The following is a 56,545-nucleotide window of genomic DNA, read 5'->3' on the forward strand; positions in this document are numbered from 1 at the left end:
TGCGGTGACCACCTCCCCGCTCACCTCTCCCGCGCTCTCCTCTCCCCCGCTCTCCTCCACGGCGTACGGATAACCGGGCCCCTCGTAGAGCACCAGCCCCCGCATCCGCCCCGGCTCCTCGGACTCCGTGCGGCCGCGCAGGAAGAGGTCGTGGTTGTGCTCGCCGGGGCGCAGGGTCCCGTACACGAAGAAGGGCAGCGCGGACCCGCTCAAGAGGCCGCCCCCGCGCGGGCGGGCGCCGGTGCCTTCCCCGCGGCGTCGTTCGTGGTCAGGACGGTGAGCCAGTCGGGCGTGGCCATGATCGGTCTCCCTCTCGCGCTGTCGCGGACGCCACTGCGGGGCCTGCGCGGATGTCCTCGCGGACGTCCTCTCGGGGGCCTTCGCAGAAACGATTCTCGCCCCACACACACCCACACACATCCGCCAGGTCGCGCTATGGACATGACATGTCATGGCCCCTTAAATCTGAGTCAACTTCAGCGCCTCCCCCACGCGCCCCAAGGCGCCTTCCCAAGGAGACAGATGAGTCGGACACGGCACATCCGAGGTTCCCGTCTCGCCACCGCGGGCATAGCCGCGGCGGCCACCGGACTGGTGGCCGCCGCCCTCACCCCGGCCGCCGGCGCGGTCGAGCGGCCGAGCCGCGCCACCGCGATCGGCAACGCGGCGTCCGCCCTGCTGGACGAGGCCGCGCGGCTGGGACTGACCTCCGCGCAGGGCACCAGCGTGCGGGACGTCGTCGTGGACGCCGACGGCGACCAGCATGTGCGCTACGACCGTACGTACCGCCAACTCCCCGTGCTCGGCGGTGACTTCGTGGTCCACCTGGCACCCAACGGCAGCTACCGCGGCGCCGACCGTGCCACGACCCGCAGTGTCTCCGTCGCCGACGTCAAGCCGGCGCTCTCCGCGCCGAAGGCCGCCGATCTGGCCGTCGGCGCGCTGCGGGCCGCGCACGTGGGCGAGACGCTGAAGAAGGTGGCGGCCAAGCCCCAGCTGGTCGTCGACGCCCTGCACGGGGCGTCCCGGCTGGCCTGGCGGACCAACGCCGTGGGCCAGGACTCGCTGGGCAACCCGGTCGCCCGCACGGTGCTGACCGACGCCCGCACCGGCAGACAGATCGACGCGTGGGACAGCATCGAGACGGCAACGGGCGACGGCAAGTCGCTGTACGGCGGCACGGTCCCGCTGGAGACCACGCTCTCCGGATCCACGTACCAGTTGAAGGATCCGACGCGCGGGAACACGTACACCGGGGACGCCGCGAACAAGACGGACCTGTGCATCCTGGGTATCTGCTTCAGCCGGGCGCCCGCGACGCAGTTCACCGACGCCGACAACCACTGGGGCACCGGGACGACGGCGGACCGGTCCACGGCGGCGGTCGACGCCCAGTACGGCACCAACGAGACCTGGGACTACTACAAGAACGTCCACGGCCGCAACGGCATCGCCGGGGACGGCAAGGGCTCGTACAACCGCGTGCACTACGGGAGCAACTACAACAACGCCTTCTGGGACGACAGTTGCTTCTGCATGACGTACGGCGACGGTGACGGGACGACGTTCGGGCCGCTGGTCGCCCTCGACGTGGCCGGGCACGAGATGTCGCACGGCGTGACGTCGAAGACGGCGGCGCTCACCTACTCCGGGGAGTCCGGCGGCCTCAACGAGGCGACCTCCGACATCTTCGGCACCCTGGTGGAGTTCCACGCGGGCAGCGCTTCCGACCCCGGCGACTACCTCATCGGCGAGAAGATCGTCCGCCCCGGGTTCGGTAAGTCGGCGCTGCGCTACATGGACCAGCCCTCCAAGGACGGCAACTCCGCGGACTGCTGGAGCTCTTCGGTCGGCAACCTGGACGTGCACTACTCGTCGGGGGTCGCGAACCACTTCGCGTACCTGCTCGCCGAGGGCAGCGGCGGCAAGGTCATCGGCGGGGTCCAGCACAACGGCACCACGTGCAACGGCGCGTCCCTGACCGGCATCGGCAAGGACAAGCTCGGCGCCATCTGGTACCGCGCCCTCACCGTCTACATGACGTCCTCGACGAACTACGCGGGAGCGCGCACCGCGACGCTGAACGCGGCGAAGGACCTCTACGGAGCGGGCAGTTCGGAGTACAACGCGGTCGCGGCCACCTGGTCGGCGGTGTCCGTGGGCTGAGAGCGGGGTCCGGGGCCGGCCTCGCCTTCGAGGCCGGCCCCGGCGGCCTCATCCCCCGTACGGGCGCCTCTCCTTGGCCTCCCGCAGGGACCTCGCCCACCAGACCAGCTGGTCGAGCATCACCTTCGCCGCCGCGCCCGCCGGTGCGGGATCGCGGAGTCCGCCCTCCTGGTCGAAGGCCGCGCTCGCGTGGTGGAAGGACACCGTGTCGCGGACCGTCACGGCGTGGAGTTCGGCGAAGACCTGGCGCAGGTGCTCACTCGCGCGCAGACCGCCGGCGAGACCGCCGTAGGAGACGAGGGCGACGGGCTTGGCGCGCCATTCGGTGTAGTGCCAGTCGATGAGGTTCTTCAGGGCCGCGGGGAAGGAGTGGTTGTACTCGGGGGTGAGCACGACGAACGCGTCCGCCGCGGCCAGCGCCGGTGTGACCCCGGCGAGCGCGGCGGACGCCTCGGCCGAGGGCGAGTGGGTCAGGGCCGTGGGGAGGCGTACGTCGGCGACGTCCACGACCTCCGGTACGAGATCGGTGCGCTCGCGCACCCTGCCGAGCAGCCACTCGGCGACGACGGGACCGAACCGGCCCTCGCGGTTGCTGCCGATGACGACGGCGACCCGGACCGGCGTCTCCAGGGCCTCGACGGTGGCCGCGGCCGGAGCGGTGGCGGGATCCGTGGCGATCGCAGCCGGGGCCGCCGGAGCGGCCGTGGCGGGGGCGGTGGAATCAACGGTGGCGGTGTTCATGGAGCCAGCCTGATACCTCAAGCTTCGTTGAGGTCAAGCAGGCGCCGCCGACGTCCGGCCGGACCCCGGTCACCCGTTCACACGCGCGCCCCGCGCCCTTCGGGTTCTTTTCCGGGAAGCGTCGGTGCCACGCCGGTGACCTGCTGGAACGTCGCCGGACCGGCCTTCTCGGAACCGCTCCTGACACCCGTTCACTTCATTTCTGACGTGTCATCAGGGAGCGGAGGCGGCCGTGTGCCACTTACCTCGGAAGTGCAGGGGCGCGACCGACGCAGCGGCACATGGGGGTGCCGCGGGCCGTGCCCTCTCGGAGGAGCAACACGATGCGCACAACCCGTCTGCTGACCGGTACCGCGCTCGCCGTGGCCGCCGCGGGCCTCGCCGCCGCGCCCGCGTACGGCGGGGACACCGGCACGCTGGAGGTGCACCCGTCCACCGTCGTCCCCGGCGCGGGCGTCACGGTGAACACGGCGGCGTGCGGCGCGGACGGCTCGGCCGCGGGCGACGCCAGCGCGGTGGGCGCGGGCACCTTCACGCTCGTTCCCAGCACGCACGACAAGGAGGCGGTCGGGAAGTTCCGGGTGCCGCCGAGCGCGCAGCCGGGGACGTACGAGATCGTCGCGAAGTGTTCCGGCGGGCGGCGGGTGACGGGTGACCTGGTGGTCACGCTGACCGCCACCACGGAGCAGACGCAGCCACGAGGAAGTGTGAAGACGGGGGTCGGCGGCGCACTCGGTCCCGACCCCGTACAGACCACGGCGGGAGTGGCGGCCCTGGCCGTCGCCGCCGCGGGCGGTACCTGGCTCCTGCATCGCCGGGCGAGAGGCGACGGGATCTGACGGACACCCTCCGCTGTCCGTCCGCCGGTACCGCAGTCCTCTCCCCCTCCGGGTCCGACGCCCCTCGCGGCCCGGAGGGGGCGGAGGACCCAGTGGGCCCCGCAGGCGAGGGCCCTGCCCCACCACAGGTGAGGCCCCGTGGGCTCGACCGGTGCGAGCCCCGTGGCACCAGAAAGGAGGCTCACGTGCGCAGGCTCAGCAACACCGCGATAGCTTCCGTCACGGTGGTCGCCCTCTGCTCCGGCGCGTGGCTGCTGCGCAGCGGCGCCGAGACGCACGCGCCGCCCCAGCCGTCGGCCGCGCAGGCCGCGTCCCCCGGTGCCGCCGAGCGGGAGTCCGCCGCGCCCGCGCTGCCGCCCTCCCCGCCCGACCGCATCCGCATCCCCGCGATCAGGGTGAACGCCCCCCTGATGGGCCTGAACCTCACCCCGCAGGGCAGCCTGGACGTCCCGCCCGCGGCGAAGAAGAACCTCGCCGGCTGGTACCAGGCCGGCACCACCCCGGGGGAGACGGGCACCGCCGTCGTCGCCGGACACGTCGACAACGCCGAAGGACCCGCCGTCTTCTACGACCTCGGCTCCCTGAAGAAGGGCAGCGCCGTCGAGGTGCAGCGCCGGGACGGCTCGGTCGCCGTCTTCGCCGTGGACGCGGTCGAGGTGTACGACGCCCGGAACTTCCCGGACGAGAAGGTGTACGGCGCGGCCCGGCGCCCCGAACTGCGGGTCATCACCTGCGGCGGCGGCTACTCGAAGGCGACCGGCTACCAGGGGAACGTGGTGGTCTTCGCCCACCTCACGGGCAGCCGGTGACCGCCCGCACACGGCCGCTGCGGGCGTCGTCGGACCGCCGCGCCTACGCGATCCACTGCTGGTACGCGAGGTTGGCGACCAGCGCGAAGACCACCGTCAGCAGCACCACCCGGACGAACCCGCTGCCCTTCTTGAGCGCGGTGCGCGCGCCGACCGTCGCGCCGACGAGGTTGAAGACCGCCATCAGCGCGGCCAGCTGCCAGAAGACCGTGCCCTTCCAGGCGAAGGTCGCGAGCGCGCCCGCGTTGGTGCAGCAGTTGACGATCTTCGCGGTGGCGGAGGCGGTCACCAGGTCGAGGTGCAGGAGCGCGGTGAGGGCGAGCACCAGGAACGTGCCCGTGCCGGGGCCGATCAGCCCGTCGTAGAACCCGATGCCCAGGCCCGCGATGCCGATCGCGGCGAGGACGCGGCGCGGCGACACGGGCGCGGTCGACGGCGCCGTACCGAAGGCCGGCCGCATGATCACGAAGGCTCCGACGCCGAGCAGGACGACCATGACGACGGGCTTCAGCACCTCGGTGCTCATCCCGGCGGCGACGAAGGCGCCCGCCGTGGACCCGGCGAGCGCCGCGAGCCCGATGCGTACGGCCGTGCCGACGTCCACGGGCGCCTTGCGCGCGTAGGTCACCGCGGCGCCGGTCGTGCCGACGATCGCCACCGCCTTGTTGGTGCCGAGGGCGTACGCGGCCGGGGTGCTGCCCGGCAGCCCGAGCAGCATCGCCGGCAGCAACAGCAGTCCGCCGCCGCCCACGACGGCGTCGATCCAGCCCGCCGCGAGGGAGGCGAGGCACAGCGCGGCGACGACGGTCAGCGATATCTCGGGCATGATCAGGACCCTATGGACGGGTAGATGTGCAGTCCATGGATCCTGGGAACCTTGAGGGTCTCCTGAGGTTCGGCCCGCGGCCCCGGGCGATCCGGCGCACATCGTCCCGGCCCCCTCGGACCGGTCCGGGCCCCGGAACCCTCACATCCCGCCCCCGCCCCCGCTGAGGGCAGCGTTCCCCGCGGGAAACGGGAGGGATGCGGCCGGGTAACACCGGCACCGCACGCTGCGGTCATGACCTCGAATACGCGTGTGGTGGTGATCGGCGCCGGACTCGCGGGCGCCCGGCTCGCCCGGCGGCTCGACGAGCTCGGCGGGTCCGTCGTGCTCATCGGCGAGGAGGAGCACCGCCCGTACAACCGCGTCCTGCTCGCCGAGGTCCTGGCCGGGCGGTACGCCCCCGAGGTCATCGCCCTCCCGGCCCCCGCCCGGCTGACCCGCGCCCGGGTCACCGGCATCGACCGCGCCGCACGCACCCTGCACTGCGCGGACGGCACGGTGACCGCGTACGACACGCTGGTCCTCGCCACCGGCTCGAACCCCGTACTGCCGCCCCTGCGCGGTCTGCTCACCCCCGGCGGCCATGAACTCCCCGAAGGCGTGCACGCCTTCCGCACGATGGACGACTGTCTGGGGCTGTCGAAGGCCGTCCGGCCGGGCTCGCGCGCCGTCGTCGTCGGCGGCGGTCTGCTCGGTGTCTCGGCGGCCCGCGCGCTGGCCGTGCGCGGCGCCCAGGTGGTCCTCGCCCAGCAGGGCGAGCGGCTCATGGAGCGCCAGCTCGACCCGTCCGCGTCCCGGCTGGTGCACCGGCATCTCACCGACCTCGGCGTCGAGGTGCACACGGAGAGCCGGGTACGCGGTGTCCGCAGTGCCGGCGGGACGGTCCGGGCGGTCGAGATGGCCGACGGATACGCCCTCGACACCGACCTCGTGGTCCTCGCCTGCGGGGTCCACCCTCGGGTGGGGCTCGCCCAGGACGCGGGGCTCGCCGTCCACCAGGGCATCCTCGTCGACGACGAACTGCGCACGTCCGACCCGCACATCCGCGCCATCGGCGACTGCGCCCAGCACGCCGGCACAGTCTACGGACTGGCCACGCCCGCCCTCGAACAGGCCGAGGTGCTGGCCGAGTTGCTGGCCGGCGACGCGGGGCGGGCCGACGCCCGCTACACCGGCACCCGCTCCCTGACCCGGCTCACCCTGACCGGCCAGGCGGCCCCACTCGACCTGGCCGCGTTCGGGGAGCCCGATCCCCGCCCCGGCGACGACGTCATCCAGCTCGCCGACGCCACCCGCGGCACGTACCGCAAGGTCGTCGTCCGCGACGACCGGCTGGTCGGCGGGGTGCTCGTCGGCGAACTCGGCACCGTCGGCGCACTCGCCCGCGCCTGGGAGCAGGCGGAGCCGCTCCCCATGGACGGCGCACCACCGCTCCATCTGCTCACCAACGACGGAGGCTCCTGATGACCGCCACCCCGGGGTCCACCCCCACGATCGTGCTCGTCGGCCATGGCATGGTCGGCCAGCGCTTCCTCGAAGCGCTCGCCGAGCGCGGCCTGACCGCGACGCACCGCGTGGTCGTGCTGTGCGAGGAGCCCCGCCCGGCGTACGACCGGGTCCGGCTCACCTCGTACTTCTCGGGTCGTACGCCCGACGAACTCTCGCTCACCGACCGGGAGTTCATCGACGGGAACGGGATCGAGCTGCACCTCGGCGACCCGGCCGAGACGGTCGACCGGACGGCCCGGACGGTGACCGCCCGCTCCGGTCTGGTGATCGCGTACGACACCCTCGTCCTCGCCACCGGCTCCTTCCCCTTCGTGCCGCCGGTGCCCGGCAAGGACGCCGAGGGCTGCTTCGTCTACCGCACGATCGAGGACCTGCTGGCCATCGAGGAGTACGCGAAGTCGAGGGCGACGACGGGTGCGGTGGTCGGCGGCGGTCTGCTCGGCCTGGAAGCGGCGGGCGCGCTGAAGGGGCTCGGACTGACCACGCACATCGTGGAGTTCGCGCCGCGGCTGATGCCCGTGCAGGTGGACGAGGGCGGCGGCGCGGCGCTCCTGCGCACCATCGAGGAGATGGGCCTGAGCGTGCACACGGGCACCGGGACGCAGGAGATCGTCACCGGCGACGACGGCGCGGTGTCCGGCATGAAGCTGTCGGACGGGTCCGAACTCGCCACCGATCTGGTGGTGTTCTCCGCCGGCGTACGGCCCCGGGACGGGCTCGCCCGCGACACCGGGCTCTCGGTCGGCGAGCGCGGCGGCATCGCGGTCGACGAGCAGTGCCGCACCTCGGACCCGTACGTCTTCGCCATCGGCGAGTGCGCCCTCGCGTCGGACGGCCGGGTCTACGGCCTGGTCGCGCCCGGCTACGAGATGGCCGAGACGGCCGCCGCCACCATTGCCGCGGACGAGGCGAGCTTCACCGGCGCCGACCTGTCCACCAAGCTCAAGCTCCTCGGGGTCGACGTCGCGTCCTTCGGTGACGCGCACGGCGCCACCGCGGACTGCCTCGACGTCGTCTACGCGGACTCCCGGTCGGGCACGTACAAGAAGCTGGTGATCGGCCGCGACGGCGAGCTGCTCGGCGGGATCCTGGTCGGCGACGCGGACGCGTACGGCACGCTGCGCGCCCTCACGGGATCGGTGCCGCCGGTCGCGCCCGAGCAGCTGGTGCTCCCGGCCGTCGCGGGCGGCCCGGTGATCCTCGGCCCGTCCGCCCTGCCGGACACCGCGGTCATCTGCTCCTGCCACAACGTCACCAAGGGCACGATCCGCGGCGCGGTCACCGAGCACTCCTGCACGACGGTGCCCGAGGTCAAGAAGTGCACCAGGGCCGGTACGGGCTGCGGGAGTTGCGTCAAGGTCCTCGGACAGCTCGTCAACGAGGAACTCGAGGCGAGCGGCGTCGAGGTCGACCACGGCCTGTGCGGCTGCTTCGGGCAGACCCGCGAGGAGCTGTACGAGATCGCGCTCGCCCTGCGCATCCCCTCCCACCGCACCCTGCTGGACCGCTTCGGCCGCGAGGGCGCGCGGGACGGCGACGGCTGCGAGATCTGCAAGCCCGCGGTCGGCTCGATCATCGCCTCGCTGGCACCGACGATCGGCGCCGAGGGCTACGTCCTGGCCGGCGAGCAGGCCGCGCTCCAGGACACCAACGACCACTTCCTCGCCAATCTCCAGAAGAACGGCTCCTACTCGATCGTGCCGCGCATCCCCGGCGGCGAGATCACCCCCGAGAAGCTCATCGTGATCGGGGAGGTGGCCCGGGACTTCGGGCTCTACACGAAGATCACGGGCGGTCAGCGCATCGACATGTTCGGCGCGCGGGTCGAGCAACTCCCACTGATCTGGGCCCGGTTGGTGGACGCCGGCTTCGAGTCGGGCCATGCCTACGGAAAGGCGCTGCGCACGGTCAAGTCGTGCGTGGGGCAGACCTGGTGCCGCTACGGCGTCCAGGACTCGGTCCGGATGGCGATCGACCTGGAGTTGCGCTACCGGGGGCTCAGGTCCCCGCACAAGCTGAAGTCGGCGGTCTCCGGGTGCGCCCGCGAGTGCGCCGAGGCCCAGTCCAAGGACTTCGGGATCATCGCCACGGCGAACGGCTGGAACCTGTACGTCGGCGGGAACGGCGGTGCCACCCCGCGGCACGCGGATCTGCTCGCCCAGGACCTCTCGGACGCCGAACTGGTGCGCCTCATCGACCGGTTCCTGATGTTCTACATCCGCACGGCCGACCGGCTGGAGCGCACCTCGACCTGGCTGGAGCGGATCGAGGGCGGCCTCGACCATGTGCGCGAGGTGGTCGTCCACGACTCGCTGGGGATCTGCGAGGAGCTGGAGGGCCTGATGAGGGCGCATGTGGCGGCCTATCGCGACGAGTGGGCCGAGACCATCAACGACCCGGAGAAGCTGGCCCGGTTCGTGTCCTTCGTGAACGCCCCGGACACCCCCGACCCGGTCGTGGGCTTCGTGCCCGAGCGCGACCAGATCAAGCCCGACCTGCCGCTGCTGACCATCGGCATGCGGCCCCTGGAACCCGCGGAAGCCCTGGAAGGAAGCGCCCAGCGATGACCCTCGCCCCCGAGACCACGACCCTCGATGTGCACGTCCGGCTGGAGGAGGGCTGGCTCGCGGTCTGCGACCTGTCCCTGCTCACCCCGGGCCGGGGGGTGGCCGCACTGCTGCCCGACGGCCGGCAGGTCGCGCTCTTCCTGGACCGCACGGGCCGGATGTACGGGATCGACAACCGCGATCCGTTCAGCGGCGCCGCCGTCCTCTCCCGCGGTCTGACCGGCACCCACCAGGGCCGCGCGTTCGTGGCCTCCCCGCTGCTCAAGCAGCGCTTCGACCTGGAGTCCGGGCAGTGCCTGGACGACGAAGCGGTGACGGTGCGCACGTACGAGGTACGCGCCTCCTGAGCGTACTTGACCGATCATTCTCAAATACCCTACGGTCCCGACCATGGCCAGGACCAAGGAGTTCGACCCCGACGCCGCGCTGCAGTCAGCCCTGGAGCTGTTCTGGCGGCGCGGCTACGAGGCGACGTCGATGGCGGACCTCGTCGAGCACCTCGGCATCGGCCGCGCCAGCATCTACGCGACGTTCGGCAACAAGCACGAGCTCTTCCTGAAGGCACTGGACCGCTACAGGGAGAACCGCGACCCGAACCTGCTGCGCGAGCTCTCCCAGCCGGGGCCCGCCCTGCCCGCCGTCCGCACGGTGGTACGGCGTTTCGCTGCCGAGGCGGCCACCGAGGACCGGCGCCTGACCGGCTGTTTCGTCACGAACACGGCAGCCGAGCTGGCTCCGCACGACCCGGCCGCGGCCCGCCGGGTCGAGCACAGCTGGGACCACATCGAGACGCTGCTGCACGCGGCCCTCGTCCGCGCGCAGGCCCAGGGCGAGCTGGCGGCCGGCCGCGATCCGCGCGCGCTCGCCCGCACGCTGCTCGTCCTGCTGCAGGGACTGCGCGTGGTGGGCAAGGCCTCCGCCGACCCGGCCCGGGTGCTGGACGCGGCGGAGCAGACCCTGACCCTGCTCGACTGAACCGCTCTTTCCCGGGCGGGCGCTTCCGCATGCCCTCATAATGAACCGATCGGTCAAGAAAAGAGATCTGATGACGACCCGCTTCACCGGCCGGACCGCGCTCGTCACCGGCGCCGGCTCCGGCATCGGCCGCACCACCGCCCTCGCTCTCGCCGCCGAGGGCGCGCGGGTCGTCGTGGCCGGCCGCACCGCCGCACTGCTCGACGAGACCGTCGCGCTGATCGAGGAGCGGGGCGGCAAGGCCCTCGCGGCGACCGCCGACGTGTCGCGTGCCGCCGACGCGAACGCCCTCGTCGCGGCGGCCGTCGACCACTTCGGCTCCCTGGACGTGGCGGTGAACAACGCGGGCGTCTTCCGCGGCGGACAGCCGCTCGCCGACCTTCCCGAGGACGACTGGCACACCCAGCTCGACATCAACGTCACCGGCGTGTTCCTCGCCCTGCGGGCCCAGATCCGCCGGATGCGGACACAGCCGGCCGGCGGCACGATCGTCAACATCGCCTCGACCTTGGGCCTTCACACCCGCCGCCCCGGCGTCGCCGCCTACGGCGCCTCCAAGGCCGCCGTCGCGGCGCTGACCCGCGCGGCCGCTCTGGACCACATCGCCGAAGGGGTCCGGATCAACGCCGTCAGTCCCGGCGCCACCGCCACCGCCATGTCGCTGCGGCCCGGCGAGAGCGAGACCGAGCGCGGGGAGCGCGTACGGCACCAACTGCCGCTCGGCCGGGTGTCGGCGACCGCGGAGGTGGCCGCCGCGGTGCTGTACCTGGCGTCCGACGACGCGGCCTCGGTCGTCGGCACGGACCTGGTGATCGACAGCGGCGGCTCCCTGTGAAATGCGCCCTCCGACCGGGTCAGTCGTCGATCCCCGACCGCTCCACCCCCGCCACGATCCACCGCTGGAAGCAGAGGAACACCACCAGCAGCGGCAGGATCGACACGGCCGCCGCGACGAAGAGCTCGTGCAGCCTGATCACTTGGGACGTCGTGAAGGACGACAGCGCCACCTGCACCGTCCAGGCGTCGCGGTCCTGACCGATGACCAGCGGCCACAGGAAGGAGTTCCAGGCGCCGATGAAGACGATCGTGCCGACGGCCGCGAAGACGGGCCGGGCATTCGGGACGACGATGCGCCAGTACGTACGCCAGTAGCCGAGTCCGTCGACCTGGGCCGCGTCCTCCAACTCCCTTGGGAAACCGAGGAAGTACTGCCTGAAGACGAAGCAGGCGAAGGCGGAGAAGAGTGTCGGGACGATCAGCCCGCGCAGGGTGGAGATCCAGCCCAGCGAGGAGACCAGCACGAAGCTCGGTACGAAGGTAACGGCCGCCGGCACCATCAGGGTGCCGAGGATCGCGTAGAAGACCTTGTTCGCGTGCCGGTAGGGGATGCGGGCCAGCCCGTATCCGGCGAGGGAGGCGAGGACCAGCGTGCCGAGGGTGGTGGCGACGGCGATCAGCGCCGAGTTGAGCAGCGAGCGCGCGAAGGGCACGGACGTGTCGTCGAACAGCTCGCGCACATTCGACCAGCGCAGCTCCGACGGGAAGAAGGTCCACTCCGGCGAGGTGATCTCCCGCTCGCTGGACAGCCCGTTGCGGACCAGGAGATAGAAGGGGATCAGGAACAGCAGGGCCAGCGCGATCAGCAGCACGAGCCGCAGCGCCCGCCCGGCCCGTACCACCGCCTCGTCCTGGGTGCGCATCAGTCCTCCCTCCTGCCGAGGCCGAACCACTTGGCCTGGCCGATCGTGACCACCGCGATGATCAGGGCGAGGATCACCGCGCCCGCGCTGCCCAGGCCGAGGTTCTGCCCCTGGCCGAGGGCGGTGTAGTAGAGGTAGACGAGCGGCGGGCGGGCGTAGGGCGGGTAACCGCGGGAGTCCGAGAGCAGGTTGTAGAACTCGTCGAAGGCCTGAAAGGCGTTGATGACCAGGAGCAGGACGACGGCGACGGAGGTGGCGCGCAGCTGCGGCAGGGTGATGTGCCGCAGGACCTGCCAGCCGGGCCGGGCCCCGTCGACCGCCGCAGCCTCGTACAGCGTGGGGCTGATCCGCTGCAGCCCGGCGAGGAAGAGGATCATGTAGAAGCCGGCCTGGAGCCAGAGCCGTACGGTCACGATGACCAGCCAGTACCAGGGCGGGTCGGTCGTCGACAGCCACGCGGTCTGCTCGCCGCCGAACCAGCCGAGCACCGTGTTGGCCAGCCCGAACCGCACCCCGTTGAAGATCGACATCTTCCAGATCAGCGCCGCGACGACGTACGAGCAGGCCGCGGGCAGGAAGAAGACGGACCGGAAGAACGCCTGGGCGCGGCGCAACCGGTTGACCATCAGCGCGAGGGCCAGCGACAGCACGAAGGTCGCGGGCACGATGAAGGCGGTGAAGACCAGGAAGGTCCACAGGCTGTCGGTGAAGGCGTCGTCCGAGAGCATCGCCGTGTAGTTGTCCAGGCCCACGAAGTCGGTCGGCGTGACCGTGTTGTGCGCGTCGAAGAAGCTGAGGCCGACGCTCCAGGCGAGCGGGACATAGGTGAAGAGGCCGAGGCCGAGCGCGAACGGCCCGACGAAGATCCAGAACCAGAGCGTTCTGTTCCGTGCGCGCCGGACGGCGGTCCGCCGCGCCACCCCGGCCCGCTCCGCCGTTTCCGTCCGTGGCCCGGTCGCTGCGTCCTGCGTGGCCGACGTCACGACTTCTTCTTCACCCGGTCGAGTTCGGCCGACACCTTCCGCACGACCTTCTTGAGTTCGCTCTCCGGGTTGGCGCCGTCCTTGATGATCCGGCTGAGGGCGTCCTGATAGGCCGTCTGGCCGGCGGGGGTCCACAGCAGGGGCTGGGCGTACCCGTGGTCGGTGGTGAAGCGGACGGCGTCCGCGGCGGCGCCCTCCTTCAGCTTGTCCGCCTTCTTGGCGAGGGAGATGCGGGCCGGGATGTGGAAGCCGTAGGAGAGGGCGAAGTCCTCCTGGTGGTCGGCGCGTTCGACCCACAGCCACTTCACGAAGTCCTTGGCCTCCTGCCGGTGCCGGCCGCGCGCGCTGACGGCGGCCGCGTACGCGCCGACGGGCACCGAGGGCTGCCCCGCGGAGCCGTCCTTCGGGAAGGGCAGCACACCGAAGTCGTCGCCGAGTTCCTTCTGGACCTGGGGCAGCGCCCACAGCCCCGACCACTGCATCGCGGTCAGTCCCTGGAGGAGGGCGGAGGGGTCGGACCAGTCGGTGGGCGCGCCGAGGAGCAGTGACTTGTCGGCGTAGAGCCGGTGGAGTTTGCCGAGTGCGGTGGCGGCCGCCGGGTCGTCGAAGCCGACCTTGCCGTCGTCGGTGACGAGCTGAAGTCCGGCCGCGTAGAGGGGCGTTCCGCCGAGGGCACCGGCACCGCCGTCATTGCCCAGGAAGAGGCCCTTGACGCTCTTGGTGGTCAACGCCTTCGCCGCGTCGACGAGTTGGTCCAGGGTCTCGGGCGGCTCGACGCCCGCGTCCTTGAGCAGGCTCTTGCGGTAGTAGAGCAGCTGCATGTCGATGACCTGCGGGATGCCCCAGATCTTCCCGTCGTACGTCTTCGGCGCGAGCACCGCCGGGTTGTAGTCGTCCTTGACGCCGTCGAGGAGGTCGGTGAGGTCGACGACCTGGCCGCCCTGGATCTGGTCGAGGGTGGGGCCGTTCACCTCGAAGACGTCCGGCCCGGAGTCGGTGAGCAGCGCGGCGGCGGTCTGCTGGTCGTAGTTGCCGGGCCGCCACTGGACCGTGACATCGGCCTTCTCGTACGCGGCGGCGTACCGCTTCACCGCCTGCTCGGTGCCCGACTCGCCGTACTGGTGGTACCACTGCGACAGCTCGGGCCCGGCCGAACTTCCGTCGTCTCGACCGGTGTTGGACCCGCACGCGGTGAGCAGTCCGAGTCCCGCACCGGCTCCGGCGCCCGCCCTGAGGAGTCCTCTGCGGTTGATGGTCATGGTGTGCCCCCTGAATGACGTGGTCGTCGCACGGCCCAACGATCAACCATGCAGGTCGATTACGAAGGTGATGTTGCGACGGCATGTCACGGCACGCAAGCGGGCCGCCGGCTTCTTTCGGCGGCCACCGGGTCGGGCGGGCCACCGTTTCGGGTGGGCCGGAGGGTCGGGCGGGCCGGAGGGTCGGGCGGGCCACCGCGTTGGGCGGCCCGCAGGGGCGGGCGGGCCGCAGGCCGCCTCGGGTGGGCGAAGGCCCGGTCACACCTTCAGCGCGTCGTACGGCACGCCCGTCAGCCGCTCGGAAGCGGCCCACAGCTGTTCCCCGGCTCGGTCGTCGCTCGTCCAGGAGGCGCGCCGGGACTTGCCGGGCGCGCCGCGCCACATCGCGAACGACGGCCCGACGAAGCAGTCGGGGCGGATGCCGTGCGCGGTGGCCGCGTACAGCGAGGGCAGCGCCCCGGCGTCGGCGCTCTGCCCGAGGATCCGGGTGCCGATGTCCATGACCCGCTCGGCCCCCTTGCGGCCTTCCAGCTTCGGGCCGGCGGTCTGCAGGTTGGTGGAGGCGTAGCCGGGGTGCGCGGCGGCCGCCACGACGTCGGACCCCGCGGCGGTCAGCCGTCGGGCGAGTTCATGGGTGAAGAGGAGGTTGGCGGTCTTGGAACGGGCGTAGGCGGTCCAACGCCGGTAGGAACGCTCGCTGTTGAGATCGCCGAGATCGATGTTGGACAGCACGTGCATCATGCTCGACACGGTCACGACGCGTGCGCCGGGCGTGGCCAGCAGGGCGGGCAGGAGCAGTCCGGTGAGCGCGAAGTGACCGAGGTGGTTGACGCCGAACTGGGTCTCGAAGCCGTCGGCGGTGCGGCCCAGGGGCAGCGCCATGACACCGGCGTTGTTCACGAGAAGGTCGAGCCGCTCGTACGGGTACGCGGCCGCGAACTCCCGTACGGAAGCCAGGTCCCCGAGATCCAGCCGTACGAACTCCACATCCGCGCCCGGTACGTCGGCCACGAGCCGGTCCCCCGCCTCCGCCCCGCGTTCCGCACTGCGGCAGGCGAGCAGCACCCGGGCGCCCCGGCGGGCCAGCTCCCGGGCCGTGACGTATCCGAGGCCGCTGTTGGCCCCCGTGACGACGGCGATGCGGCCGCTCTGGTCGGGGATGTCGCTCGCGTTCCAGCCCGTCATGGCTGAACTCCCTCTCGGTGCCCCGGCGTGGGTGTGCCCGGTGCCCCAGCGTATGCCGCGCGGCGTCCCCGGCCGCTGTACGCGGGACGGCACACGCCGAAGGGACGGCACCCCCGCACAGGGTGACGCCCCTTCGTCTTGCGCGCCGGAGCCACGGCCGCGTCGGTGAGGGTCAGGATGACCGGCGGCGGCTCCGGAGACCGTTACCGGTGGTCGCTGCCCTGCGACTGCGAGGCCGCCCGGCCCGCTTCGAGGCGGGCCACCGGGATCCGGAAGGGCGAGCAGGACACGTAGTCCAGTCCCACCTCGTGGAAGAAGTGGACCGACTCCGGGTCGCCGCCGTGCTCGCCGCAGACGCCGAGCTTCAGATCGGGCCGGGTCTCGCGGCCGGCGATCGCGGCGTCCCGTACGAGCTTGCCGACGCCCTCCTTGTCGATGGTCTCGAAGGGGGAGACCCCGAAGATGCCCTTCTCCAGGTACGCGGTGAAGAAGCTGGCCTCCACGTCGTCGCGGGAGAAGCCCCAGACCGTCTGCGTGAGGTCGTTCGTGCCGAAGGAGAAGAACTCCGCGGCCTCGGCGATCTGACCGGCGGTCAGCGCGGCCCGCGGCAGCTCGATCATCGTGCCGATGGCGAGCTTCAGTTCGGTGCCGGTGGCCTCCTGGACCTCGGCGATGACCTGGTCGGCCTCGTCACGCACGATCTCCAGCTCCTGGACCGTGCCGACCAGCGGGATCATGACCTCCGCCCGCGGGTCGCCCTTGGCCGCCTTGCGCTCGGCGACGGCCTCCGCGATCGCCCGTACCTGCATGGTGAACAGGCCGGGGATGACCAGGCCGAGGCGGACACCTCGCAGGCCCAGCATCGGGTTCTGCTCGTGCAGCCGGTGCACCGCCTGGAGCAACCGCAGGTCGTTCTCGTTGGAGTCCTTGCGGGACTCGGCGAGCGCGACGCGCACCGACAGCTCGGTGATGTCGGGCAGGAACTCGTGCAGCGGCGGGTCGAGCAGACGGACCGTCACCGGCAGGCCGTCCATCGCCTCGAGGAGCTCCACGAAGTCCTGCTTCTGCAGCGGCAGGAGCTCCTTCAGGGACTCCTCGCGCTCGGCCTCGGTGTCGGCCAGGATCAGCCGCTCCACCAGCTCGCGCCGGTCGCCGAGGAACATGTGCTCGGTGCGGCACAGGCCGATGCCCTGGGCGCCGAAACGGCGGGCGCGCAGCGCGTCCTCGGCGTTGTCCGCGTTGGCCCGTACCCGCAGCCGGCGCTTGCGGTCGGCGAACGCCATGATCCGGTGCACGGCCTCGACCAGCTCGTCGGCGTCGTCGGCGCCGGCGTGCATCCGGCCCTCGAAGTACTCGACGACCGGGGAGGGCACCACCGGGACCTCGCCCAGGTACACCTTGCCGCTGGAGCCGTCGATGGAGACGACGTCGCCCTCCTCGACCACCACGCCGCCCGGCGCGGTCAGCCGGCGCCGCTTGGTGTCGACCTCGATCTCCTCGGCGCCGCAGACACAGGTCTTGCCCATGCCGCGCGCGACCACGGCGGCGTGGGAGGTCTTGCCGCCGCGGGAGGTCAGGATGCCCTCGGCCGCGATCATGCCGTCGAGGTCGTCGGGGTTGGTCTCCCGGCGGATCAGGATGACCTTCTCGCCCGAACGCGACCACTTGATCGCGGTGTACGAGTCGAAGACCGCCTTGCCGACCGCGGCGCCGGGGGAGGCGGCGATGCCCCGGCCGAGCTGCTCGACCTTCGCCTGGTCGTCGAAGCGCGGGAACATCAGCTGCGCGAGCTGTGCGCCGGTGACGCGCTGGAGCGCCTCGGCCTCGTCGATCAGGCCCTGGTCCACCAGCTGCGTGGCGATACGGAAGGCAGCACCGGCCGTCCGCTTGCCGACGCGGGTCTGGAGCATCCACAACTGGCCGCGCTCGATGGTGAACTCGATGTCGCAGAGGTCCTTGTAGTGGTTCTCCAGCGTCGCCATGATCTGCATCAGCTGGTCGTACGACGTCTTGTCGATCTGCTCCAGCTCGGCGAGCGGGACCGTGTTGCGGATGCCCGCGACGACGTCCTCGCCCTGCGCGTTCTGCAAGTAGTCGCCGTAGACGCCCTGGTGGCCCGAGGCGGGGTCGCGGGTGAAGGCGACGCCGGTGCCGGAGTCGGGGCCGAGGTTGCCGAAGACCATGGAACAGACGTTGACGGCCGTGCCGAGGTCGCCCGGGATGCGCTCCTGACGGCGGTAGAGCTTGGCCCGGTCGGTGTTCCAGGAGTCGAAGACCGCGTGGATGGCGAGGTCCATCTGCTCGCGCGGCTCCTGCGGGAAGTCCCGCCCGGCCTCGGTCTTGACGATCTTCTTGAACTTGGTGACGAGCTTTTTGAGGTCGGCCGCTTCGAGGTCCGTGTCGACCGTGACCTTCTTCGCCGCCTTGGCCGCCTCCAGCGCGTCCTCGAAGAGGTCGCCGTCGACGCCGAGGACCGTCTTGCCGAACATCTGGATGAGGCGGCGGTAGGAGTCCCACGCGAAGCGGTCGTCGCCGGCCTGCTTGGCCAGGCCCTGCACCGACTTGTCGGAGAGCCCGATGTTCAGGACGGTGTCCATCATGCCCGGCATGGAGAACTTCGCACCGGAACGGACGGATACCAGAAGGGGGTTGTCGGCCTGCCCGAGCTTCTTGCCCATCGTCTGCTCGAGGGCGTCGAGATGGGCCGTCACCTCGTCACGCAGTGCCGCCGGTTCATCGCCGCTGTCGAGGTAGGTCTTGCAGGCCTCGGTGGTGATGGTGAAGCCCGGAGGGACGGGAAGGCCCAGGTTGGTCATCTCGGCGAGGTTCGCACCCTTGCCGCCGAGGAGGTCCTTGAGGTCCTTGTTCCCCTCGGTGAAGTCGTAGACGAACTTCACGTCCTCACCGCCACTGTCGCCGTTCTCAGCTACGTGGGGATCTTTGTTTTCCGACACGAGTCTCGACTCCTCGACGTCGCGGTGGCTGCCCTGACGTCGGGGAACATACCCAGATCGAAGGCATCTGGGTACGTCCACTTGTGCGTCATGCGCCTGTAACCACCCGTCCGCCAGCAGATCGAAAGTCAAGGCTTGGCAAGCCAAGCTGAGCGGATGTTTTCACTTCTTGAATGAATCAACGCCCGTAGATCCCGATACACGCTCACCTGAGCGGCGCTCGGCACACCTGAGTTCATCCGGTGAACGATCAAGGGGTGGCACTGAGTGCCACCCCTTAGGGAAGTGCAGTCGCTCATGAATCGCTCATCTGAGCGCCACCCCTATCAGAGTGGCGAGAATCACGCCCGGCGGGCGACCGGATTTCACCATGCGGACCGTCCCGTGGACACGTCACACGGACGTCACACGCCGAGGGCGGCGAGCCGCTGCTCCACCCGCTCGGGCGCGTACAGATGCTCCACGACCAGCGCCCCGGCGCCGACCAGCCCGGCCCGCTCCCCGAGCCGCGCGGTCACCACCTCCAGATGAGCGGTGGAGCGGGGCAGCGCCCGCTGGTAGAGCAGCTCGCGCACGCCGGTGAGGAAGTGGGTTCCGGCCAAATCCCCGGCGATCATCAGGACGCCGGGATTCAGCAGGGTCACCACGGTCGCCAGCACGTCGCCGACATGCCGGCCGGCCTCGCGCGCGAGCGCGACCGCCTCCGGGTGGCCGGCCGCCAGCAGCCCGCGCACGTCCGAGCCCGAGGCGGCGGGCACTCCGGCCTCGGCGAGCCGCCGCGCCACCGCGCCACCGCTCGCGACGGCGGCCAGACAGCCGTACGAGCCGCACTTGCACAGCGCGTCGGCGCCACCGGGGACGCGGATGTGCCCGATGTCCCCGGCGCCCCCGTCGATGCCCCGGTAGACGGAGCCGCCGACCACGACCCCGGCGCCGATGCCGGTGGAGACCTTGACCAGGGCGAACGCCGAGCAGCCCGGGTATCCGGTGCGCTGTTCGCCGTACGCCATCAGGTTGGCGTCGTTGTCGACGAGGACCGGCACGTGGGCGCTCGCGTCGGTGCCCGCGTGCTCGGCGAAGGCGCGGCCGAGACGGCCTCTTATGTCGTAGCCGTCCCAGCCCGGCATGATCGGCGGCTGCACGACCCGGCCGCTGTCGGTGTCCACGGGCCCCGGGACCGCGAGCCCGATCCCGCACACCGCGGCGGCGCTCCGCCCCGACTTCTGCACCAGCTCGGCCAGCCACCGGCCGAGTTCGCCGAGCACCGCCTCCGGCCCGTCGTCGATGACGAGAACGCCCATGTGCTCGGCCAGGATCTCGCCGGTCAGGGTGAGGACGGCCGCGCGCGCGTGCCGGGTGTCGAGGTCCGCGGCGAGGACGACGGCGTGCGCGTCGTCGAATTCGAGCGTGATGGACGGCCGGCCGCCGAGCGGCGAGTCCACCGGGCCGCCCGCGCCCTCGCGCAGCCAGCCCGCCCGGAACAGCCGGTCGAGGCGCTGCCCGACGGTCGCCCGGGACAGACCGGTGGCCTGTTGCAGCGCGCCGCGCGTCGTGGCCCGGCCGCTGCGCACGAGTGCGAGCAGTTCTCCGGCGCTTGCCTGGTTCCCGGCCCTCATGGCCTTCGCCGCCCTTCCTGGCATGCCCACCCCCTTGCGTTCACCAACTCTGCATTACATATTGAGTTTTGCGTGTTAAATAGACGTAACCCTACGGTAGCTAGTGCCGAACTGGTCGGCAGGATGTCTTCGGGGAGACCTGAGTGGACCGCACAACCCAGCTCACCGCCCGTCGCACGGGAATCACCACCCCCGTGCGCACCTCGGGACCGCCTCCCGCGGCCGGTCCCGGCGCCATCGGTTCGTCCGCGACGGTCGTATACGATCCAGCCGACCTGTCCGGTTCGCTGCATCTCAGGGCAGCCCGGGTGCTGAACGGGAACTGGACGGGGACGTCCACCGTGCCCTCGCGCGGTCTGTATCCGCACCAGTGGTCCTGGGACTCGGCCTTCATCGCGATCGGGCTGCGCCATCTGTCCCCCTTACGGGCCCAGACGGAGCTGGAGACGCTGCTGACCGCCCAGTGGGCGGACGGGCGGATCCCGCACATCGTCTTCAACCCCTCCGTGCCGCTGGACGCGTACTTCCCGAGCCCGGACTTCTGGCGCTCCTCGACCGCGGGGCGCGCTGCGGGCGCCCCGCGCACCGTACAGACGTCGGGCATCGTGCAGCCACCGGTGCACGCGCTCGCCGCATGGCTGGTGCACTGCGCCGACCCGGGCCTGTCGCGGGCCCGCGGCTTCCTCTCCCGGGTCTACCCGCGTCTCGCGGCCTGGCACCGCTACCTCCTGCACCGCAGGGACCTGGGCGGCGGCGGGCTCGCCTCCGTGGTGCACCCGTGGGAGCAGGGCATGGACAACAGCCCCTGCTGGGACGCGCCGCTGAGCCGGGTCACGCCGGCCGCGCCCCGCTCCTTCCGCCGGGCGGACCTCGACCACGGGGCTGCCGAGGACCGCCCGACGGATCTCGACTACGGGCGGTATGTGCGGCTGGCCGCCGACTACCGCGACCGCGGGTACGCGGACGGGGTGGGCGAGTTCGCGGTCGAGGACCCGGCGTTCAACGCCCTGCTGATCGCCTCGGAGCACGCCCTGGCCCGGATCGCCCGCGAACTGGGCGCGACCGGGACGGCCCGGCACACCCGCGCGGAGCGGCTGACCGGGGCCCTGGTGGAGCGGCTGTGGGACCCGGCGCGGTCCATGTTCTTCTGCCGGGACGTGCACGGGGACCTGATCCCCGAGCGCGGGGTCGCCGGCCTGGTGCCGCTGATCCTGCCCGCGCTCCCCCGCGAGGTCGCCACCGCGCTCGTGCGCACCGTCCACGGCCCGCACTTCGGGCTCGGCTCGGCCACCCGGCTCGTGCCGAGCTACGACCTCACCGGCGAGGCGTTCGACCCGCACCGGTACTGGCGCGGGCCGGCCTGGTTCAACACCAACTGGCTGCTGGAGCGCGGACTGCGGCTGCACGGGGAGCACGCCCGGGCGGACACACTGCGGACCGCGCTGCTCGGCACGGCCGGCGAGTCCGGATTCGCCGAGTACGTGGATCCGTACACCGGCGAGGGCTGTGGGGCGCTCGGCTTCAGCTGGACGGCCGCGGTCACGCTCGATCTGCTTCACGAGCCCCCGGGACACGGCGTGGCCGACGTGTCCTCGACGGGGTCCGGCACGTTCGACATGGGTGACAAGGGAGGGGACCGGCGATGACGGACCGGCATCATCTGCTCGTGCGCGGTGGGACGTTCGCTGCCGTGGGCGACGGCGGGGACATCAGCGGGGTGCGCGGACAGAGCGCACCGGACGGCCTGTTCGTGCGGGACGCACGGCACTTGAGTCGCTGGCAGCTGACCGTCGACGGCGCGGTGCCCGAGACACTCACCCCGGTCGGGGACGGGGACACGGCGCGCTGCGTGCTCGTGCCGCGCGGCGGACGCCAGGAGCCGCCGGCGTACACGCTGTTCCGGGAACAGGCCGTCGCCGAGGGCGCGTTCGTGGAGGCGCTGCGCGTCACCAGCAACCGCCCCACGCCCACCACGGTCCGGATCGCGGTCACCGCCGACGCCGACTTCACGGACCAGTTCGAGCTGCGCTCCGACCACCGCACCTACGCCAAGACGGGCGCCGTACGCTCCCGCCAAGTCCTCGACGACGGCGTGGAGTTCAGCTATCAGCGCGGCGAGTGGCGGTCCTGTACGACGGTCACGTCCGAGCCCGCGCCGGACGGCGTCGAGGAGACGGGCACGGGCGCCCGTCGCCTCGTCTGGACCCTCGATCTCGAACCGCACGGTTCGGCGGAGCTGTCGCTGCGGGTCGCGGCCCGTCCGCACGGCGCGACCCGCCAGCCGCGTGTGCCGCGCTCCCCCGCCGCCGCCAACAAACAACTCCGCGTGCTGGAAGGGCAGTTCGCGGAGGGCGTGCCCTTCCCGACGGGCTGGCCCGAGCTCGCCGCGGCCTGCGCGCGGGGACTGTCCGACCTGGCGGTGCTGCAGGTCCCGGCCAACGGACCGGACGGCGAGGAGCTGCGGGTGCCCGCCGCAGGCGCCCCCTGGTTCCTCACCCTGCTCGGCCGCGACGCCCTGCTCACCTCGCTCTTCGCGCTCCCCTACCGGCCGCAGCTCGCCGCCGCCACGCTGCCCGCGCTCGCCGCCACCCAGGCGACCGAGACGGGGACGGGACCGGTCGCGCAGCCCGGCAAGATCGTGCACGAGGTGCGGTACGGCGAGCTGGCGCACTTCGGGCAGGTGCCGTTCGGCCGCTACTACGGCTCGGTGGACGCGACGCCGCTGTTCCTCGTCCTGCTCGGCGCCTATGTCGAGCAGACCGGTGACGTCGCGCCGGCCCGGCGCCTGGAGTCCCACGCCCGGGCGGCCATCGGCTGGATGCTGGACCACGGCGGGCTGACCTCACGCGGCTATCTCGTCTACCGCGCGGACGAGGGCGGCCTCGCCAACCAGAACTGGAAGGACTCCCCCGGCGCCATCTGCTCGGCCGACGGCAGCCGGGCCACCGGGCCGGTGATGGCGGCCGGCGCGCAGGGGTACGCGTACGACGCGCTGCGCCGCACCGCCCAGCTGGCGCGGACGGTCTGGGACGACGAGGTCTACGCGGCCTTACTGGAGCAGGCGGCGGGCGACCTCCGCGACCGCTTCCAGCGGGACTTCTGGATGGCGGAGCACTCCTTCCCGGCGCTTGCGCTGGACGGTGACGGCCGCCATGTCGACGCCCTCGCCTCCGACGCGGGCCATCTGCTCTGGTCGGGGCTCCTGGACAAGGAGTACGGCGAACTGGTCGGCCGTCGGCTCCTGGAACCGGACTTCTTCTCCGGCTGGGGCGTGCGCACCCTCGCCTCCGGACAGGCCGCGTACCACCCGCTGTCGTACCACCGGGGCTCGGTCTGGCCCCACGACAACGCGCTGATCACGCTCGGCCTGGCCCGCTACGGCCTGCACGACGAGGCACGCACGGTCGCCCACGCCCTGGTCGACGCGGCCACCGCGGCCGGCCACCGGCTCCCGGAGGTGCTCGCGGGCTACGGCCGTGACACCCATGCCGAGCCGGTGCCCTACCCGCACGCGTGTGTCAGGGAGGCCCGCTCGGCGGCCGCCCCGCTGGCCCTGCTCAGCGCGGTGGGAGGCGCCTGAGAAGGCTGCCGCCGTATGTCCCGCCGCCGGTGACGGAGCGGTGACACAGCGGTGACACACGAGCCCACAACCAACCCCCGGGTCGCCTGGTCTCACCACACGTAGGAAACAGGCACCAGTTGACCGACCACCGACCACGGGGGAACACCATGAATCTTTCTCGTCGCACCGTCACGGCCGCCGCGCTGGCCGTCGCCGCTCTCGGCGGCACCGCCGTCTTCGCCGGCCCGGCCGCCGCGGCGCCCCGCACGACCGCGGTCGCCGCGGCCGACGCCACCGCGCAGGCGGCCTACAACGGCGTCTGCGGTACCGGTTACACGGTCATCGACTCCACGCCGGTCCCCGACAAGGGCACGGTCTACGTCACGTACAACAAGACGACCGGCAAGAACTGTGCGGTCTCGATCCGCAACAACCCGGGCACGCCGGTGTGGATGGCCGTCTCGCTGAACATCGACGCCGGCCGCGGCGCTCCGAGCGTGACGGACAGCGGCTCGTACTCGACGTATGCCGGGCCCATCTACCTGGACGCGAAGGGTCAGTGCATCCAGTGGAACACCGCGATCGACGGCGTCGGCGCGAACGGCCACGGCCACTGCGGCTGAGGCCGTCACCCGGAGCGTCCGGCGGAGCGGCGATCAGCCGCCGGACGTGTCCAGTTCGGCGTCCTCGGTGATGCCCGCGCAGTCGTACGGGTCCTTCAGCCAGCCGTCCGGCAGGACCACCCGGTTGTTGCCGGAGGTGCGGCCGCGGGGTCCGTCGGCGCCGGCGGGCCAGGGCTGGTCGAGGTTCAACTCGTCCAGCCCGTCCCGCAGTTCGGCCAGGGACGAGGTGATCGCGAGACGCCTGCGCAGGTCGGAGCCGACCGCGAAGCCCTTCAGGTACCAGGCGACGTGCTTGCGGAAGTCGATGACCCCGCGCGCCTCGTCGCCGATCCACTCGCCGAGCAGGGTCGCGTGCCGGACCATGACCGACGCGACCTCGCGCAGGGCCGGGCGTGCGTAGTCCCCGGGGCGGCCCTCGAAGGCGGCCACCAGGTCGGCGAAGAGCCAGGGCCGGCCCAGGCAGCCGCGGCCGACCACCACTCCGTCGCAGCCCGTCTCCCGCACCATCCGCACCGCGTCCTCGGCCGACCAGATGTCGCCGTTGCCGAGCACCGGGATCTCGGGCACGTGCTCCTTCAGCCGCGCGATGGCGTCCCAGTCCGCCGTGCCGCCGTAGTGCTGCGCGGCGGTGCGGCCGTGCAGCGCGATGGCCGTCACGCCCTCCTCGACCGCGATCCGCCCGGCGTCCAGATACGTGATGTGGTCGTCGTCGATGCCCTTGCGCATCTTCATGGTGACGGGCAGGTCACCGGCCCCGCCGACGGCCTCCCGCAGGATCGCCCGCAGCAGATTCCGCTTGTACGGCAGCGCCGAGCCGCCGCCCTTGCGGGTCACCTTGGGCACCGGGCAGCCGAAGTTGAGGTCGATGTGGTCGGCGAGGTTCTCCTCCGCGATCATGCGGACGGCCTTGCCGACGGTCGCCGGGTCCACGCCGTACAGCTGGATCGAGCGGGGCTGCTCGCTCGCGTCGAAGCGGACCAGCTGCATGGTCTTCTCGTTGCGCTCGACCAGCGCCCGCGTGGTGATCATCTCGCTGACGAACAGGCCCTTGCCGCCGGAGAACTCCCGGCAGAGCGTACGGAAGGGCGCGTTCGTGATGCCGGCCATGGGCGCGAGGACGACAGGCGGCTGCACCGTGTGGGGGCCGATCGACAGCGGGGACGCGGGGGCGAGGGTGGGCGCGGACATTCCCCCATTGTCGCGTACGGCGGAGGGTGCTCGCGCGGGCCCTGTCGTCCCGGCGTCCCGGCGCCACCGCACCCCGGCATCCCCGCACCCCGGCGCCCCGACGTGCCCGCGTTCCGGCGTCCCCGCACCCCGGCGACGCTCCTCGTGCCGGCCGGCGCCCGATGTCCGGCACACGATGTCCGGCACACGAGACGGAAGATCATGTATCAGTCATTAGTTAGACGCACTACCGACTCGGCGTTATTCTGGTGGAATGCCAGAGCTCAGCCCCCGCCGCCGCATGCTGGTGCTCGCGATCTGCTGTATGAGTCTGCTGATCGTGAGCCTCGACAACACGGTTCTGAACGTAGCCCTGCCCTCGATGCAGCGGGAGCTGCACGCGAGTGTGTCGGGCCTGCAGTGGACCATCGACGCGTACACCCTGGTGCTCGCCTCGCTGCTGATGCTCGCGGGGTCGACCGCCGACCGGATCGGCCGCCGCCGGGTCTTCAAGGCGGGCCTGGTCGTCTTCACCGTCGGCTCGCTGCTGTGCTCCATCGCCCCGAACCTCGAATCGCTCATCGCCTTCCGCATGGTCCAGGCGGTCGGCGGCTCGATGCTGAACCCGGTCGCGATGTCGATCATCACCAACACCTTCACGGAACCGCGTGAGCGCGCCCGCGCGATCGGTGTCTGGGGCGGCGTGGTCGGCATATCCATGGCCGCGGGACCGCTGGTCGGCGGCCTCCTGGTGGACTCGGTCGGCTGGCGCTCGATCTTCTGGATCAACCTCCCGGTCGGCCTGGCCGCCCTGCTGCTCACACTGCGGTACGTGCCCGAGTCCCGCGCCCCCAAGGCGCGCCGCCCGGACCCGGTCGGCCAGCTCCTGGTGATCGCCCTGCTCGGCTCGCTGACGTACGCGATCATCGAGGCGCCGACGTCCGGCGCCATCAAGACCATCGCGCTCGGCGTGGTCGCCCTCGGCGCGCTGCTCGGCCTCCTGCGGTACGAGCCCCGGCGCGCCGAACCCCTCATCGACCTGCGGTTCTTCCGCTCGGCACCGTTCAGCGGGGCCACGGTCATCGCCATCAGCGCGTTCGCCGCGCTCAGCGGCTTCCTCTTCCTGTCGACGCTCTACCTGCAGAACGTGCGCGGTCTGGACGCGTTGCACGCGGGCCTGTGGATGCTCCCCATGGCCGCCATGACCCTCGTCTGCGCGCCCCTGTCCGGACGCCTCGTCGGCAGTCGCGGGCCCCGCTTCTCCCTGCTGGTCGCGGGCGTCGCGATGACCGCGAGCGGGGTCCTGTTCGCGGCCTTCGAGGCCGAGACGTCGAACGCCACCCTGGTCATCGGCTATGTCCTCTTCGGTCTGGGCTTCGGCTTCGTCAACGCGCCCATCACCAACACCGCCGTCTCCGGGATGCCCAGGGACCAGGCCGGTGTCGCCTCCGCCGTGGCCTCGACCAGCCGGCAGATCGGCGGCACGCTCGGCGTCGCCGTGGTCGGCGCGGTCCTCGCCTCCGGGGTCGACGCGTCCGCGTACCGGGAGTTCTTCGTGTCGGCCGCCCGGCCCGGCTGGTGGATCATCACCGGCTGCGGCCTCGCGGTGCTGGTCGTCGGCGCGCTGACGAGCGGACGCTGGGCCCGCCGGACCGCCGAGCGCGCCGCCGAGCGGCTGGGGACGCCCGAGGTCAAGGACGCGGCAGGCGTACGGGTCTGAGCACCCCGGAGACTCCGGAGACTAGCGAGCGGTCCCGCGCTCCATGGCGATCGCCCGCAGTTTCTCCAGCCCCTCACGGGTCTCCTCGTCGGCGGGTGCGTACGTCACCAGGCGCGGCCCGGTGTCCGGGCTCAGCCAGAGGTCGGTGTGGTCGACGGTGAGACGGCCGACGTGGGCGTTGCGGAACTCCTTGCGCTTGGTGCCCGGCGCGAGCACCTCGTGCCGGTCCCACGCCGCGCAGAAGTCCGGGGACTCCGCCCGCAGCCGCTTGAGGAGCGCCTTCCAGGCGGGGTCGGCGAGATGCCCGGCCATCGACGCGCGGAACTTGGCGGCCATGACCCGGGCGGTCTCCTCCAGATGCACGATCGACGAACGCCATTCCTCGTGCGTGTACGCGAGCACCATGCAGTTGCGGTCCTCGGGCGGTACGGCGTCGAGGTCGCACAGCAGCAGTCCGTAGGTGCGGTTGTACGCGAGGATGTCGTACCGGCTGTTCTGCAGACAGGCCGGGAACGGCTCCAGCTGCTCCAGGACGGCCCGCAGCGCGGGCGTCACCGACGGGCAGTCCGAGGTGGGCGCCGGATCCACGGCCCCGGCCAGCTGGAAGAGATGAAGGCGCTCGCTGGGGTCGAGCATCAGGGTGCGGGCGAGGGCGTCGAGCACCTGCACGGAGACGTGGATGTCCCGGGCCTGTTCGAGCCACGTGTACCAGGTGACGCCGACCGCGGCAAGCTGGGCGACCTCCTCGCGGCGCAGGCCGGGGGTGCGCCGGCGGGGCCCGCGGGGCAGGCCGACCCGCTCGGGCGTGACGTGCTCGCGCCGGTGGCGCAGGAAGGCGGCGAGCTCGTGCCGCCGGATCTCCGAGGCCCGGCCGCCGTCGCCCCGTACCGCTGTCGTCCACTCCTGCGTCATGGTCGTCATGCCCCCAGCCTGCCGCACTCCGCACCCTGTTTCCAGGTACTTCTGCTACCAGGATAAGAAGACTCTGGTACCAGGCTGAGATCAGGACAAGGCTGTGTACGTGACCGAAACCGGAACTCTCGACCGTAGTGCCGTCCGATCCTCCGCCCCACCCGCGCTCGGCGGTCTGGGGCTCTTCACCGTGCTGCTGGGCGCGGCCCTTCCTCTCATCGACTTCTTCATCGTCAACGTGGCCCTGCCGACGATGGGCCGGGACCTGCACGCGAGCGAGGCCGTCCTCGAACTCGTGATCGCCGGATACGGCGTCTCGTACGCCGTCCTCCTCGTCCTCGGCGGGCGGCTTGGCGACCTGTTCGGACGCCGCCGGCTCTTCCTCGCCGGCATGGCCGCCTTCGGCCTGACTTCGCTGGCCTGCGGTCTGGCACCGACCGCCTGGACGCTGGTGGCGGCGCGCGTCGCACAGGGCGCGGCAGCCGCCGCGATGCTGCCGCAGGTGCTCGCCACCATCCAGTCGGCGACCGCGGGACAGCGCCGCGCCAAGGCGATGGGCCTGTACGGCGCGACGGCCGGCCTCTCCATGGTGGCCGGGCAGATCCTGGGCGGCGTCCTGGTCGCGGCGGACATCGCGGGCAGCGGCTGGCGGTCGGTGTTCCTGGTGAACGTGCCGGTGGTGATCCTCGGCCTGGTGCTGGCCGCCCGCGCCGTCCCGGAGACCCGCTCGCCGAACCCCGAGCCGGTGGACGGCCCCGGCACGGTCCTGCTCGCCGTCTCCCTGCTGGCCCTGCTCGCTCCGCTGACCGAGGGCCGGGCGGCGGGCTGGCCGCTGTGGACGTGGCTCTCGCTCGTGCTGTTCCCGTTCGCGGCGGCCGCCTTCTACGCCGTGGAGCGGCGGGCGGACCGGCAGGGCCGTACGCCCCTGGTGCCGCCGAGCCTGCTCGCCCTTCCCTCGCTGCGCCGCGGTCTCGTGATGGTCGTGCCGTTCTCGATCGGCTTCAGCGGCTTCATGTTCGTGATCGCGGTGGCGCTCCAGGAGGGCGCGGGACTCGGCCCGGTCCGGGCGGGACTGGCGCTCGCCCCGATGGCCGTCGCCTTCTTCGTCGTCTCCCTGTGCGGCCCGCGGCTCGTAGCCCGGTACGGCACCCGGGTCGTCACCGCCGGCGGCCTGATCCAGGCGGTCGGCGTGGCGCTCATCGCCCTCACGGCCTGGCGCTCCTGGCCGGGCCTGGGAGTGGCGGAGCTGCTGCCGGGCGTCGCGGTGGCCGGCACGGGGCAGGCGCTCCAACTCCCCATCATCTTCCGGATCATCCTCTCCGAGGTCCCGCCGGAGCGGGGCGGTGTCGGCAGCGGCGTCATGATCACCACCCAGCAGTCGGCACTGGCCCTGGGAGTCGCGACCCTCGGTTCCCTGTTCCTGGCCCTGATCCCGGGCATGGGCATGCGGGACGCCCTCGTCATCACCCTCCTCGTGCAGCTGGCGGGGGTGGCCCTGACGACCGCCCTGAGCCTGCGTCTGCCGCGGACGATCAGCTAGGGGGTACCGTCGCTGCGTGCCGCGCACGACCGGCCGGGAGTGCCGTTCCGGACACGGAACGTCGGATCAGATTCACGTAGTGCGACGGATCCGGACCGGGAACGACCTTGTGGTGAACTCGCCGTGCAAGAACCCCCGTTGATGTTGGTCTTGCTGCACACTCCTTGCTGCGCGGGCGGAGCGATCACACCTGGAGGTGTCATGCTGCAGATCAACACGAGCAAGGTAAGCCGCTGGGACCAGCACGGGCGCGAGCACGTCGTACATGTGCAACGCGCGGGCGTGCAGCGGACGATCAGATGCGACACGTGCGGATGGCGCAAAGCGGCGCAGTTCCTGCCCTGGCTGAAGGCGGAGGAACATCTCGTCGAGGCGCACCAGGCGACGGTGGATCCCACGGGACCCTAGGCCCCCGGGAGTTGAGAACCGCAGGGTGACCTCCGTGGCCTGGCGGTCACCCCTCTTCGGGCGGCCCTTCGCTTCGGCGTGCGCGCAGGGTCCGTACCTTGTGGCGGTTGCCGCAGTGCTCCATCGAGCACCAGCGGCGCCGGCCGGGGCGGGAGATGTCGACGAAGACGAGGAAGCAGTCGTCGGCCGCGCACATCCGGACGCGGTGCGCGTAGGGGCCGGCCAGCAGGTCGATCGCGTCGCGGGCGACGGTGGAGAGCAGCTGTGAGCCGTCCGCCGTCCCGGCCCAGCCGCGCGTGCCGTCCGCCCCGAAGGCGGGCGTGAGCGGGGGCCGGGCGGCGGCTTCGTTGACGACGGCCAGGTCGCCGGGGGCGGCCGGCTCGCCGTTCGTCCGGGCGATCACCGCCCGCCACAGCGCGTCGCGCGTCCGGCGGGTGTCCGCCACCTCGTCGTCGGTTGCCTCCAGGCCGGGCGTCGGGGTCAGCCGCGACCGGTCCGCCCAGCCGACGAGGTCGGCGGGCGCATGCAGCACCTCGTACCGGGCGAACGCGCCCGGGCCGCCGGTGGTGAGCAGCTCCAGACACAGCGCGCCCGGGTCGAACCGGAAGGTGACCCCGCTGTGCGAAGTGAGCAACAGGCCCGCGGTAGTGGACGTCGACCCCATGTAACCAATATAACCAGTTACATGGCAGCTCTGAACTGGAAACTGGTCGTCGACACACAGGACGCGCCCGCGCTCGCGGACTTCTGGGCCGCGGCGCTGGAGTACGAGGTGGAGGATCCGAGCCCCCTCATCGGCCGGCTGCTGGACGCCGGCCAGCTCCCCGAGCAGGCGGTCACCGAGCACGGGGGACGCCGGGTCTTCCGCGGCTACGCGGCGATCCGGCACCCGGAGGACCCGTACGACGAGACGAGCGGGGTCAGCCACGGCCGGCGGATCCTCTTCCAGGACGTCCCCGAACCCCGGACCACGAAGAACCGGCTCCACATCGACATCCACAGCGAGCCGCACGCCCTCGACGCGCTCGTCGCCCGCCTGGAATCCCTCGGCGCCACCCGCGTCCGCGAGTTCGACAAGGGACCGGCCGGCCACTGGTGGCTCATGCAGGACCCGGAGGGCAACGAGTTCTGCGCCGCCTAGGGGGGCGGTCCGGGGCAGTAGCCGTCAGGCCCGCAGACCGCGCAGTACGAGCTCCACCACCGCGTCGAACTCCCCGTCGATGCCCGGCTGTTGCCAGTCGCGGGCGTAACAGGGGTCGTGGAAACGGCCGGTGGCGTCGAAGACGGCGCGGGCGGTGGTCCCGGGGTCGGCGGCCGTGAAGGTCCCGCCGGTGACGCCGTCCCCGATGATGCGGGCGAGCTGCCCGGTGAGGTCGGCGATGTGCCGGTCCACGACCTCACTGGTCTCGCCGATCAGCACCATGTACGTGGCGAACAGCTGGGGATCGTCGCCCGACTTGTGGCGCTTGGCCGCGAACAGCCCCGTCAGCCAGTCGCGCAGCCGGTCCTCGGCGGCCCGGTCCTCGGCGACGATCCCGGACAGCGTCTGCGACGTGCGGTCCAGCCAGCGCTCCGTCACCGCCTCCCGCAGCGCCGTCTTCGTACGGAAGTGGCGGTAGACACTGCCGTGACTGACGCCGAGCGCGCGGGCCACGTCCACCACGGTGGCCTTCGCCGGGCCGTGGCGGCGCAGCACCTCCTCGGTCGCTTCGAGGATGCGCTCGGCGGTCAGGGTCTCGGTGGTCGGTGCCATGACGGAAACCGTACCCGGGGGTCCGGTCAGCGCTCGCTGTCGAGGTGCGCCATCTGCGCCTCGGGGTAGCGGGCGCCCGCCGCGGCGTCGGCCGGTACGGCGTCCTCGATCGCGGCCAGGTCGGCGGCGTCCAGCGTGACGTCCAGCGCGCCGAGCGCCTCGCTCAGCCGGTCCCGGCGGCGCGCACCCACCAGCGGCACGATGTCGTCACCGCGCGAGAGCACCCAGGCGATCGCGATCTGCGCAACGCTGACGCCCTTCTGCTCGGCGGTCTTCCGCAGCGCCTCGACGAGGGAGAGGTTGTGCTGGAGGTTCTCGCCCTGGAAGCGGGGGCTGAGGGAGCGGAAGTCATTGGCCGCCAGCTGCCGGTCGGGCGTGAAGTGGCCGGAGATCAGGCCACGCGACAGTACGCCGTAGGCGGTGACACCGATGCCCAACTCACGCGTGACGGGCAGGATTTCGTCCTCGATGCCGCGCGAGATGAGCGAGTACTCGATCTGCAGGTCGGAAATGGGTGCCGTGGCGGCGGCCCGGCGGACGGTGTCCGCGCCGACCTCGCTCAGACCGATGTGGCGTACGTGTCCGGCCTGTACCAGTTCCGCGATGGCGCCGACCGTCTCCTCGATCGGCACGGCGGAGTCGACCCGGGCGATCCGGTAGACGTCGATGTGGTCCACGCCGAGCCGCTGGAGCGAGTAGGCGGCGAAGTTCTTCACGGCGGCCGGGCGGCCGTCGTATCCGGACCAGCCGCCGTCCGGGTCGCGCAGGGCACCGAACTTGACGCTGGTGAGGGCCTGTTCGCGGCGGCCCGCGGGGGCGGATCGCAGGGCCTCGCCGATCAGCAACTCGTTGTGGCCCATGCCGTAGAAGTCGCCGGTGTCGAGCAGGGTCACGCCCGCTTCGAGGGCGGCGTGGATCGTCGCGACCGACTCGGTCCGGTCGGCGTCGCCGTACAGAGCGGACATGCCCATGCAGCCGAGGCCGAGGGCGGAGACCTGGGGGCCGGTGGACCCGAGGGTGCGGGTGCGCATGAGAACTCCTTGGTTTCCCGGGCGAGCGTGCGTCCGCCCGGTGGGGGGTGTCGTGCCGTTTCGTACCCTCACGATGACATGACAGCTGACAGATTTCAATATCTGTCAGCTGTCATCTGTCACGCGTGGACTGTCCGCAGTCGTCCGTCGTCCGCGATCCGTCACCCATCGGACACCGTCCGCGACGACAGGCTTTGGTCCAGACCTATTGACGAAAGGTCTGGACCGCAGGCACTGTCATGCCTACGACACCTCACCGCACCCCACCGGGAGGCCACGCATGATCCGCCGGAAGTTCCGCCTCATGGGTGCCGCGCTCGCGGCGGCCTGTCTCGCCCAGCTGATGACCCTCGGCGCACCGAGCGCCTCCGCGGCCGACACCTGCGCCGTGAAGTCCCGCCCTTCCGGCAAGGTGCTTCAGGGCTACTGGGAGAACTGGGACGGCTCGTCCAACGGCGTCCACCCGCCCTTCGGCTGGACGCCGATCACCGACTCCCGTATCGCCGCCCATGGCTACAACGTCATCAACGCGGCGTTCCCGGTCATCCGCTCCGACGGAACGGCCCTGTGGGAGGACGGCATGGACGCGGGCGTGAAGGTGGCGACGCCGACGGAGATGTGTGCGGCGAAGGCCTCCGGCCAGACGATCCTGATGTCGATCGGTGGCGCGGCGGCGGGCATCGACCTCAGCTCGACCACCGTGGCGAACAAGTTCGTCTCGACGATCGTCCCGATCCTGAAGAAGTACAACTTCGACGGGATCGACATCGACATCGAGACGGGCCTGGTCGGTAGCGGAAACATCGGCCAACTCTCCACTTCCCAGGCCAACTTGATCCGCATCATCGATGGAATCCTCGCCCAGATGCCCGCCAACTTCGGCCTGACCATGGCTCCGGAGACCGCGTACGTCACCGGCGGCAGCATCACCTACGGCTCGATCTGGGGCGCGTATCTGCCGATCGTCAAGAAGTACGCGGACAACGGCCGCCTGTGGTGGCTGAACATGCAGTACTACAACGGCAGCATGTACGGCTGCTCCGGCGACTCGTACTCGGCCGGCACCGTCCAGGGCTTCACGGCCCAGACCGACTGCCTCAACAAGGGCCTGGTCGTGCAGGGAACGACGATCAAGGTGCCGTACGACAAGCAGGTCCCCGGCCTCCCGGCCCAGTCGGGTGCCGGCGGCGGCTACATGTCGCCGAGCCTGGTCTCCCAGGCCTGGCAGCACTACGGCACCGGCCTCAAGGGGCTGATGACCTGGTCCATCAACTGGGACGGCGCCAAGAACTGGACCTTCGGGAACAACGTCAAGGCCCTGCAGGGCCGTTGAGCGGCCGCACCGCGCGGTGAGTCCCCCACCTCCCGCCCGCCGCGGTCGGCGCAAGGCGAAGCCCCCGGTTCCGTGACACGGAACCGGGGGCTTCGGCCGTTCAGCACATCCGAGGTCAGCAGCCGATCAGACGGGCGGCCAGGTAGCCCTCGATCTGGTCGAGGGAGACCCGCTCCTGCTTCATCGTGTCGCGCTCGCGGACGGTCACCGCGTTGTCGTCGAGGGTGTCGAAGTCGACCGTCACGCAGAACGGCGTGCCGATCTCGTCCTGGCGGCGGTAGCGGCGGCCGATGGCGCCGGCGTCGTCGAACTCGATGTTCCAGTGCTGGCGCAGCGCGGTCGCCAGGCCCTTGGCCTTCGGGGAGAGCTCCGGGTTGCGGGACAGCGGGAGGACCGCGACCTTGACCGGCGACAGCCGCGGGTCGAGGCGCAGCACCGTGCGCTTCTCCATCTTGCCCTTGGCGTTCGGGGCCTCGTCCTCGACGTAGGCGTCGAGGAGGAAGGCCAGCATCGCGCGGCCGACACCGGCGGCGGGCTCGATGACGTAGGGAGTCCAGCGCTCGCCGGCCTCCTGGTCGAAGTAGGAGAGGTCCTGGCCGGAGGCCTTGGAGTGCGCGGAGAGGTCGTAGTCCGTGCGGTTGGCGACGCCCTCCAGCTCACCCCACTCGTTGCCGCCGAACTGGAAGCGGTACTCGATGTCGGCGGTGCGCTTGGAGTAGTGCGAGAGCTTCTCGGCCGGGTGGTCGTACCAGCGCATGTTCTCCTCGCGGAGACCGAGGCCGGTGTACCAGTTCCAGCGCTCCTGCATCCAGAACTCCTGCCACTTCTCGTCCTCGCCCGGCTTGACGAAGAACTCCATCTCCATCTGCTCGAACTCGCGGGTGCGGAAGATGAAGTTGCCGGGCGTGATCTCGTTGCGGAAGGACTTGCCCATCTGCGCGATGCCGAACGGCGGCTTGCGGCGCGAAGTCTGCTGGACCTGGGCGAAGTTGGTGAAGATGCCCTGCGCGGTCTCGGGGCGCAGGTAGGCGACCGAGCCGGTGTCCTGCGTGGGGCCGAGGTGGGTGGCGAGCAGGCCCGAGAACTGCTTGGGCTCGGTGAACTGGCCCTTGTTGCCGCAGTTGGGGCAGTTGATGTCGGCGAGGCCGTTCTCCGGGACTCGGCCGTGCTTCGCCTCGTAGGCCTCCTCCAGGTGGTCGGCGCGGTAGCGCTTGTGGCAGGAGGTGCACTCGGTGAGCGGGTCGGAGAAGGTGGCGACGTGACCCGACGCGACCCAGACCTCGGTGGCCAGGATCACCGACGAGTCGATGCCGACGACGTCCTCACGGGAGGTGACCATGTAACGCCACCACTGGCGCTTGATGTTCTCCTTCAGCTCGACGCCGAGCGGGCCGTAGTCCCAGGCGGCGCGCTGTCCGCCGTAGATCTCACTGGAGGGGAAAACGAAGCCACGGCGCTTGCTCAGGCTGACGATGGTGTCGATCTTGTCGGCGGCCACGGTGCTCTCTTCATTACGAACGGACAAGTGACAAGGGCGGCGCCCTGCGCCTCGATGAGGGGTGGCGGTCGGGCGGCGGGCGGGCGAATGCTTCAGGTTACCGGCGGGGCCCACCCCTGTATCAAATCGGTCCGGCTACCGGGGTGCGGACACCCGCGGATCGGTCCGGTGCCAGGGTCCCGGCACCGGGCTTGTTGACAATCGTTTCCAGATTTGTTGAAAATGACTGTCATGAACGTACGACGACGCCTCATATCGGGATCCGCGGTCGCGGCGGCCACCGCCCTCGGTCTCGGAACCCTCTCCGCCTGCTCGGACTCGTCCGCGGCCGATGGCACGAGCAGCGGGAAGCTCGACGTGGTGGCGTCGTTCTACCCCATGCAGTACCTCGCCGAGGAGATCGGCGGCACGCATGTGCACGTCACCAGTCTGACCCAGCCCGGCCAGGAGCCGCACGACCTGGAGATCAGCGCCCAGCAGACCGCGCAGCTCGAGAAGTCGGACGCGGTCCTCTACCTCAAGAACCTCCAGCCCGCCGTGGACGACGCCGTCTCGCAGTCCGGGATCAGGACGAAGATCGACGCCGCGTCGCTGACCACGCTGGAGAAGCACGGCAACGAGGTCGGCGGGCACGCGGCCGAGCACGACGACTCCCAGGGTGAGGAGACCGGCGGCACCGACCCGCACGTCTGGCTCGACCCGGTGCGGTACGCCGAGGTCGCCCAGGGCGTCGGCAAGGCCTTCGAGAAGGCCGACCCCAAGCACGCCGCGGACTACAGGAAGAACACCGCGTCGCTGGTCGGGAAGCTCGGCGGACTCGACGCCCAGTACCGGGACGGGCTCAAGAACACCAGGACCAAGGTCTTCATCACCACCCACGCCGCCTTCGGCTACCTCGCCGAGCGCTACGGCCTCACCGAGGAGGCCATCAACGGCCTGGACCCGGAGTCGGAGCCGAGCGCGAACCGCGTGAAGGACCTTGAGAAGATGGCCGAGGCCGACGGCGTCTCGACGGTCTTCTACGAGACGCTCGTCAGCGACAAGACGGCCAAGACCATCGCGGGCGACGCGGGCCTCACGACGGACGTCCTCGACCCGATCGAGGGCATCACCGACAAGTCCAGGGGCGGCGACTACCTCCAGGTCATGGAGTCGAACCTGAAGGCGCTGCAGAAGGCCCTGGGCGCCAAGTGACCACCCCGGAGGACACCGTGAGCGAGCGCGAGCCCGTTGTTTCCCTGCGCGGCGTACGGGCCGAGCTGGGCTCACGCCCGGTCCTGCGCGGCATCGACCTCACCGTGCACCGCGGTGAGGTCGTCGCCCTGCTCGGTGCCAACGGCTCCGGCAAGTCGACCGCCGTGCGCAGCATCATCGGCCAAGTCCCGGTCAGCGACGGCGAGATCGAGATCTTCGGCACTCCGCACCGCCGCTTCCGCGCCTGGGCACGCGTCGGGTACGTACCGCAGCGCACCACGGCCGCGGGCGGCGTGCCCGCCACGGTGACCGAGATCGTGGCCTCCGGGCGGCTGTCTCGGACCCGCTTCGGCGTGCTGCGCAAGGCCGACCACGCGGCCGTACGCGGTGCGCTGGAGCTCGTCGGCATGGCCGACCGCGCCAAGGACTCGGTGAACGCCCTCTCCGGCGGCCAGCACCAGCGGGTGCTGATCGCCCGCGCGCTCGCCTCCGGGCCCGAACTGCTGATCATGGACGAGCCGATGGCGGGCGTGGACCTGGCGAGCCAGGAGGTGCTGGCCGCGACCCTGCGCGAGCAGGCCGCCCAGGGCACCTCCGTCCTGCTGGTCCTGCACGAGCTGGGCCCGCTGGAGCCGCTGATCGACCGCGCGGTGGTGCTCCGGGACGGCTGCGTCCTGCACGACGGCCCGCCGCCGCGCGCGGTGGGCCAGCACGCCCTGCCCGGCCATGACCACGTACACCCGCACGCGGCTCACGACGCCGAACCGATCCGGACGGGACTGCTGAGCTGATGGAGATCCTCGACTACGCCTTCATGCAGCGGGCGCTGCTCGCCGCCGTCCTGGTGGGCATCACCGCGCCCGCCATCGGCATCTACCTCGTGCAGCGCCGCCAGGCCCTGATGGGCGACGGCATCGGCCACGTGGCGATGACCGGCGTCGGCCTCGGCTTCCTGCTGTCCACCAACCCCGTCTGGATGGCGACGGCCGTCTCGGTCGTCGGCGCCGTCCTGATGGAACTGATCCGCTGGTACGGCAGGACGCGCGGCGACATCGCCCTCGCGATGCTCTTCTACGGCGGCATGGCGGGCGGCGTGATGTTCATCAACCTCGCGCCGACCGGCTCCAACGCCAACCTCACCTCGTACCTCTTCGGCTCGCTCTCGACCGTGAGCGACAGCGACGTGACGGCGATCTGCGTCCTGGCGGCCTTCGTGGTCCTGGTCACCGTCGGCCTGCGCCGCCAGCTCTTCGCGGTCAGCCAGGACGAGGAGTTCGCCCGGGTCACGGGTCTGCCGGTGCGCGCCCTGAACCTGCTCACGGCGGTCACGGCGGCCGTCACGGTCACGGTCGCCATGCGGGTCGTGGGCCTGCTCCTGGTGTCCGCGCTGATGGTGGTGCCGGTGGCCGCCGCGCAGCAGCTGAGCCGCAGTTTCGCGGCCACGTTCGCGATCGCGGTGGCGATCGGGGTGAGCGTGACGATCGGCGGCACGGTGACGTCGTACTACCAGGACGTGCCGCCCGGCGCGACGATCGTGCTGCTGACGATCGGCGCGTTCGTCGTGCTGACGGTGCTGGCCACCCCACTGGCCCGGCGCCGGGCCCGGGCGCTGGCGGCGGCACAGGCGGCCGGGGACCCGGCCGAGTGCGCGATTCCGGCCACCCGCGGCCCGGAGGGAAAGGTCGGCGTCTGACCAGGCACAGTCCGGACTGGCACAATGGCCGGGCAAGGGCAGACGTGAGGAGGCAACGGTGACAACCGCTGGATCGCCCGTTCGGGGCCGCTCCACCCGGCAGCGTGCCGCCGTGGCGGCGGCACTCGACGAGGTGGACGAGTTCCGCAGTGCGCAGGATCTCCACGACATGCTCAAGCACAAGGGCGACTCCGTCGGGCTCACCACCGTGTACCGCACGCTGCAGAACCTGGCCGACGCCGGCGAGGTCGACGTCCTGCGCACGTCCGACGGCGAGTCCGTCTACCGCCGCTGCTCCAGCGGGGAGCACCACCACCATCTCGTCTGCCGTGTCTGCGGCAAGGCGGTCGAGGTGGAGGGCCCGGCCGTGGAGAAGTGGGCGGAGGCGATCGCGGCGGAGCACGGCTACGTGAACGTCGCCCACACGGTGGAGATCTTCGGCACCTGTGCGGAGTGCTCCGCCGGTAAGGGCTAGCGGCGAGGAGCGCTCCGCCGGTAAGGGCTAGCGGCGAGGAGTGCTCCGCCGGTAAGGGCTGGTCACGTTGAAGGGGCACCCTGCCGGGCGCCCCTTCACACAGGTCCGGTCCCTACTCCGGGCGGCCCTTCATCGCGGCCTCCATCTCCAGCAGTTGCTCGTTCGGGACGGCGCCGCCGAAGCGGCGGTCCCGGGAGGCGAACTCGACGCACGCGCGCCACAGGTCGCGGCGGTCGAAGTCGGGCCACAGCACGTTCTGGAAGACCATCTCGGCGTACGCGCTCTGCCAGAGCAGGTAGTTGGACGTGCGCTGCTCACCGCTCGGCCGCAGGAACAGGTCCACGTCCGGCATGTCCGGGTAGTAGAGGTAGTTCGCGAAGGTCTTCTCGGTGACCTTCGACGGGTCGAGCCGGCCCGCCTTCACGTCCTCCGCCAGGGCCTGCGCGGCGTCGGCGATCTCGGCGCGACCGCCGTAGTTCATGCAGAAGTACAGCGTCAGCCGGTCGTTGTCCTTGGTCTGCTCCTGGGCGATCTGGAGCTCCTTGGCCACCGACTTCCACAGCTTCGGCATCCGGCCCACCCAGCGGACCCGGATACCGAGTTCGTCGAGCTGGTCACGGGTCTTGCGGATGAAGTCGCGGTTGAAGTTCATCAGGAAGCGCACCTCGTCGGGCGAGCGCTTCCAGTTCTCGGTGGAGAAGGCGTACAGCGAGATGGCGCCGACCCCCATCTCGATCGCGCCCTGCAGCACGTCGAGGACGCGCTCGGCACCGACCTTGTGCCCCTCGGTCCGCGGCAGCCCGCGGTCCTTGGCCCACCGGCCGTTTCCGTCCATGACGATCGCCACATGGTTCGGCACCAGCTCACCGGGGAGCTTCGGCGCGCGGGCACCGGACAGATGCGGTTCCGGCGTGCTGTACTCGCGGCGCCGGCGTCCCAGGATCCCGCGTACGACCATGTGCTTCTCGTCTCCCTCTAGCTTGCTCTGTCTTACTTTTCCACGTACCGGAGCGAGCGCAGACCGCGCTCCAGATGCCAGTGCAGATAGGCCGACACCAGGCCGCTGCCCTCCCTGACGTACCGCGGCTCGCTCGCGTCCGCGGTCCCCCAGTCTCCCGTCAGCAGTGCGCTGAGCAGTTCGAGGGCCCCTGCCGAGGGTACGACGCTGCCGGGCACCCGGCAGTCGCCGCATACGGAACCGCCCGCGGCCACCGAGAAGAACCGATTCGGTCCGGGCATACCGCACTTGGCGCAGTCACTGAAGCTCGGCGCGTAACCGTTCACGGCGAGGGAGCGCAGCAGGAAGGCGTCGAGGACGAGGTGTGGCTCGTGCTCGCCGCGGGCGAGGGTGCGCAGTCCGCCGACCAGCAGCAGGTACTGCTGCACGGCCGGCTCCCCCTCGTGGTCCGTGAACCGCTCGGCCGTCTCCAGCATGGCCGTCCCGGCGGTGTAGCGCGCGTAGTCGGTGACGATTCCGCCGCCGTACGGAGCGATGGTCTCGCTCTGGGTGCACAGCGGCAGGCCCCGCCCGATCAGCTCGCTTCCCCGCGCGAAGAACTGCACGTCGACGTGGGAGAACGGTTCGAGCCGTGCCCCGAACTTGGACTTCGTCCGCCGCACCCCCCGCGCCACGGCCCGCACCCGCCCGTGGCCGCGCGTGAGCAGCGTGATGATCCGGTCCGCTTCACCGAGCTTCTGCGTCCGCAGGACGACGCCGTCGTCCCGGAAGAGACTCATCGCTCGCCCCCACGGGTGTCCGGCCGGCGGTAGTGAGGGCGGCCCCCGGAGGACCGCGGCACGATCCGGTCCGCTCCCCCGGGCTCCCGGGTGCGCAGCACGATGCCGTCGTCGCGGAACAGACTCATGGGGTCCATTCTCGCCTACGGGGCGCGTGCCGCGGGCCGGGTGGGCGGGTTCGGTCGCTCACCTACGGCACGGGTGCCACCGGCCCGGCGGGGCGGTTACGCCACTCGCCCCGTCAAGGCACCTCGCCGCGGCTGCGCGCGTTGGCGTACGCCGTGGCCGCGCTGAGCCGCTCGGTCACGGTGGCCGTGCGGAGCGCGTCCGGATCGCCGTCCCACTCCTTGCCGCCGCCGTACGGCCGCAGCTGGACACACGGGCCCTCGTGCCCCGTCACGATGCCCACTCTCCCGGTGCGGGTATCGACGACATACGCTCCGATCGGCGGCTTCATCGGCAGATCCGGAGTGCCGGCAACGGATTCCTTCACTGTTCCTCCGCCTCTTCGGCACAGCGCGCCGAGGTCGTCCCCCGAGTGGTACGTATGCCGCCCCCACCCTGCTCCCCTACCCCCACGACTTTCACGCTTCGCATCGTGAGCGTGACGCTCCGCATCTACACTCGGCCGAGACCCGGGGGTCGGCAAATCGACTGTCGGCCAAGCGGGCCCCTGCGCGGCGGTCCGGCCCCGGCCGGCGTGCCCGGCTCGCCGGGAGTCGCCGAAAGCCCGGAGTCCCGGAGGCCGCCGATCGGCCGTCGGTGGTCTCTCCGCCGGAGTCTCTCCGCGGGCCGCTACGGCCTCACGCAATGCGGTCTCCAGCAGCGCACCCGCCGCCCCCGCATGACGCTCTCCGTCTCGTCGGGTTCGAGTCCGCAGGCGTCCCGCGCCGAGGCCAGGGCCTCCATCCCGGACACCAGCGAGACGGCCACGGTCAGGCGCCGGTGCGGGCCGGGCCGGGCGGCAGAGTGCCGGCGAGGGCCCTGCGGGTGGGCATCTTCCGGTTTCGGCGCCCCTTCGCGAGATTCTCCAGAGCGTCCGGCTCGACGGCGCGTGGGTGGACGACCAACTCACCGCACTCGCACGGCCGTTCAGCGGTCCAGTGGCTCAGTGGCTCAACACGCCGCCGCGTCAGTCTCCGAAGCTGCGCACGTAGCGGCGCTGCCAGGGCGTCTCCACGGCGTGCCGGTCGTAGTGGCGGCGTACATAGTCCACCGCCTCCGCCGGCGGCACCCCGTCGAGGACGGCCAGACAGGCCAGGGCCGTTCCGGTACGGCCGCGGCCGCCGCCGCAGGCGAGCTCGACGCGTTCGTCCGCCGCACGCAGCCAGGCGTCCGTGAGCACCTCGCGCGCCTCGGTACGGCTGCTGGGCAGCCGGAAGTCCGGCCAGCGCAGCCAGTGCGCCGCCCAGGGGGCCTCGGGCGGCCGCTTGCCGAGCAGGTACACGGCATACGTCGGAGTGGGGGCGCCGGGCGGCAGCGGCCGGCGCAGACCCCGGCCACGGACCAGCCGGCCGGAGGGCAGACGCAGTACACCGGCGTCGGACGGGTCCCAGGTCACGGTCGCATCGGTCACGGGGTCAGGGTAGATCGGCGGCGGTTCGGCGGCGACACATCCCGGGCAGGTCCGCGAACTCCTGGCACGTCACGTCCACGGACTCCGGCCGGTCCGCGAAACCCCTGGCTCAACCCGGGAGTTCCGGCCACCGACCGGCCGCCCGGGAACTCGCACCGCCGCCGGACCCGCTCGGACCCGCCCCGACCCTCAGCCGACGCCCCGTGACTCCTGGGCCGCGCGGGCCTCGATGCCGCGGAAGTGGTCCGCCATCGCGCGCTGGGCGGCCTCGACGTCACGAGCGCGCAGGGCGGTGACGATGTCGCGGTGACGGCGAACGGTCAGTTCGGGGGCCGGGTCGTCGGTCCAGCCGCGGGCGCCGGCGACCCGGCGGAAGACCGTCCAGAAGGCGCCGAGCAGCTGCTGGACCAGCGCGTTGCCGAGCGAGGCGTAGAGCAACTCGTGGAACTCCCGGTCGAGTTCCGGGAAGGGCTGCCCCTCCCGGCCCGCCTCCTCCATCTGCGCCACCACGGATTCCAGCCGGTCCAGTTCCGCTTCGGAGAGCGTGGCCGCCACCCGGCGTATCAACCCCTCCTCCAGGACCTCGCGGACCTGGAGGATCTCCGTCAACGCACTGGTGTCCTGGTCCTGTTGGGCGAGGGTGCGGAAGGTGAGGCCGTCGACGAGCGGGGTCAGGGACGCCTGCCCGACGTAGGTGCCGTAGCCGTGTCTGATTTCCACTATGTCGAGGGCCTGCAGTGCCTTGAGGGCCTCGCGGACGGAGTTGCGGCTCACGCCGAGGTCCTCCATCAGCTCCGTCTCGGTGGGCAGCGCGGCGCCCGCCTGAAGCCTGCGGTCGAGGATCATCTGCATCACCTCGCGCTGAATCTGGCTGCTCACGCGCCGTTCACGGGCGATGCGCATCCCGGCGGGGCTGGGCCGGTTCCTGGTCTCCTCGGACATGGGCCGCATCGTACGCTCACTGGACATCGGACGTCCCACCTCCGGACGGAACAAACCTCAACTGGCCATGTTTCACAGCACCATTGGTCGCACCTCTGGAAGATGCGCCATTCGTGTGCGACCCCTTGACCGCCCTGACGACCCCTTTTATGGTCACGCTGCCGCCTATGACGTAGGACGTCGTATCTCCCATCCGCTCCACTCCCGCATCTCCCACTCCTTGCTGGAGGAACCGTGCGCGACGTGACCCCCGCTGCGGCCCTGCGCCGCCGGTCGTTCCTGAAGTACTCCGGCGCGCTCGGCGCGGCCGCCGCCCTCTCCTCCTCGCTGTCCGCCTGCTCCTCCGGGCCGGAGTCGACGAACGACACCGGCGACGGGAAGGGAGGCAAGAACGGCACGCTGACCGCGGTCATCGGCTATGGGAACGACGGCAGTTGGGACCCGACCCAGACGGCGTCCGCCTTCTCGATGGCCGCCAACAACCACATCTACGAGGGCCTGCTCGACACGGACCCGATCTCCCGCGAGCCGTATGCGGCGCTCGCCACCGAGGTCCCGTCCGATCTCAGCGGCACCTCCTGGAAGTTCGAGCTGCGGGCCGGCGCGACGTTCCACGACGGCAGGCCGGTCACCGCCGACGACGTCGTGTTCGTCTTCGACCGGATCCTCGACCCAAAGACCCAGACCCTCGCCAAGGGCTTCTTCGCCGGGTGGCTCCAGGACGTCAGGAAGATCGACGCGCGGAACGTCGAGCTGGTGCTCAAGTTCCCCTTCCCCGAGGGGATTTCCCGGCTGACGCTGGCCAAGATCATGCCCAAGCACGTGTTCTCCAGGCCCGGCGCCTGGGACGACGCGATCAAGGGCAAGGCGGTGGGCTCGGGGCCGTACAGGCAGGCCGCCCACCACCCGAAGTCGAACACCACCTTCGAGGCCTTCGCCGACTACAACGGCCCGCGCAAGGCGGCCTTCCAGAAGATGAACTGGCTGACCATCGTGGACGCCGCACCCCGGGTCGCGAAGATCTCGGGTGCGAGCGCCGGCGCGCAGATCGCCGACAACATCCCGTACGCCAACATCGAGCAGCTGAAGAAGAGCGGCCTGACCGTGCAGGGCGGGGCCGGTATGAACAACCTCTTCCTGATGTTCAACACCCGGCACAAGCCCTTCGACGACGTCCGCGTCCGGCAGGCGCTGCACTACGCCATCGACACCGACAAGATGGTCGAGGTCGCCCTCAAGGGACACGGCAGGGCGTCGACGTCGTTCCTCAACGAGAGCAACCCCGGCTACCGGCCGGCGAAGACCGTCTACGGGTACGACCCGGAGAAGGCGAAGAAGCTCCTCAAGGAAGCCGGGGTCAAGGGGCTGAAGATCGAGATCCTCGCGGTCAACGTCAGCTGGATCGTGGACTGCCTGCCGACCGTCAAGGCCTCCTGGGACGCGATCGGCGTGGAGACCACGCTCGCGCCGCAGGAGACCACGGCCGTCTTCACGAAGATGGACCAGAAGCAGGACTACCAGGTCGTCGCGGCGGCCTCGAACCCGAACCAGTTCGGGCTGGACGCCGACCTGATCATGCACTACAACTACGGGCCCCAGAACCTGTGGATGGGCTACGCCCGCTGGGCCGGCGACTCCGTGGCCAAGAAGCTCTTCAAGGACATGGACCAGGCGACGCGGGAGGCGGACGCCGACCGCAAGAAGACGATGATCCAGGACTACATCGACATCGTCGCCGAACAGGCCGTGCTCTATCCCGTCGTGCACACCGAGCTGATGACGGCCTGGGATCCGAAGAAACTCGCGGGCATCCGAGCCCAGCCGTATCCCGGGATCAATCTCCTGCAAGCCAAGTGGGCTTAGGCACGGAGGAGTTCGTACGTGGTCACCGTCGTCAGAATCCTGGCCCGCCGTGTCGTGCTGCTGGTGCCGCTGATGCTCGGCATCGTGCTCTTCGTGTTCCTCGTGATGCGGTTCTCGGACGTCGACCCGGCGTCGGCGTTCTTCCAGGGCGCCAATCCGACGCCGCAGCAACTGCACGACTTCCGGGAGCAGAACGGACTGCTGGACCCGTTCCCCGTCCGCTACGTCCACTTCATCGGCGATCTCCTGCACGGGGACATGGGCACCAGCGCGCTGACCAGGGCGCCGGTCGTCGACCAGGTCACCACCGCGCTGCCGCTCACGCTCCAGCTCACCTTCCTGGGGCTCGGCATCGCGGTGGTGCTCGCGCTGCTCGGCGGGGTCACGGCCGCGATCTACCGGGACCGGCTGCCCGACCAGGCCATCCGGATCGTCTCGCTCACCGGCGTCGCGGCTCCCGGATTCTGGCTGGCGCTGCTGATGATCCAGTACCTGGCGGTCGACCAGGGCTGGTTCCCGACCGGCGGATACGTCAACCCCGGTGACTCGCTGAGCGGTTGGCTCAAGACGATGACCCTGCCGGCCTTCGCGCTGTCCCTGCCGGTCGCCGCGCAGCTCACCCGGATCGTGCGCACGGCCGTCGTGGAGGAGCTGGACAAGGACTACGTACGGACGGCGATCGGGAGCGGGCTGCCGCCGGTCGTGGTCGTCGGCCGGAACGTGCTGCGCAACGCCCTGATCAATCCGCTGACCGTACTGGGCCTGCGCGTCGGGTATCTGCTCGGCGGCGCGGTCGTCATCGAGACGATCTTCTCCCTCCCCGGGATGGGGAAGCTGATGATCGACGCGGTGAAGAACGGCGACCCGGCGGTCGTCCAGGGGGTCGTCCTGACGACGGCGACCGGCTTCGTGGTCGTGAACCTCGTCATCGACATCCTGTATCTGCTGGTCAACCCGCGACTGAGGGATGCCCGATGACCACTCGTACGCGACTGGCGGAGGCCCTCGCCCGCCCCGGCGTCCGGCTGCGCGGCCGGCGCCGGCTGCCGCTGGTGTCCCGGATCGCCGTCTGTTTCCTCGCCGTCGTCGTGCTGCTGGCCGTGTTCGCCCCGCTGCTCGCGCCGCACGACCCGCTCGACCAGCAGACCTCGGTGGACGGCAGCGGGCATCCGTCCGGCTCGCACTGGATGGGCCAGGACAGCCTGGGCCGGGACATCCTCAGCCGGCTGATGTACGGCGCCCGCTGGTCGCTCGCGATCGGGCTGGGCGCCACCGCGCTCGCCCTCCTCGTGGGGGCGCTGCTCGGCGCGGTCGCGGCGACCTCGCGCAAGGCGGTCGACGAGACGCTGATGCGCTGTCTGGACGTCGTGATGGCGTTCCCGGGGATCGCACTCGCGGCGGTCCTGGTGGCCGTGTTCGGCGGGGGCATCACGGTCCTCATCTGCGCCATCGCGTTCCTGTTCACACCGCCGGTGGCCAGGGTCGTACGGGCGAACGTCCTCGACCAGTACGGCGAGGACTACGTCACCGCGGAGCGCGTGATCGGCGCGCGCACAGCGCACATCGTGCTGCGGCACGTGGCCGTCAACTGCGCGGCGCCCGTCCTGGTGTTCTGCACGGTGCAGGTGGCCGAGGCCATCGTCTTCGAGGCGTCCCTGTCGTTCATCGGCGCGGGTGTACGGCCGCCGGACCCGTCGTGGGGCAGTGTCATCGCGGACGGCAAGAACATGGTGCTGACCGGGGGCTGGTGGGCCACCGTCTTCCCCGGGCTGCTGATGCTGGTCACCGTGCTGTGCCTGAACATCCTGTCCGAGGGGGTCTCGGACGCCTGGGCGGCACCCGCGGCACGGGACGTCGCACCGCGCGAAGTGACCGCACAGGACCGGCTGGAGGCGCCGGAGCCGGGCAGCGGCAAGGTCCTCGAACTGCCCGGGCTCACCGAGGCGGCGCGGCGGCTGCGCTCCAGGGCCCGGCCGCTGCCGGCCGGCCGGCCGGTGCTCGCCGTCGAGGACCTGGCCATCGGTTTCGACGCCCGGCACGGCGGGGTGGACATCGTCGACGGGATCAGCTTCGAGGTCCACCCCGGTGAAGTCCTGGGCCTGGTCGGCGAGTCGGGCTGCGGCAAGTCGCTGACCGCGCTGGCGGTGATGGGCCTGGAACCCAAGGGCGCCCGGGTGCGCGGCCGGGTCCGCTTCGACGAGCGGGAGTTGGTGGGCGAGCCGATGCGCGTACGGCGCCGGCTGCTCGGCCACGAGATGGCGATGATCTACCAGGACGCGCTGTCCTCCCTGAATCCGGCGATGACGATCCGGGCGCAGCTCAAGCAGGTCGTCCGCAGGGGCGGCAAGCGCACGCCCGCCGAACTGCTGGCCCTGGTCGGTCTCGATCCCGGGCGCACCCTGCCGAGTTACCCGCACGAGTTGTCCGGTGGTCAGCGCCAGCGCGTCCTGATCGCCATGTCGCTCTCGCGCAGCCCGAAACTCATCGTCGCCGACGAGCCGACCACCGCCCTGGACGTGACGGTGCAGGCGCAGATCATCGAACTGCTGCTGCGGCTCCGCGCCGAGCTGGGCTTCGCGCTCATCCTCGTCTCGCACGACCTCGCGCTCGTCGCGGACGTCACCGACCGGGTGGTCGTGATGTACGGCGGCCAGATCGTCGAGACGGGCGTGACGGCGGACCTGGTGGAGGCGCCCGCCCACCACTACACGCGCGGCCTGCTCGGCAGTGTGCTGTCGCTGGAGTCGGCGGCCGTGCGGATGACGCAGATCAAGGGCGTCGTCCCCTCGCCGGCCGACTTCCCGGCGGGCTGCCGGTTCGCCGAACGCTGTCCCCTGGCGAGCGAGGTGTGCCGGACGACCGCGCCGGATCTGCTGGGCGCGTCCACCCACACGGCGGCCTGCCACCATCCCGCGATCGATCTGACCGCGGCAGCCGCCGCCTCGGGAAGCGAGGTCCACAAGTGAGCGCACTCGTCACGCTGTCCGGCGCCCATGTCGTCCACAAGGCGCGCAGCGGCGGGCTGTTCACCCGGGACCGGGTGTACGCGCTGACCGGCGCCGACCTCGTCATCGCGCGCGGCGAGACGGTCGGCGTGGTCGGCGAGTCCGGCTGCGGGAAGTCGACGCTCGCCAAGGTGCTGGTCGGGGTGGAGCGGCCGACGGCCGGCACGGTGTCCTTCGGCGACCGCGACCTGTGGTCCATGAAGCCGGCCGAACGCCGGGTGGCCGTCGGCAGCAGCACCGGCATGATCTTCCAGGACCCGTCGACCGCCCTGAACCGCCGGCTGACGGTCCGGCAGATCCTGCGCGACCCGTTGGATGTGCACCGGCGCGGCACGGCGGCCCAACGCGAGGAAAGAGTGCGGGAGTTGATGTCTCTGGTCGGGCTGCCGCGGGCCCTCGCCGACGGCCTGCCGGGACAGCTGTCCGGCGGCCAGCGCCAGCGCGTCGCCATCGCCCGGGCCCTGGCCCTCGAACCGGATCTGGTGGTGGCCGACGAACCCACCAGCGCGCTGGACGTCTCCGTACGCGCGCAGATCCTCAATCTGCTCCTGGACCTGAAGGAACGCCTCGGCCTTGCGCTGGTGTTCGTCTCGCACGACATCCAGACGGTGCGCCGGATGAGCGACCGGGTGATCACGATGTACCTCGGCAGGATCGTCGAGGAGTCTCCGGCGGACGAGGTCACCGACCGCGCCCGGCACCCGTACACCCGGGCCCTGTTCTCCGCGACACCCGGTCTGCTGGACCCCATCGATCCGATTCCGCTGGCCGGACCCGTCCCCTCGGCGACCCGGCCACCCAGCGGCTGCCCGTTCCGTACCCGCTGCTGGAAGGCCGACGCGGTGTGCGCGGAGCGGATGCCGGACTTCGCGCCGGCGTCGTCGCCGGAGCACCGCTTCCGGTGCCACCATCCTGTGGCGGAGAACCAGTCCACACGGGACCTGGTGGCCCAGGCCGGGTCCGCGTCGGACGTCCCCTCCCCGGCCGCCGCCATGGCCGACATCCCCACCCAGCACCATCCCTAGGGAGCCTCGATGACGATCACCGCCCCGCTGACCGGTGTCGTACCCCCCGTCTGCACGCCCCTGACACCGGACGGCGAGGTGGACGTCCCCTCCCTCATCGGGCTGGTGGACCATCTGGTGGCGGGGGGTGTGCACGGTCTGTTCGTGCTCGGTTCGACGTCCGAGGCGGCGTACCTCACGGACGCGCAGCGGCGGCTGGTCGTCGAGACCGTCGCCGGCCATGTCGCCGGGCAGCTCCCCGTCCTCGCGGGGGCGATCGACATGACGACGCCCCGGGTGCTGGACCACGTCGCGGCCGTCGTCGCGGCGGGCGCGGACGCGGTCGTGGCCACCGCGCCCTTCTACACCCGCACCCATCCCGCGGAGATCGCCCGTCACTACCGGCTGATCGCCGCGCGTTCGCCGGTACCGCTCTTCGCGTACGACCTCCCCGTCGCCGTCCACACCAAGCTGTCCGCCGAGCTCGTCCTCGAACTCGCCGCCGACGGGACCCTGTTCGGGCTCAAGGACTCCAGCGGTGACCTGGGCGCCTTCCGCTCCGTCGTGACCGGTGCGCGTACGCGCCCCGACATCTCCGGGTTCACCGTTCTGACCGGGTCCGAGCTGGTCGTCGACTCGGCGCTGGCGCTCGGGGCGGACGGGGCGGTGCCCGGGCTCGGGAACGTGGATCCCGTCGGATACGTGCGGCTGGACCGGCTCTGCCGGGAGGGGGACTGGGAGGGAGCCCGCGGCGAACAGGAGCGGTTGTGCGGGCTGTTCGGGATGGTCGGGGTCGGTGACCCCGGGCGGATGGGGGGCAGCTCCTCCGCTCTCGGGGCGTTCAAGGCGGCGCTGTATCTGCGCGGGGTGATCGCCTGCCCCCTCACGGCGGCGCCTCAAGTCCCCCTGTCCGAGGGGGAAGTGGAGCGGGTGGGGAAGTACTTGGCGGGGGCGGGGTTGCTGTAGGGGTGTTTCTCGCCCCCGCCGCCCCTGCCCTTCCCGTACCTGGGGGCTTCGCCCCCAGAGCCCCGTTATCGCGCTTGCGCGCTCGTCCTCAATCGCCGGACGGGCTGAAATCTTTCCCCCGCCCGGGACGAATGGCCGCCTGGTCAAGCAGTTCGGGCACCGGAAGCCGACGGAACTCGATCGTCTCGTAGGGGCCCGAGACCCCCGTCTCGTAGAGGACACCGACCGTGTCCCCGCTCAGCTGGACGAGGTCGGAATAAGCGGCCCGCCGCTGCGAGAGCGTCGCGGCACGGACGAACGTGGCGCCCGCGTCCCCGCTGCGCCAGACCGCCATCGCCTGCCGGGCGGTGGGCACGGAGGGCCCGGAGAAGAGCAGGGGAGCGCCCGGCCCGCGGAGCTGGAGGACGCTGCCCTGGACGACGGGCACGTCGTTGAGGGTGGGCTGCACGGTGTAGGGGTGGTCCAGCGTCACGCCGCCGTCGCTGGAGTAGGTGTCCAGCCGGTTGCCCGCGCTCGCCCCGTTCTGGTCCCGGGCACTGAAGTAGAGCCGCCCGTCGGGCAGTTCGGCCGCGATGCTCTCGTTGGCGTTGTCCGCACCGTCGTACGAGTCGTCGACGAATCCCAGCCGCCAGCTGACGCCGCCGTCGTCGCTGTGGATCGCGTGGGCGCCGTAGTACTTGGCTTCCTGGCCGGTGTCCGTGGACCCGGCGGGCGGCGCGGCCGAGTGGTTGGCCGGCACGACCAGGCGCCCGGCGTGCGGACCCCGGGTGAGGGCCACCGCGTGCCCGGGTCCGGTCGCGTACCAACGCCAGTCCGGCAGCTTCACCTGCGCCGTGATGTCCCGCGGAGCGGAGAAGTGCCGTCCGTCGTCCCGGCTCGTCTGCACGAAGACGCGGCGGCTCTGCTGGGGCGTGACCTCGCCGCGCATGATCTGCGCCTCGGTCACGGTCCCACTGTTGTACGACGTGACGAGGACGATCCGGCCGGTGCGCGGGTCGACGACCGGTGCCGGGTTGCCCCGGGTGTCCCCGTCCCCGGCGGCGACCACGTGCGGCGCTCCCCACGTACAGCCGCCGTCGGAGGAGCGTCTGAGGACGACGTCGATGTTCCCGGTGTCGCCCGCGCTGTTGTGCCGGCCCTCCGCGAAGGCGAGCAGCGTGCCCGCGCGTGTGGTGACCGTGGCCGGGATGCGATAGGTGTCGTAGCCGTCCCGGCCCGCGGTGTACGGCACCGAAGAGGCGCAGCCGCGCCCGCCCGACGGGGCGGCGGACGCGGTGCCGGCACCCGCCGCGGTGATCGCGAGGGCGACGAGGAGTCCGGCGGCCGCCGCGAGCGCGGACGGACGGCTGGTGACGGTCATGGCGCTCCCGGGACTGCGGCAGACGTGGGACGTGGGATGTCCTGGTGAAGGTAGTGCGCCCGGGGAGACACATCAATACCCGTGCGGCCACGGCGTGTTGATGTGGCGTCAGGCGCAACCCACCCGTCCGGCCCGGTGACGGCGCGTCACTGTGGCCCGACGGCGGCGCATCGCTGCGGCCGCTTGACGGCGCGTCGCTGTGGGCCGGTGTCGGCGCGTCGCTGTGACCGCGTGACGGCACGTCGCTGTGGGCCGGTGGTGGCGCGTCGCTGCGCCCGCGTGACAGCGCATCGCTGTGCCCGCGTGACAGCGCATCGCTGTGCCCGCGTGACAGCGCATCGCTGTGCCCGCGTGACAGCGCATCTGTGACCCGGTGGCGGCCTGTCGCTGTGGGCCCGTTCAGCCGGTGGCGCCCGGGGTGATCAGCCCCGACTCGTACGCCACGATCACCAGCTGGGCGCGGTCGCGGGCGCCCAGTTTGCCCATGATGCGGCTGACGTGGGTCTTCGCGGTGAGCGGGCTCAGGCCCAGCGTCTCGGCGATCTCGGTGTTGTTCAGACCGCGCGCGACCAGGGAGAGGACCCCGCGCTCGCGGTCGGAGAGACACTCCGGGCCGCCGTTCGTCGCGGGGACCTCGGGGGCGCGCAGGAATCGGGCGATCAGCCGCGCGGTCGGTCCCGGCGAGAGCAGGGCGTCACCGGCGGCGACCGTGCGGATGGCGTCGAGGAGTTCGGCCGGTCTCGTGTCCTTCACCAGGAAGCCGGAGGCGCCCGCGCGCAGCGCCTCCACGATGTGCTCGTCGGTGTCGTACGTGGTGAGGACCAGCACCCTGACCCCGGCGAGGTCCTCGTCGGCGGCGATCAGCCGGGTCGCCTCGATGCCGTCCAGATCGGGCATGCGGATGTCCATGACGACCAGATCGGCCCGGGCGGTGCCGGCCAGCTCGACCGCCTCCCGTCCCGTGCCCGCCTGTGCCACGACCTCCATGTCCCGCGCCGACTCCACGAGCATGGCGAACGCAGCCCGTACGAGGGTCTGGTCGTCGGCGAGCAGCACACGAATGGTCATCGGACCTCCCCCGCTTCCGGCCCTTGTCCACGCGCCGCCTCCTGGCCCGCCCCCGCAGGAACCCGTACCACCGGCCCCTGCCGCGGCCACCGTTCCGCCCCCGTGGTCGGCCCCGAGCCCAGCGGCAGCACCGCCGTCACTCCGAAGCCGCCGGCCGGCCGCGTCCCCGCCTCCAGCGTGCCGCCCACGCTCCGCGCCCGCTCCCGCATGCCCACGAGTCCGAACCCGGCGCTGCCACCGCCGCCGTCGGGCCACGGGACGTCCTCCATAAGGTGCCCGACGCCGACTCCCGCGCCGTACCCGTCGTCCGTGACCGTCACGTGCAGCGCCCCGCTCTCCGCCCGCAGGGTCACGCGGACCGTCACGTCGGGGCCGGCGTGCCGTACCGCGTTGGTCAGTGCCTCCTGCACGATCCGGTAGGCGGCGGCGCCCACGGCGGACGGGACGCCCTCGCCCCGTATTCCGTCCCCGGTCTCCACCTCGACCTCGGCGCCCGCGGTCCGGGCGGCCGCCACCAGGTCGGGCACCCCGTCCAGGCCCGGCAACGGCCCGCGTCCGTCGCCGCCGTGCGCGCCTGCCGGTTCGCCGCCGCGCAGCACGCCGTGCTCGGGTTCGCGCAGCACCTCCAGCGTGCCGCGCAGTTCGCCGCGCGCGGTCCGGCAGGTCTCGGCGATGTCGTCGAGGGCCTGGGCGACCGCCGCCCGGTCGAGCCGGTCGGGGTCGGCGGCCAGCACATGCGCGGCGACGGACGTCTGCACGCCGATCAGCGTGATGCTGTGCGCGAGCAGGTCGTGCAGGTCCCGCGCGATCCTCAGCCGCTCCTCCGCGACCCGCCGGCGCGCCTCCTCCTCCCGTGTGCGCTCGGCCCGTTCGGCGCGTTCGACGACCGAGGCGACGTACTGGCGGTGCACGCGGACGTATCCGCCGAGGAGCAGGAAGGCGACGATCCAGCCGGCGATCGGCAGGACGTCCGTGACCTGGCGCGGCGGAACCACGGCGCTCACCGTCATGATCACGCCGATCAGGCCGCCGCCGATGAGCAGCGCCCGGCGCGGGGGGAACATCGTCGCGATCGTGTAGAGCGACACCATGACCGGCGCGGTGGCGGCCGTGTGGTTGTAGTCGAGCGCGTGGTACGGACCGAGGAACGCGACCATGCCGAGGAACGAGAGCAGCGGCCTGCGGCGACGCCAGGCCAGCGGCACATGGCCGCCGAGCAGCAGGGGCCAGCCGAGCGCGTCGGGGTCGCGCCCGTCACCGAAGCTCAGGCCGATCACGACCGCGAGGAGGGCGAGGGCGGCGGCGCGGAAGGCGTCGTCGCGTGCCGCGTGCGGCGACGGTCCGCCGCGGGACATGCGCCCGATGCCGGCGCGCGCCAGCTCGGTGAGACGCGGCCACCCGTGGACGGCCACCGCCGGGCCCGCTGCGGTGGAGGCGGTGGTGGTGGTCTCCGTCGTGGCCGGGTTCGCCGTGGATGCCTGCACGGGGTTCATCTTCCGTTAGGAGGGCGCCCCTCCGGGAGGGAGGGACGCCGGTCGAGGGCCCTGCCGCGGGTTGGCCGGGCCGGTCGAGAGCCCTGCCGGGGGTCGGGGCCGGCCGAGGGACCTACCGCTGGTCGCCCCGGAGTGCGGCGCCGGGCCCGCCGAGGGTGCTCACCTCACAGCCACCCGCTCCTTCTGCCGCGGCTCCGGCGGTCGCGGCGGCTCCGGCGCCCGGGACAGCCGTCCCGGCCACCAGACCTTGCGGCCGAGCGCGACGCTCGCGCTGGTCACGAGGTACGTCCGGACGAGGAAGGTGTCGAGCAGCACCCCCACCGCGATCACGAATCCGAGTTGGACGAGCTGCACCAGCCCCATGTTGGTGAGGACGGCGAAGGTCGCGGCCAGGACCAGCCCGGCGGAGGCGATCACGCCCCCGGTGGACCGCAGCGCGGTCAGCGCGGCGGCGACGGGCTCCGCCCCCGCGAGCGACTCCTCCCGCATCCGGTGCATCAGGAAGATCCCGTAGTCGACGCCGAGGGCGACCAGGAAGACGAAGGACAGCAGCCCGAGCCCCGGATCGGTCCCCTCGAACCCGAGGAGCGGCCCGAACACCAGTCCCCCGATCCCGAGCGCCGCACCCCAGACCGCGATCACCGCTGCGACGAGCAGCAGCGGCGCGACGAGACTGCGCAGCAGCACGATCAGGATGAGCAGGACGGAGACCAGGACGATCGGTACCACGATGAGCCGGTCGCGGGCGTTGGTGTCCTCCAGGTCGATCTGCTGGGCGCTGGGCCCGCCGACGTACGACCCTTCGAGCACCTTCCGCAGATCCTTGATGGTGGCGGTCTCGCCCGCGGACTGGGGCGCGTCCTTCGCGACGACGGAGATCTCCGTCCAGCCGTCCCCGGTCCGCCCGCGCTCGGCGCCGGCGACCCCCCGCTCACCCCGCACCGCGGCCAGGGCGGCATCCGCCTGCCCGGCCGGGCTGATCACGGTGATGGGCTGGGTGCCCCGCTCGGGATAGGCCGCGGCCAGCGTCTCCATGGCGGCGACCGACTCGGGTTTGTCGACGAAGGCGTCCTGCTGCTTGAGCTCGCCGGGCAGGTTCAGCGCACCGAGGGCGAGCGCGCCGAGGAGCACGGCGCCGCCCGCGAGGACGACGAGCGGCCTGCGCCCGGCAGAACTGCCCATCGCCGCGAAGAGACTGCGCCGCTGCCTGGGCACACTGCCGTACGCCGGAACGAGCGGCCAGAACACCCGCCGCCCGAGCAGGACCAGTACGGCGGGCAGCAGCGTCAGCATGGCGATCAGTGCGCAGAGCACACCGACGGTCCCCAGCGGACCCATCCCCCGGCTGCTGTTGAGGTCGGCGGCGAGCAGACACAGCAGACCGACCGCCACGGTCCCGGAGGAGGCGAGCACCGCGGGCCCGCAGCCGCGCAGAGCGGCCCGCATCGCGTCGTACGGCCGCTCGACGCGCCGCAGCTCCTCGCGGTACCGGGCCACGAGCAGCAGGGCGTAGTCCGTCCCCGCGCCGAAGACGAGGATCGTCATCACGCCCGAGCTCTGCCCGGACACACTGGTGCCGAACGCCTCGTGGAGTCCGTACGCGACGCCCATCGAGAGGTAGTCGGCGACGCCCGCGACGACGAGCGGCAGGAGCCAGAGGAACGGGCTGCGGTAGATGAGGATCAGCAGTACGGCGACCACGGCGACGGTGGTGTAGAGCAGGGGCCCGCCGAGGGAGTCGTAGACCTGGGCGGCGTCCGTGCTCATGGCGCTCGGGCCGCCCACCTCGACGGTCAGTCCGCCGTCGCTGTGGGCGACTCGGCGGACGTCCTCGACGAGCGAGTCGCGCAGGTCCTCGTCCTGTCCGGGCTCGGTGGAGGAGACCGGGTACATCAGCGTCGTACCGTCCTGGGACGGGATGCCGCGCGGGGTGCCGGTCAGCTCGTGGTCCCCGGCGACCCGCGCCAGTTGCTGCCGCGCCGTCGCCCGGTCCCCGGCGGTCAGCCCGCCGTCCCGGTGGTAGACGAGGACCAGCTCGGTCGCCTCGCCGCCCGGCAGCCGGTCCTGGATCTTCGCCACCTGGGTGGAGTCGGCACTCGCCGGCAGATAGTCCACGATCCGGTCGTGCTGCGTGTCCGCGAGCCGGGAGGCGAACGGCGCCACGAAGGCCAGCAGGGCCACCCAGAGCCCGAGCAACGCCCAGGGCACGGCCCTTCGCCGCGTACGCGTGGTTGTCTTTCCGGGCCCCATGTCGGGGTCCTCCCCTCCTGGACGAGTGTCTGGACACGCACCAGACTCCCGCCGCGCGACACGCGATTCGTCGCGCGGGAGGGCGAGTTGGGGGCTACTGCCGAGGGTGACCCGCGCGCCGGAATACTCCCCGGGGAGTACGCGGACCCGGCTTCCGGCACAGCGGTGCACGCGGTGCACGCGGTGCAGGGAAGCATGCGTGCCGCAGCCGGCGATCGTGGTCCGGGGAGACGTACCTGCCGC

At 71.6% G+C, this 56,545-nt stretch carries 50 protein-coding genes (1 of these 50 cut by a window edge); 25 read left to right on the forward strand and 25 right to left on the reverse strand.

Translation table 11 applies throughout. The annotated features are described in order from the left end of the window. On the reverse strand, positions 1–213 hold the 5' end (the start) of the coding sequence (locus ACFWM2_RS23950; RefSeq protein ID WP_383283380.1) for a gamma-glutamylcyclotransferase family protein. Its footprint begins 222 nt before the window's first position; the window shows 213 of its 435 coding nt (coding positions 1–213); its start codon is at positions 211–213; its stop codon lies off the left edge, out of view. A gap of 309 nt (positions 214–522) precedes the next feature. Between ACFWM2_RS23950 and ACFWM2_RS23955 the strand changes: the two genes are divergently transcribed. Next, complete coding sequence (locus ACFWM2_RS23955) at positions 523–2,166, forward strand: M4 family metallopeptidase (RefSeq protein WP_383283383.1); 1,644 nt, start codon at positions 523–525, stop codon at positions 2,164–2,166. Positions 2,167–2,214: 48 nt separating this feature from the next. Here ACFWM2_RS23955 and ACFWM2_RS23960 read toward each other — a convergent pair whose 3' ends face one another. Then, the gene (locus tag ACFWM2_RS23960; RefSeq protein WP_383283386.1) at positions 2,215–2,907 is read right to left on the reverse strand and encodes an NADPH-dependent FMN reductase; all 693 of its coding nucleotides are present in this window, start codon (positions 2,905–2,907) and stop codon (positions 2,215–2,217) included. Between the two features lie 323 nt (positions 2,908–3,230). On the opposite strand from ACFWM2_RS23960, the gene ACFWM2_RS23965 reads away from it, so the two are divergent. Further along, positions 3,231–3,746, forward strand: a complete 516-nt coding sequence (locus ACFWM2_RS23965; protein WP_383283389.1) for a hypothetical protein — start codon at positions 3,231–3,233, stop codon at positions 3,744–3,746. Between the two features lie 185 nt (positions 3,747–3,931). Next, positions 3,932–4,555 (forward strand): class F sortase, encoded by a 624-nt coding sequence (locus ACFWM2_RS23970; protein WP_383283392.1) that lies wholly within the window; start codon positions 3,932–3,934, stop codon positions 4,553–4,555. A 43-nt stretch (positions 4,556–4,598) separates the two neighbouring features. Here ACFWM2_RS23970 and ACFWM2_RS23975 read toward each other — a convergent pair whose 3' ends face one another. After that, on the reverse strand, positions 4,599–5,381 hold the full coding sequence (locus ACFWM2_RS23975) for a sulfite exporter TauE/SafE family protein (RefSeq protein ID WP_383283395.1): 783 nt from the start codon (positions 5,379–5,381) through the stop codon (positions 4,599–4,601). Positions 5,382–5,615: 234 nt separating this feature from the next. On the opposite strand from ACFWM2_RS23975, the gene ACFWM2_RS23980 reads away from it, so the two are divergent. The 5 genes from ACFWM2_RS23980 (at position 5,616) to ACFWM2_RS24000 (ending at position 11,267) form a co-directional block, all read left to right on the forward strand. Then, positions 5,616–6,845, forward strand: coding sequence for an NAD(P)/FAD-dependent oxidoreductase (locus tag ACFWM2_RS23980; RefSeq protein ID WP_383283398.1), 1,230 nt, complete (start codon positions 5,616–5,618; stop codon positions 6,843–6,845). Further along, positions 6,845–9,457, forward strand: coding sequence for a nitrite reductase large subunit NirB (nirB, locus tag ACFWM2_RS23985; protein ID WP_383283401.1), 2,613 nt, complete (start codon positions 6,845–6,847; stop codon positions 9,455–9,457). The genes ACFWM2_RS23980 and nirB overlap by 1 nt, the downstream gene beginning before the upstream one ends. Beyond that, positions 9,454–9,804: a nitrite reductase small subunit NirD gene (gene nirD / locus ACFWM2_RS23990; RefSeq protein ID WP_383283404.1), complete on the forward strand. Its 351-nt coding sequence runs from the start codon at positions 9,454–9,456 to the stop codon at positions 9,802–9,804. Before nirB ends, nirD begins: the two co-directional genes overlap by 4 nt. Before the next feature lie 43 nt (positions 9,805–9,847). Further along, entirely contained in the window at positions 9,848–10,432 is a 585-nt protein-coding gene (locus tag ACFWM2_RS23995) for a TetR/AcrR family transcriptional regulator (protein ID WP_383283407.1), read from the forward strand. Between the two features lie 70 nt (positions 10,433–10,502). Continuing rightward, on the forward strand, positions 10,503–11,267 hold the full coding sequence (locus tag ACFWM2_RS24000; RefSeq protein WP_383283410.1) for an SDR family NAD(P)-dependent oxidoreductase: 765 nt from the start codon (positions 10,503–10,505) through the stop codon (positions 11,265–11,267). A gap of 19 nt (positions 11,268–11,286) precedes the next feature. Here ACFWM2_RS24000 and ACFWM2_RS24005 read toward each other — a convergent pair whose 3' ends face one another. From ACFWM2_RS24005 to ACFWM2_RS24030, 6 genes are all read right to left on the reverse strand, one after another. Further along, on the reverse strand, positions 11,287–12,132 hold the full coding sequence (locus ACFWM2_RS24005; RefSeq protein WP_383283412.1) for a carbohydrate ABC transporter permease: 846 nt from the start codon (positions 12,130–12,132) through the stop codon (positions 11,287–11,289). Continuing rightward, on the reverse strand, positions 12,132–13,052 hold the full coding sequence (locus ACFWM2_RS24010) for a carbohydrate ABC transporter permease (RefSeq protein ID WP_383283739.1): 921 nt from the start codon (positions 13,050–13,052) through the stop codon (positions 12,132–12,134). The genes ACFWM2_RS24005 and ACFWM2_RS24010 overlap by 1 nt, the downstream gene beginning before the upstream one ends. 59 nt (positions 13,053–13,111) lie before the next feature. Continuing rightward, the gene (locus tag ACFWM2_RS24015) at positions 13,112–14,374 is read right to left on the reverse strand and encodes an ABC transporter substrate-binding protein (protein ID WP_383283415.1); all 1,263 of its coding nucleotides are present in this window, start codon (positions 14,372–14,374) and stop codon (positions 13,112–13,114) included. A gap of 258 nt (positions 14,375–14,632) precedes the next feature. Beyond that, positions 14,633–15,559, reverse strand: a complete 927-nt coding sequence (locus tag ACFWM2_RS24020) for an oxidoreductase (protein WP_383283418.1) — start codon at positions 15,557–15,559, stop codon at positions 14,633–14,635. Between the two features lie 203 nt (positions 15,560–15,762). Beyond that, positions 15,763–18,513, reverse strand: a complete 2,751-nt coding sequence (gene ppdK / locus ACFWM2_RS24025) for a pyruvate, phosphate dikinase (RefSeq protein WP_383283420.1) — start codon at positions 18,511–18,513, stop codon at positions 15,763–15,765. A gap of 404 nt (positions 18,514–18,917) precedes the next feature. Next, positions 18,918–20,153, reverse strand: coding sequence for an ROK family protein (locus tag ACFWM2_RS24030; RefSeq protein ID WP_383283423.1), 1,236 nt, complete (start codon positions 20,151–20,153; stop codon positions 18,918–18,920). 119 nt (positions 20,154–20,272) lie between these two features. Here ACFWM2_RS24030 and ACFWM2_RS24035 point away from each other — a divergent pair, with 119 nt between their 5' ends. The 3 genes from ACFWM2_RS24035 to ACFWM2_RS24045 all read left to right on the forward strand — a co-directional run bounded on the left by ACFWM2_RS24035 (position 20,273) and on the right by ACFWM2_RS24045 (position 24,314). After that, positions 20,273–21,775: an amylo-alpha-1,6-glucosidase gene (locus ACFWM2_RS24035; protein ID WP_383283425.1), complete on the forward strand. Its 1,503-nt coding sequence runs from the start codon at positions 20,273–20,275 to the stop codon at positions 21,773–21,775. Beyond that, positions 21,772–23,709: a glycogen debranching N-terminal domain-containing protein gene (locus ACFWM2_RS24040; RefSeq protein WP_383283428.1), complete on the forward strand. Its 1,938-nt coding sequence runs from the start codon at positions 21,772–21,774 to the stop codon at positions 23,707–23,709. The genes ACFWM2_RS24035 and ACFWM2_RS24040 overlap by 4 nt, the downstream gene beginning before the upstream one ends. Before the next feature lie 149 nt (positions 23,710–23,858). Next, positions 23,859–24,314 (forward strand): spore-associated protein A, encoded by a 456-nt coding sequence (locus ACFWM2_RS24045; protein WP_383283430.1) that lies wholly within the window; start codon positions 23,859–23,861, stop codon positions 24,312–24,314. 33 nt (positions 24,315–24,347) lie between these two features. On the opposite strand, the gene dusB is transcribed toward ACFWM2_RS24045, so the two are convergent. Continuing rightward, a complete protein-coding gene (gene dusB / locus ACFWM2_RS24050; protein WP_383283433.1) occupies positions 24,348–25,502 on the reverse strand; it encodes a tRNA dihydrouridine synthase DusB in 1,155 nt (384 codons plus the stop codon). Positions 25,503–25,755: 253 nt separating this feature from the next. Here dusB and ACFWM2_RS24055 point away from each other — a divergent pair, with 253 nt between their 5' ends. Next, positions 25,756–27,201 (forward strand): MFS transporter, encoded by a 1,446-nt coding sequence (locus tag ACFWM2_RS24055; RefSeq protein WP_383283436.1) that lies wholly within the window; start codon positions 25,756–25,758, stop codon positions 27,199–27,201. 21 nt (positions 27,202–27,222) lie between these two features. On the opposite strand, the gene ACFWM2_RS24060 is transcribed toward ACFWM2_RS24055, so the two are convergent. Then, the gene (locus ACFWM2_RS24060) at positions 27,223–28,122 is read right to left on the reverse strand and encodes a helix-turn-helix transcriptional regulator (protein ID WP_383283438.1); all 900 of its coding nucleotides are present in this window, start codon (positions 28,120–28,122) and stop codon (positions 27,223–27,225) included. A 100-nt stretch (positions 28,123–28,222) separates the two neighbouring features. Between ACFWM2_RS24060 and ACFWM2_RS24065 the strand changes: the two genes are divergently transcribed. Further along, the gene (locus ACFWM2_RS24065) at positions 28,223–29,653 is read left to right on the forward strand and encodes an MFS transporter (RefSeq protein ID WP_383283441.1); all 1,431 of its coding nucleotides are present in this window, start codon (positions 28,223–28,225) and stop codon (positions 29,651–29,653) included. Positions 29,654–29,854: 201 nt separating this feature from the next. Then, a complete protein-coding gene (locus ACFWM2_RS24070; RefSeq protein WP_383283443.1) occupies positions 29,855–30,061 on the forward strand; it encodes a hypothetical protein in 207 nt (68 codons plus the stop codon). A 46-nt stretch (positions 30,062–30,107) separates the two neighbouring features. Here ACFWM2_RS24070 and ACFWM2_RS24075 read toward each other — a convergent pair whose 3' ends face one another. After that, complete coding sequence (locus ACFWM2_RS24075) at positions 30,108–30,725, reverse strand: CGNR zinc finger domain-containing protein (protein WP_383283446.1); 618 nt, start codon at positions 30,723–30,725, stop codon at positions 30,108–30,110. Positions 30,726–30,746: 21 nt separating this feature from the next. On the opposite strand from ACFWM2_RS24075, the gene ACFWM2_RS24080 reads away from it, so the two are divergent. Beyond that, complete coding sequence (locus ACFWM2_RS24080; RefSeq protein WP_383283448.1) at positions 30,747–31,202, forward strand: VOC family protein; 456 nt, start codon at positions 30,747–30,749, stop codon at positions 31,200–31,202. A 24-nt stretch (positions 31,203–31,226) separates the two neighbouring features. On the opposite strand, the gene ACFWM2_RS24085 is transcribed toward ACFWM2_RS24080, so the two are convergent. Next, positions 31,227–31,814, reverse strand: coding sequence for a TetR family transcriptional regulator (locus ACFWM2_RS24085; protein ID WP_383283450.1), 588 nt, complete (start codon positions 31,812–31,814; stop codon positions 31,227–31,229). Between the two features lie 26 nt (positions 31,815–31,840). Further along, on the reverse strand, positions 31,841–32,845 hold the full coding sequence (locus ACFWM2_RS24090; protein ID WP_383283454.1) for an aldo/keto reductase: 1,005 nt from the start codon (positions 32,843–32,845) through the stop codon (positions 31,841–31,843). 280 nt (positions 32,846–33,125) lie between these two features. Between ACFWM2_RS24090 and ACFWM2_RS24095 the strand changes: the two genes are divergently transcribed. Next, positions 33,126–34,178: a chitinase gene (locus ACFWM2_RS24095; RefSeq protein ID WP_383283457.1), complete on the forward strand. Its 1,053-nt coding sequence runs from the start codon at positions 33,126–33,128 to the stop codon at positions 34,176–34,178. A 115-nt stretch (positions 34,179–34,293) separates the two neighbouring features. Here the strand turns inward: ACFWM2_RS24095 and ACFWM2_RS24100 are convergent, their stop codons facing one another. Next, positions 34,294–35,676 carry a glycine--tRNA ligase gene (locus ACFWM2_RS24100; protein ID WP_383283459.1) on the reverse strand — a complete coding sequence of 461 codons (1,383 nt, stop codon included), beginning with the start codon at positions 35,674–35,676 and terminating at the stop codon, positions 34,294–34,296. Between the two features lie 231 nt (positions 35,677–35,907). Between ACFWM2_RS24100 and ACFWM2_RS24105 the strand changes: the two genes are divergently transcribed. From ACFWM2_RS24105 to ACFWM2_RS24120, 4 genes are read left to right on the forward strand one after another with little or no spacing between them, the layout of a single operon-like run. Continuing rightward, positions 35,908–36,870 (forward strand): metal ABC transporter substrate-binding protein, encoded by a 963-nt coding sequence (locus ACFWM2_RS24105; protein WP_383283462.1) that lies wholly within the window; start codon positions 35,908–35,910, stop codon positions 36,868–36,870. A 17-nt stretch (positions 36,871–36,887) separates the two neighbouring features. Further along, a complete protein-coding gene (locus tag ACFWM2_RS24110; protein WP_383283464.1) occupies positions 36,888–37,661 on the forward strand; it encodes a metal ABC transporter ATP-binding protein in 774 nt (257 codons plus the stop codon). Beyond that, positions 37,661–38,563 (forward strand): metal ABC transporter permease, encoded by a 903-nt coding sequence (locus ACFWM2_RS24115; protein ID WP_383283467.1) that lies wholly within the window; start codon positions 37,661–37,663, stop codon positions 38,561–38,563. The genes ACFWM2_RS24110 and ACFWM2_RS24115 overlap by 1 nt, the downstream gene beginning before the upstream one ends. 58 nt (positions 38,564–38,621) lie before the next feature. Continuing rightward, positions 38,622–39,038 carry a Fur family transcriptional regulator gene (locus ACFWM2_RS24120; protein WP_383283470.1) on the forward strand — a complete coding sequence of 139 codons (417 nt, stop codon included), beginning with the start codon at positions 38,622–38,624 and terminating at the stop codon, positions 39,036–39,038. Between the two features lie 112 nt (positions 39,039–39,150). Here the strand turns inward: ACFWM2_RS24120 and ACFWM2_RS24125 are convergent, their stop codons facing one another. The 6 genes from ACFWM2_RS24125 to ACFWM2_RS24150 all read right to left on the reverse strand — a co-directional run bounded on the left by ACFWM2_RS24125 (position 39,151) and on the right by ACFWM2_RS24150 (position 43,254). Continuing rightward, positions 39,151–39,996: an isoprenyl transferase gene (locus tag ACFWM2_RS24125; protein WP_383283473.1), complete on the reverse strand. Its 846-nt coding sequence runs from the start codon at positions 39,994–39,996 to the stop codon at positions 39,151–39,153. A 32-nt stretch (positions 39,997–40,028) separates the two neighbouring features. Next, positions 40,029–40,775 carry a DNA repair protein RecO gene (gene recO, locus ACFWM2_RS24130; RefSeq protein WP_383283476.1) on the reverse strand — a complete coding sequence of 249 codons (747 nt, stop codon included), beginning with the start codon at positions 40,773–40,775 and terminating at the stop codon, positions 40,029–40,031. Beyond that, positions 40,772–40,903, reverse strand: coding sequence for a hypothetical protein (locus ACFWM2_RS24135; protein WP_383283479.1), 132 nt, complete (start codon positions 40,901–40,903; stop codon positions 40,772–40,774). The genes recO and ACFWM2_RS24135 overlap by 4 nt, the downstream gene beginning before the upstream one ends. Before the next feature lie 113 nt (positions 40,904–41,016). Beyond that, a complete protein-coding gene (locus tag ACFWM2_RS24140) occupies positions 41,017–41,232 on the reverse strand; it encodes a hypothetical protein (protein WP_383283741.1) in 216 nt (71 codons plus the stop codon). Between the two features lie 675 nt (positions 41,233–41,907). After that, positions 41,908–42,351, reverse strand: coding sequence for a protein phosphatase (locus ACFWM2_RS24145; protein ID WP_383283482.1), 444 nt, complete (start codon positions 42,349–42,351; stop codon positions 41,908–41,910). A gap of 189 nt (positions 42,352–42,540) precedes the next feature. Then, positions 42,541–43,254 carry a FadR/GntR family transcriptional regulator gene (locus tag ACFWM2_RS24150; RefSeq protein ID WP_383283744.1) on the reverse strand — a complete coding sequence of 238 codons (714 nt, stop codon included), beginning with the start codon at positions 43,252–43,254 and terminating at the stop codon, positions 42,541–42,543. Between the two features lie 273 nt (positions 43,255–43,527). Between ACFWM2_RS24150 and ACFWM2_RS24155 the strand changes: the two genes are divergently transcribed. The 5 genes from ACFWM2_RS24155 to ACFWM2_RS24175 are packed head-to-tail and all read left to right on the forward strand — an operon-like array spanning position 43,528 to position 50,131. Beyond that, positions 43,528–45,156 carry an ABC transporter substrate-binding protein gene (locus tag ACFWM2_RS24155; protein ID WP_383283485.1) on the forward strand — a complete coding sequence of 543 codons (1,629 nt, stop codon included), beginning with the start codon at positions 43,528–43,530 and terminating at the stop codon, positions 45,154–45,156. An 18-nt stretch (positions 45,157–45,174) separates the two neighbouring features. Beyond that, entirely contained in the window at positions 45,175–46,134 is a 960-nt protein-coding gene (locus ACFWM2_RS24160) for an ABC transporter permease (protein ID WP_383283488.1), read from the forward strand. Beyond that, on the forward strand, positions 46,131–48,122 hold the full coding sequence (locus ACFWM2_RS24165) for a dipeptide/oligopeptide/nickel ABC transporter permease/ATP-binding protein (protein ID WP_383283491.1): 1,992 nt from the start codon (positions 46,131–46,133) through the stop codon (positions 48,120–48,122). Before ACFWM2_RS24160 ends, ACFWM2_RS24165 begins: the two co-directional genes overlap by 4 nt. Continuing rightward, positions 48,119–49,186 carry an oligopeptide/dipeptide ABC transporter ATP-binding protein gene (locus ACFWM2_RS24170; protein WP_383283494.1) on the forward strand — a complete coding sequence of 356 codons (1,068 nt, stop codon included), beginning with the start codon at positions 48,119–48,121 and terminating at the stop codon, positions 49,184–49,186. The genes ACFWM2_RS24165 and ACFWM2_RS24170 overlap by 4 nt, the downstream gene beginning before the upstream one ends. 9 nt (positions 49,187–49,195) lie before the next feature. Further along, positions 49,196–50,131, forward strand: a complete 936-nt coding sequence (locus tag ACFWM2_RS24175; protein WP_383283497.1) for a dihydrodipicolinate synthase family protein — start codon at positions 49,196–49,198, stop codon at positions 50,129–50,131. Between the two features lie 88 nt (positions 50,132–50,219). On the opposite strand, the gene ACFWM2_RS24180 is transcribed toward ACFWM2_RS24175, so the two are convergent. The 4 genes from ACFWM2_RS24180 to ACFWM2_RS24195 all read right to left on the reverse strand — a co-directional run bounded on the left by ACFWM2_RS24180 (position 50,220) and on the right by ACFWM2_RS24195 (position 56,302). After that, positions 50,220–51,491 carry an exo-alpha-sialidase gene (locus ACFWM2_RS24180; protein WP_383283500.1) on the reverse strand — a complete coding sequence of 424 codons (1,272 nt, stop codon included), beginning with the start codon at positions 51,489–51,491 and terminating at the stop codon, positions 50,220–50,222. A 399-nt stretch (positions 51,492–51,890) separates the two neighbouring features. Continuing rightward, the gene (locus ACFWM2_RS24185) at positions 51,891–52,559 is read right to left on the reverse strand and encodes a response regulator (RefSeq protein ID WP_383283503.1); all 669 of its coding nucleotides are present in this window, start codon (positions 52,557–52,559) and stop codon (positions 51,891–51,893) included. Beyond that, positions 52,556–53,914, reverse strand: a complete 1,359-nt coding sequence (locus ACFWM2_RS24190; protein ID WP_383283747.1) for a sensor histidine kinase — start codon at positions 53,912–53,914, stop codon at positions 52,556–52,558. Before ACFWM2_RS24190 ends, ACFWM2_RS24185 begins: the two co-directional genes overlap by 4 nt. 297 nt (positions 53,915–54,211) lie before the next feature. Continuing rightward, positions 54,212–56,302 (reverse strand): MMPL family transporter, encoded by a 2,091-nt coding sequence (locus ACFWM2_RS24195; protein WP_383283506.1) that lies wholly within the window; start codon positions 56,300–56,302, stop codon positions 54,212–54,214. Positions 56,303–56,545: the final 243 nt, after the last annotated feature.

The sequence above is a fragment of the Streptomyces sp. NPDC058371 genome (genome assembly GCF_042723265.1).
Taxonomy (GTDB): domain Bacteria; phylum Actinomycetota; class Actinomycetes; order Streptomycetales; family Streptomycetaceae; genus Streptomyces.

Bases quoted from the DNA above. Each gene is read 5' to 3' on its own strand.
- ACFWM2_RS23955 (WP_383283383.1), top strand. From the start codon at position 523: ATGAGTCGGACACGGCACATCCGAGGTTCCCGTCTCGCCACCGCGGGC.
- ACFWM2_RS23960 (WP_383283386.1), bottom strand. From the start codon at position 2,907: ATGAACACCGCCACCGTTGATTCCACCGCCCCCGCCACGGCCGCTCCG.
- ACFWM2_RS23965 (WP_383283389.1), top strand. From the start codon at position 3,231: ATGCGCACAACCCGTCTGCTGACCGGTACCGCGCTCGCCGTGGCCGCC.
- ACFWM2_RS23975 (WP_383283395.1), bottom strand. From the start codon at position 5,381: ATGCCCGAGATATCGCTGACCGTCGTCGCCGCGCTGTGCCTCGCCTCC.
- ACFWM2_RS23980 (WP_383283398.1), top strand. From the start codon at position 5,616: ATGACCTCGAATACGCGTGTGGTGGTGATCGGCGCCGGACTCGCGGGC.
- nirB (WP_383283401.1), top strand. From the start codon at position 6,845: ATGACCGCCACCCCGGGGTCCACCCCCACGATCGTGCTCGTCGGCCAT.
- nirD (WP_383283404.1), top strand. From the start codon at position 9,454: ATGACCCTCGCCCCCGAGACCACGACCCTCGATGTGCACGTCCGGCTG.
- ACFWM2_RS23995 (WP_383283407.1), top strand. From the start codon at position 9,848: ATGGCCAGGACCAAGGAGTTCGACCCCGACGCCGCGCTGCAGTCAGCC.
- ACFWM2_RS24000 (WP_383283410.1), top strand. From the start codon at position 10,503: ATGACGACCCGCTTCACCGGCCGGACCGCGCTCGTCACCGGCGCCGGC.
- ACFWM2_RS24005 (WP_383283412.1), bottom strand. From the start codon at position 12,132: ATGCGCACCCAGGACGAGGCGGTGGTACGGGCCGGGCGGGCGCTGCGG.
- ACFWM2_RS24015 (WP_383283415.1), bottom strand. From the start codon at position 14,374: ATGACCATCAACCGCAGAGGACTCCTCAGGGCGGGCGCCGGAGCCGGT.
- ACFWM2_RS24020 (WP_383283418.1), bottom strand. From the start codon at position 15,559: ATGACGGGCTGGAACGCGAGCGACATCCCCGACCAGAGCGGCCGCATC.
- ACFWM2_RS24030 (WP_383283423.1), bottom strand. From the start codon at position 20,153: ATGCCAGGAAGGGCGGCGAAGGCCATGAGGGCCGGGAACCAGGCAAGC.
- ACFWM2_RS24040 (WP_383283428.1), top strand. From the start codon at position 21,772: ATGACGGACCGGCATCATCTGCTCGTGCGCGGTGGGACGTTCGCTGCC.
- ACFWM2_RS24045 (WP_383283430.1), top strand. From the start codon at position 23,859: ATGAATCTTTCTCGTCGCACCGTCACGGCCGCCGCGCTGGCCGTCGCC.
- dusB (WP_383283433.1), bottom strand. From the start codon at position 25,502: ATGTCCGCGCCCACCCTCGCCCCCGCGTCCCCGCTGTCGATCGGCCCC.
- ACFWM2_RS24055 (WP_383283436.1), top strand. From the start codon at position 25,756: ATGCCAGAGCTCAGCCCCCGCCGCCGCATGCTGGTGCTCGCGATCTGC.
- ACFWM2_RS24060 (WP_383283438.1), bottom strand. From the start codon at position 28,122: ATGACGACCATGACGCAGGAGTGGACGACAGCGGTACGGGGCGACGGC.
- ACFWM2_RS24070 (WP_383283443.1), top strand. From the start codon at position 29,855: ATGCTGCAGATCAACACGAGCAAGGTAAGCCGCTGGGACCAGCACGGG.
- ACFWM2_RS24075 (WP_383283446.1), bottom strand. From the start codon at position 30,725: ATGGGGTCGACGTCCACTACCGCGGGCCTGTTGCTCACTTCGCACAGC.
- ACFWM2_RS24080 (WP_383283448.1), top strand. From the start codon at position 30,747: ATGGCAGCTCTGAACTGGAAACTGGTCGTCGACACACAGGACGCGCCC.
- ACFWM2_RS24085 (WP_383283450.1), bottom strand. From the start codon at position 31,814: ATGGCACCGACCACCGAGACCCTGACCGCCGAGCGCATCCTCGAAGCG.
- ACFWM2_RS24090 (WP_383283454.1), bottom strand. From the start codon at position 32,845: ATGCGCACCCGCACCCTCGGGTCCACCGGCCCCCAGGTCTCCGCCCTC.
- ACFWM2_RS24095 (WP_383283457.1), top strand. From the start codon at position 33,126: ATGATCCGCCGGAAGTTCCGCCTCATGGGTGCCGCGCTCGCGGCGGCC.
- ACFWM2_RS24105 (WP_383283462.1), top strand. From the start codon at position 35,908: ATGAACGTACGACGACGCCTCATATCGGGATCCGCGGTCGCGGCGGCC.
- ACFWM2_RS24115 (WP_383283467.1), top strand. From the start codon at position 37,661: ATGGAGATCCTCGACTACGCCTTCATGCAGCGGGCGCTGCTCGCCGCC.
- ACFWM2_RS24125 (WP_383283473.1), bottom strand. From the start codon at position 39,996: ATGGTCGTACGCGGGATCCTGGGACGCCGGCGCCGCGAGTACAGCACG.
- recO (WP_383283476.1), bottom strand. From the start codon at position 40,775: ATGAGTCTCTTCCGGGACGACGGCGTCGTCCTGCGGACGCAGAAGCTC.
- ACFWM2_RS24135 (WP_383283479.1), bottom strand. From the start codon at position 40,903: ATGAGTCTGTTCCGCGACGACGGCATCGTGCTGCGCACCCGGGAGCCC.
- ACFWM2_RS24140 (WP_383283741.1), bottom strand. From the start codon at position 41,232: ATGAAGCCGCCGATCGGAGCGTATGTCGTCGATACCCGCACCGGGAGA.
- ACFWM2_RS24150 (WP_383283744.1), bottom strand. From the start codon at position 43,254: ATGCGCATCGCCCGTGAACGGCGCGTGAGCAGCCAGATTCAGCGCGAG.
- ACFWM2_RS24165 (WP_383283491.1), top strand. From the start codon at position 46,131: ATGACCACTCGTACGCGACTGGCGGAGGCCCTCGCCCGCCCCGGCGTC.
- ACFWM2_RS24175 (WP_383283497.1), top strand. From the start codon at position 49,196: ATGACGATCACCGCCCCGCTGACCGGTGTCGTACCCCCCGTCTGCACG.
- ACFWM2_RS24180 (WP_383283500.1), bottom strand. From the start codon at position 51,491: ATGACCGTCACCAGCCGTCCGTCCGCGCTCGCGGCGGCCGCCGGACTC.
- ACFWM2_RS24185 (WP_383283503.1), bottom strand. From the start codon at position 52,559: ATGACCATTCGTGTGCTGCTCGCCGACGACCAGACCCTCGTACGGGCT.
- ACFWM2_RS24190 (WP_383283747.1), bottom strand. From the start codon at position 53,914: ATGTCCCGCGGCGGACCGTCGCCGCACGCGGCACGCGACGACGCCTTC.
- ACFWM2_RS24195 (WP_383283506.1), bottom strand. From the start codon at position 56,302: ATGGGGCCCGGAAAGACAACCACGCGTACGCGGCGAAGGGCCGTGCCC.